Origin of the sequence: Dermacoccus nishinomiyaensis, assembly GCF_900447535.1 — a bacterium.
GTDB lineage: Bacteria > Actinomycetota > Actinomycetes > Actinomycetales > Dermatophilaceae > Dermacoccus > Dermacoccus nishinomiyaensis.
Genome location: NZ_UFXX01000001.1, coordinates 1,246,941 through 1,303,932 on the forward strand (window position 1 = coordinate 1,246,941; position 56,992 = coordinate 1,303,932).

General features: G+C 69.0%; 53 protein-coding genes (2 of these 53 only partly in view). 21 read left to right on the plus strand and 32 right to left on the minus strand.

The window, feature by feature from the left end; genetic code table 11:
• A protein-coding gene (locus DYE07_RS05900; RefSeq protein WP_237723904.1) for a helicase-associated domain-containing protein crosses the window boundary here: on the plus strand, positions 1-1,374 show its 3' portion. 888 nt of this gene lie to the left of the window's left edge; only the last 1,374 of its 2,262 coding nucleotides appear in the window; the start codon falls outside the window, past its left edge; the stop codon is at positions 1,372-1,374.
• Positions 1,371-1,850, plus strand: a complete 480-nt coding sequence (locus DYE07_RS05905; protein WP_062258331.1) for an 8-oxo-dGTP diphosphatase — start codon at positions 1,371-1,373, stop codon at positions 1,848-1,850. The genes DYE07_RS05900 and DYE07_RS05905 overlap by 4 nt, the downstream gene beginning before the upstream one ends.
• On the opposite strand, the gene DYE07_RS15095 is transcribed toward DYE07_RS05905, so the two are convergent.
• The 4 genes from DYE07_RS15095 to DYE07_RS05920 all read right to left on the minus strand — a co-directional run bounded on the left by DYE07_RS15095 (position 1,808) and on the right by DYE07_RS05920 (position 6,380).
• The gene (locus tag DYE07_RS15095; RefSeq protein WP_237723903.1) at positions 1,808-2,371 is read right to left on the minus strand and encodes an EamA family transporter; all 564 of its coding nucleotides are present in this window, start codon (positions 2,369-2,371) and stop codon (positions 1,808-1,810) included. The two genes, DYE07_RS05905 and DYE07_RS15095, sit on opposite strands and share 43 nt — an antisense overlap.
• Complete coding sequence (locus DYE07_RS15100) at positions 2,259-2,726, minus strand: EamA family transporter (protein WP_006946205.1); 468 nt, start codon at positions 2,724-2,726, stop codon at positions 2,259-2,261. Before DYE07_RS15100 ends, DYE07_RS15095 begins: the two co-directional genes overlap by 113 nt.
• A gap of 78 nt (positions 2,727-2,804) precedes the next feature.
• On the minus strand, positions 2,805-4,790 hold the full coding sequence (locus DYE07_RS05915; RefSeq protein ID WP_062258333.1) for a M13 family metallopeptidase: 1,986 nt from the start codon (positions 4,788-4,790) through the stop codon (positions 2,805-2,807).
• A gap of 99 nt (positions 4,791-4,889) precedes the next feature.
• Positions 4,890-6,380 carry an MFS transporter gene (locus DYE07_RS05920; RefSeq protein ID WP_237723902.1) on the minus strand — a complete coding sequence of 497 codons (1,491 nt, stop codon included), beginning with the start codon at positions 6,378-6,380 and terminating at the stop codon, positions 4,890-4,892.
• Between the two features lie 170 nt (positions 6,381-6,550).
• Here DYE07_RS05920 and DYE07_RS05925 point away from each other — a divergent pair, with 170 nt between their 5' ends.
• Positions 6,551-8,182 (plus strand): DNA repair helicase XPB, encoded by a 1,632-nt coding sequence (locus tag DYE07_RS05925; protein WP_115296540.1) that lies wholly within the window; start codon positions 6,551-6,553, stop codon positions 8,180-8,182.
• 38 nt (positions 8,183-8,220) lie between these two features.
• Positions 8,221-8,457: a type II toxin-antitoxin system Phd/YefM family antitoxin gene (locus tag DYE07_RS05930; protein WP_006946231.1), complete on the plus strand. Its 237-nt coding sequence runs from the start codon at positions 8,221-8,223 to the stop codon at positions 8,455-8,457.
• A 90-nt stretch (positions 8,458-8,547) separates the two neighbouring features.
• On the opposite strand, the gene DYE07_RS05935 is transcribed toward DYE07_RS05930, so the two are convergent.
• A complete protein-coding gene (locus DYE07_RS05935) occupies positions 8,548-8,964 on the minus strand; it encodes a DUF2530 domain-containing protein (RefSeq protein ID WP_235182005.1) in 417 nt (138 codons plus the stop codon).
• Between the two features lie 222 nt (positions 8,965-9,186).
• Here DYE07_RS05935 and DYE07_RS05940 point away from each other — a divergent pair, with 222 nt between their 5' ends.
• Entirely contained in the window at positions 9,187-10,674 is a 1,488-nt protein-coding gene (locus tag DYE07_RS05940; RefSeq protein ID WP_115296541.1) for an NCS2 family permease, read from the plus strand.
• Positions 10,675-10,740: 66 nt separating this feature from the next.
• On the opposite strand, the gene DYE07_RS05945 is transcribed toward DYE07_RS05940, so the two are convergent.
• The 3 genes from DYE07_RS05945 to DYE07_RS05955 all read right to left on the minus strand — a co-directional run bounded on the left by DYE07_RS05945 (position 10,741) and on the right by DYE07_RS05955 (position 12,614).
• Positions 10,741-11,634, minus strand: a complete 894-nt coding sequence (locus tag DYE07_RS05945) for a DUF3027 domain-containing protein (protein WP_006946067.1) — start codon at positions 11,632-11,634, stop codon at positions 10,741-10,743.
• Between the two features lie 2 nt (positions 11,635-11,636).
• Complete coding sequence (locus tag DYE07_RS05950) at positions 11,637-12,020, minus strand: cold-shock protein (RefSeq protein ID WP_115296542.1); 384 nt, start codon at positions 12,018-12,020, stop codon at positions 11,637-11,639.
• A 90-nt stretch (positions 12,021-12,110) separates the two neighbouring features.
• Positions 12,111-12,614, minus strand: coding sequence for a hypothetical protein (locus tag DYE07_RS05955; protein WP_040014818.1), 504 nt, complete (start codon positions 12,612-12,614; stop codon positions 12,111-12,113).
• A 167-nt stretch (positions 12,615-12,781) separates the two neighbouring features.
• Here DYE07_RS05955 and DYE07_RS05960 point away from each other — a divergent pair, with 167 nt between their 5' ends.
• The gene (locus DYE07_RS05960) at positions 12,782-14,026 is read left to right on the plus strand and encodes a winged helix-turn-helix domain-containing protein (protein WP_115296543.1); all 1,245 of its coding nucleotides are present in this window, start codon (positions 12,782-12,784) and stop codon (positions 14,024-14,026) included.
• 67 nt (positions 14,027-14,093) lie between these two features.
• On the opposite strand, the gene DYE07_RS05965 is transcribed toward DYE07_RS05960, so the two are convergent.
• The 12 genes from DYE07_RS05965 to DYE07_RS06020 form a co-directional block, all read right to left on the minus strand.
• A complete protein-coding gene (locus tag DYE07_RS05965; protein WP_115296544.1) occupies positions 14,094-15,929 on the minus strand; it encodes a DUF3824 domain-containing protein in 1,836 nt (611 codons plus the stop codon).
• A gap of 117 nt (positions 15,930-16,046) precedes the next feature.
• Positions 16,047-16,703, minus strand: coding sequence for a response regulator (locus DYE07_RS05970; protein WP_115297093.1), 657 nt, complete (start codon positions 16,701-16,703; stop codon positions 16,047-16,049).
• A gap of 120 nt (positions 16,704-16,823) precedes the next feature.
• The gene (gene macS / locus DYE07_RS05975) at positions 16,824-18,221 is read right to left on the minus strand and encodes a MacS family sensor histidine kinase (RefSeq protein ID WP_136788558.1); all 1,398 of its coding nucleotides are present in this window, start codon (positions 18,219-18,221) and stop codon (positions 16,824-16,826) included.
• A complete protein-coding gene (locus tag DYE07_RS05980) occupies positions 18,218-18,952 on the minus strand; it encodes a LemA family protein (protein WP_062258344.1) in 735 nt (244 codons plus the stop codon). Before DYE07_RS05980 ends, macS begins: the two co-directional genes overlap by 4 nt.
• Before the next feature lie 130 nt (positions 18,953-19,082).
• On the minus strand, positions 19,083-19,847 hold the full coding sequence (locus DYE07_RS05985; protein WP_171969883.1) for a sirohydrochlorin chelatase: 765 nt from the start codon (positions 19,845-19,847) through the stop codon (positions 19,083-19,085).
• The gene (locus DYE07_RS05990; protein WP_115296546.1) at positions 19,840-20,790 is read right to left on the minus strand and encodes a uroporphyrinogen-III synthase; all 951 of its coding nucleotides are present in this window, start codon (positions 20,788-20,790) and stop codon (positions 19,840-19,842) included. The genes DYE07_RS05985 and DYE07_RS05990 overlap by 8 nt, the downstream gene beginning before the upstream one ends.
• A complete protein-coding gene (gene cobA, locus DYE07_RS05995) occupies positions 20,783-21,568 on the minus strand; it encodes a uroporphyrinogen-III C-methyltransferase (RefSeq protein WP_231729567.1) in 786 nt (261 codons plus the stop codon). Before cobA ends, DYE07_RS05990 begins: the two co-directional genes overlap by 8 nt.
• A 130-nt stretch (positions 21,569-21,698) precedes the next feature.
• Positions 21,699-21,968, minus strand: coding sequence for a DUF4031 domain-containing protein (locus DYE07_RS06000; protein WP_006946225.1), 270 nt, complete (start codon positions 21,966-21,968; stop codon positions 21,699-21,701).
• A 79-nt stretch (positions 21,969-22,047) separates the two neighbouring features.
• Positions 22,048-22,452, minus strand: coding sequence for a nitrite reductase (NAD(P)H) small subunit (locus DYE07_RS06005; RefSeq protein WP_074041052.1), 405 nt, complete (start codon positions 22,450-22,452; stop codon positions 22,048-22,050).
• Positions 22,449-25,085 (minus strand): nitrite reductase large subunit NirB, encoded by a 2,637-nt coding sequence (gene nirB / locus DYE07_RS06010; RefSeq protein WP_115296547.1) that lies wholly within the window; start codon positions 25,083-25,085, stop codon positions 22,449-22,451. Before nirB ends, DYE07_RS06005 begins: the two co-directional genes overlap by 4 nt.
• 213 nt (positions 25,086-25,298) lie before the next feature.
• Entirely contained in the window at positions 25,299-25,853 is a 555-nt protein-coding gene (gene pyrE / locus DYE07_RS06015; RefSeq protein WP_062258358.1) for an orotate phosphoribosyltransferase, read from the minus strand.
• Between the two features lie 28 nt (positions 25,854-25,881).
• The gene (locus DYE07_RS06020; RefSeq protein WP_040014821.1) at positions 25,882-26,664 is read right to left on the minus strand and encodes an SDR family NAD(P)-dependent oxidoreductase; all 783 of its coding nucleotides are present in this window, start codon (positions 26,662-26,664) and stop codon (positions 25,882-25,884) included.
• 85 nt (positions 26,665-26,749) lie between these two features.
• On the opposite strand from DYE07_RS06020, the gene DYE07_RS06025 reads away from it, so the two are divergent.
• Positions 26,750-27,538, plus strand: coding sequence for an exodeoxyribonuclease III (locus DYE07_RS06025; RefSeq protein WP_006946080.1), 789 nt, complete (start codon positions 26,750-26,752; stop codon positions 27,536-27,538).
• A gap of 207 nt (positions 27,539-27,745) precedes the next feature.
• Positions 27,746-29,218, plus strand: a complete 1,473-nt coding sequence (locus tag DYE07_RS06030; protein WP_006946121.1) for a flavin-containing monooxygenase — start codon at positions 27,746-27,748, stop codon at positions 29,216-29,218.
• Between the two features lie 76 nt (positions 29,219-29,294).
• Here DYE07_RS06030 and DYE07_RS06035 read toward each other — a convergent pair whose 3' ends face one another.
• From DYE07_RS06035 to DYE07_RS06055, 5 genes are all read right to left on the minus strand, one after another.
• Positions 29,295-29,669, minus strand: a complete 375-nt coding sequence (locus tag DYE07_RS06035; RefSeq protein WP_131940591.1) for a hypothetical protein — start codon at positions 29,667-29,669, stop codon at positions 29,295-29,297.
• A gap of 163 nt (positions 29,670-29,832) precedes the next feature.
• Complete coding sequence (locus tag DYE07_RS06040; RefSeq protein WP_237723901.1) at positions 29,833-31,080, minus strand: glucose-1-phosphate adenylyltransferase family protein; 1,248 nt, start codon at positions 31,078-31,080, stop codon at positions 29,833-29,835.
• Positions 31,081-31,192: 112 nt separating this feature from the next.
• Positions 31,193-31,708, minus strand: coding sequence for a tRNA (cytidine(34)-2'-O)-methyltransferase (locus DYE07_RS06045; protein ID WP_006946097.1), 516 nt, complete (start codon positions 31,706-31,708; stop codon positions 31,193-31,195).
• Positions 31,709-31,727: 19 nt separating this feature from the next.
• The gene (locus tag DYE07_RS06050; protein ID WP_115296548.1) at positions 31,728-33,389 is read right to left on the minus strand and encodes an AMP-binding protein; all 1,662 of its coding nucleotides are present in this window, start codon (positions 33,387-33,389) and stop codon (positions 31,728-31,730) included.
• Between the two features lie 118 nt (positions 33,390-33,507).
• Positions 33,508-34,134 carry an SACE_7040 family transcriptional regulator gene (locus DYE07_RS06055; protein WP_006946248.1) on the minus strand — a complete coding sequence of 209 codons (627 nt, stop codon included), beginning with the start codon at positions 34,132-34,134 and terminating at the stop codon, positions 33,508-33,510.
• A gap of 167 nt (positions 34,135-34,301) precedes the next feature.
• On the opposite strand from DYE07_RS06055, the gene DYE07_RS06060 reads away from it, so the two are divergent.
• Positions 34,302-34,868, plus strand: a complete 567-nt coding sequence (locus tag DYE07_RS06060) for a DUF4352 domain-containing protein (RefSeq protein ID WP_115296549.1) — start codon at positions 34,302-34,304, stop codon at positions 34,866-34,868.
• A 261-nt stretch (positions 34,869-35,129) separates the two neighbouring features.
• Positions 35,130-35,564: a PASTA domain-containing protein gene (locus DYE07_RS06065; protein WP_006946077.1), complete on the plus strand. Its 435-nt coding sequence runs from the start codon at positions 35,130-35,132 to the stop codon at positions 35,562-35,564.
• Between the two features lie 93 nt (positions 35,565-35,657).
• On the opposite strand, the gene DYE07_RS06070 is transcribed toward DYE07_RS06065, so the two are convergent.
• Positions 35,658-36,335, minus strand: coding sequence for a GNAT family N-acetyltransferase (locus DYE07_RS06070; protein ID WP_243755061.1), 678 nt, complete (start codon positions 36,333-36,335; stop codon positions 35,658-35,660).
• A 340-nt stretch (positions 36,336-36,675) separates the two neighbouring features.
• Here DYE07_RS06070 and DYE07_RS06075 point away from each other — a divergent pair, with 340 nt between their 5' ends.
• From DYE07_RS06075 to DYE07_RS06095, 5 genes are all read left to right on the plus strand, one after another.
• Positions 36,676-38,253 carry a carboxyl transferase domain-containing protein gene (locus tag DYE07_RS06075; RefSeq protein ID WP_040014862.1) on the plus strand — a complete coding sequence of 526 codons (1,578 nt, stop codon included), beginning with the start codon at positions 36,676-36,678 and terminating at the stop codon, positions 38,251-38,253.
• 5 nt (positions 38,254-38,258) lie between these two features.
• Positions 38,259-40,388 (plus strand): ATP-binding protein, encoded by a 2,130-nt coding sequence (locus DYE07_RS06080; protein WP_115296550.1) that lies wholly within the window; start codon positions 38,259-38,261, stop codon positions 40,386-40,388.
• A 155-nt stretch (positions 40,389-40,543) separates the two neighbouring features.
• A complete protein-coding gene (locus tag DYE07_RS06085; protein ID WP_115296551.1) occupies positions 40,544-41,719 on the plus strand; it encodes an acyl-CoA dehydrogenase family protein in 1,176 nt (391 codons plus the stop codon).
• 106 nt (positions 41,720-41,825) lie between these two features.
• A complete protein-coding gene (locus tag DYE07_RS06090) occupies positions 41,826-42,371 on the plus strand; it encodes a MaoC family dehydratase (RefSeq protein WP_237723897.1) in 546 nt (181 codons plus the stop codon).
• 88 nt (positions 42,372-42,459) lie between these two features.
• Complete coding sequence (locus DYE07_RS06095) at positions 42,460-43,293, plus strand: HpcH/HpaI aldolase/citrate lyase family protein (protein ID WP_115296552.1); 834 nt, start codon at positions 42,460-42,462, stop codon at positions 43,291-43,293.
• 218 nt (positions 43,294-43,511) lie between these two features.
• Here DYE07_RS06095 and DYE07_RS06100 read toward each other — a convergent pair whose 3' ends face one another.
• Positions 43,512-45,326, minus strand: a complete 1,815-nt coding sequence (locus DYE07_RS06100) for an MFS transporter (protein ID WP_115296553.1) — start codon at positions 45,324-45,326, stop codon at positions 43,512-43,514.
• 81 nt (positions 45,327-45,407) lie between these two features.
• A complete protein-coding gene (locus DYE07_RS06105) occupies positions 45,408-46,121 on the minus strand; it encodes an LppX_LprAFG lipoprotein (RefSeq protein WP_115296554.1) in 714 nt (237 codons plus the stop codon).
• Between the two features lie 121 nt (positions 46,122-46,242).
• On the opposite strand from DYE07_RS06105, the gene DYE07_RS06110 reads away from it, so the two are divergent.
• Complete coding sequence (locus tag DYE07_RS06110; protein WP_006946120.1) at positions 46,243-47,151, plus strand: alpha/beta fold hydrolase; 909 nt, start codon at positions 46,243-46,245, stop codon at positions 47,149-47,151.
• A gap of 114 nt (positions 47,152-47,265) precedes the next feature.
• On the opposite strand, the gene DYE07_RS06115 is transcribed toward DYE07_RS06110, so the two are convergent.
• Positions 47,266-48,147, minus strand: coding sequence for a universal stress protein (locus DYE07_RS06115; RefSeq protein WP_082740471.1), 882 nt, complete (start codon positions 48,145-48,147; stop codon positions 47,266-47,268).
• A 194-nt stretch (positions 48,148-48,341) separates the two neighbouring features.
• Entirely contained in the window at positions 48,342-51,002 is a 2,661-nt protein-coding gene (gene clpB / locus DYE07_RS06120) for an ATP-dependent chaperone ClpB (protein ID WP_040014867.1), read from the minus strand.
• A gap of 207 nt (positions 51,003-51,209) precedes the next feature.
• Between clpB and DYE07_RS14490 the strand changes: the two genes are divergently transcribed.
• The 3 genes from DYE07_RS14490 to DYE07_RS06130 all read left to right on the plus strand — a co-directional run bounded on the left by DYE07_RS14490 (position 51,210) and on the right by DYE07_RS06130 (position 53,979).
• Positions 51,210-51,521 carry a hypothetical protein gene (locus tag DYE07_RS14490; protein ID WP_147286891.1) on the plus strand — a complete coding sequence of 104 codons (312 nt, stop codon included), beginning with the start codon at positions 51,210-51,212 and terminating at the stop codon, positions 51,519-51,521.
• Complete coding sequence (locus DYE07_RS06125) at positions 51,518-51,988, plus strand: hypothetical protein (protein ID WP_115296555.1); 471 nt, start codon at positions 51,518-51,520, stop codon at positions 51,986-51,988. The genes DYE07_RS14490 and DYE07_RS06125 overlap by 4 nt, the downstream gene beginning before the upstream one ends.
• A 152-nt stretch (positions 51,989-52,140) precedes the next feature.
• Complete coding sequence (locus DYE07_RS06130) at positions 52,141-53,979, plus strand: ABC transporter ATP-binding protein (protein WP_115296556.1); 1,839 nt, start codon at positions 52,141-52,143, stop codon at positions 53,977-53,979.
• A 9-nt stretch (positions 53,980-53,988) separates the two neighbouring features.
• Here the strand turns inward: DYE07_RS06130 and DYE07_RS06135 are convergent, their stop codons facing one another.
• On the minus strand, positions 53,989-55,488 hold the full coding sequence (locus DYE07_RS06135) for a neutral zinc metallopeptidase (RefSeq protein ID WP_006946253.1): 1,500 nt from the start codon (positions 55,486-55,488) through the stop codon (positions 53,989-53,991).
• A 197-nt stretch (positions 55,489-55,685) separates the two neighbouring features.
• On the opposite strand from DYE07_RS06135, the gene DYE07_RS06140 reads away from it, so the two are divergent.
• Positions 55,686-56,048, plus strand: a complete 363-nt coding sequence (locus tag DYE07_RS06140; protein ID WP_147286892.1) for a hypothetical protein — start codon at positions 55,686-55,688, stop codon at positions 56,046-56,048.
• A gap of 134 nt (positions 56,049-56,182) precedes the next feature.
• Complete coding sequence (locus DYE07_RS06145; protein WP_115296558.1) at positions 56,183-56,488, plus strand: hypothetical protein; 306 nt, start codon at positions 56,183-56,185, stop codon at positions 56,486-56,488.
• Between the two features lie 130 nt (positions 56,489-56,618).
• Here DYE07_RS06145 and DYE07_RS06150 read toward each other — a convergent pair whose 3' ends face one another.
• Positions 56,619-56,992, minus strand: partial view of a DUF2382 domain-containing protein gene (locus tag DYE07_RS06150; RefSeq protein ID WP_172462955.1) — the 3' portion only. Its footprint extends 253 nt past the window's final position; the window shows 374 of its 627 coding nt (coding positions 254-627); its start codon lies off the right edge, out of view; its stop codon occupies positions 56,619-56,621.

Here is a 56,992-nt window from a genome sequence, read left to right on the forward strand (position 1 = left end):
ATCGGCCACGCCGCAGGCCTGTTCGCCTCCGACGGAGAGATCGACGCGACGTGGCGACCGACCGATCTGTACGACGAATGGACGACCTGGAGCCCGGCGCGACGCTGGGCGGCCCTAGCTCTGGCGTGGCGTGACACCGTCCGCGCCCCCGGCCTCGCGGGTCAGAGCGTCGACGGGACGCTCGTCAACGTCCTCGGCAAGGACGCCGCGTGGCCGCTCATGCGGGCCCGCCGCCGGGACGTGCTCGACGTCCTCGCCGCCCTCCCGGCGGGCAGCGCCCCCACGATCGACGACGTCGAAGCGCTGCTGCGTTGGCGCCGACCGCTCCGCCTGCCTGCCGGGGCGCCCACCCACGCTGATGTCGTCCTGCGCGAAGCGGCATGGCTCGGCGTCCTCGGCCGGGGCGCGCTCACCAGCGCCGGGCGTGCGCTGCTCGCGGCCGACCCGTCGTCCGCCGCGGATGTCGAGGCCGTGACGACCGCCATGTCGACCGCGCTCCCGGAGCCGGTCGATCAGGTCATGCTCCAGGGCGACCTCACCGCCATCGCGCCCGGCCCGCTGGCGGAAGAGGCCGCCACGTTCATGCGTCGCGCCGCCGACGTCGAATCCCGCGGTGGTGCAACGGTTTTCCGCTTCAGCGACGCGAGTCTGCGTCGCCTGCTCGACCACGGGGTCTCCTCGGCGGAGGCGCTCGAGTTGCTGCGTCGCCACAGCATGACGCCGATCCCGCAGGCTCTCGAATACCTGCTCGGCGACGTCGCGCGCCGCCACGGCCACGTGCGCGTCGGGTCGGTCAGTTCGTACGTGCGCAGCGATGACGAGGCCGCCCTCGACGCGCTCGTCGCCGACACGGGCCTCGCGTCGCTGCAGCTGCGCCGCATCGCACCCACCGTCTGCGTCTCCCCGATGCCTGCGGCGACGCTGCTCGACGTCCTGCGCGAGCATCGTCACGCGCCTGTCGCCGAGACCTCCGACGGCGGGGTCGTCGTGCGCGCCGCCACCGTCGAGCGGGCCCCGACGCCGTCGCGCCGCGCCACCCCCGTCCAGGTGAACACGCTCGACGCCGGTGAGGCCGAGCAGCTGGCCGGCCGTCTACGGGCCGCCGAGAGGGACGCCGTCCGTCCGAGCGAGCACGACGCGCACACGCGCATCCCGTCCTGTGATCCGACGGTGACGTTGGCGCTGCTGCAGGACGCGGCCGCCGAGAGCGTTCCCGTGTGGATCGGCTACGTCGAGGCTGGCGGCGACATCAAGCGCGGCTTGTTCCGCCCCGCGAGCGTGACAGGCGGGCGCGTCACGGGCCAGCTGGGCGACGCCTCGCCAGTGACGCGGACGTTCTCGATCCACCGCATCACGGGCGTGGCGTCGGCGTGACGTCCGCGACGCCCCTCGAGACCTGCCTCGTCCTTGTCACCCGTACGAGCGACGGGGCGGACGAGGTGCTGCTCGGGCGAAAGCTGCGCGGCTTCGGTCGTAGCCGCGTCGTCGCCCCCGGCGGAAAGATCGACGCCGGTGAGAGCGCGCAGGAGGCGGCCGCCCGCGAGCTCGAGGAGGAGACGGGTCTGCGCGCGCAGACGCTCGCGCCAGCCGGCGTCCTCGACTTTCGCTTTTCCCACGACGACCTGACCCAAGACATGCGGGCGCATGTGTTCATTGCGTCCGATGCCCTCGGCGCGGTGCAGGATTCAGACGAGATCGCCGGCCGGTGGGTGCGTCAGGACGAGATTCCGTACGTCGAGATGTGGCCGGATGCGCGCCACTGGATGCCCCGCGCGCTCGCGGACACCCTGCAGCACGCCCTGTTCGTCTACGGCGCGGACGGCGTCACGCTCGAGCGCTTCGAGCTCTGACGGCGGGCGCCCAGCCGCGTCAGCGCGCGCGGGCCGAGCACGATGACGGCCACGTCAACGAGCAGGAGCGCGCCGCCGACGAACGCGGCAGCGTTGGGGCGTTCGCCGAGGAAGACCCAGCCGGCGAGGAAGCCGACGACGGGGACGAGCAGCGTGAACGGGGCGACGTTCGATGCCGGATAGATGCCCATGAGCCCGTTCCAGATCGTGTAGCCAACGAGGCTCGCAAGGATGACGGTGTACGCCGTCGACGCGATCGCCGCGCCGCCGAAGTGCGTGAGCGCGTCACCGACAGCGCCCGGGCCGTCGCTGAGCAGCGACAACACCAGCATAGGCAGCGGGACGAACAGGCTGCCCCACACCGTCAAACCGAGGCCTGACGCTCCCGCGCAGCGTCGCGAGGCGACGTTACCGGCACCCCAGCTCAGCGCTCCCGCGAGACACAGCAGGACGCCGACGAGCGGTGTCGCCCCCGAGCGTCCGAGGGCCACGACGACGAGCCCACCCACGGCGATGCCCATGCCCATGAGTGGGATGGGTCGCCGCCGCTCCCCCCAGGACGGCCGCGGCGATGACGACGGTGAACAGCGCCTGAGCCTGCAGGATCAGCGAGGCCAGCCCGGAGGCCAGACCCGCTGCCATCGCCGAGTACAGAAACCCGAACTGCCCGGCCGACATGAGCAGCCCGACGAGTGCGAGGTCGCGCCACGCGACCTGCGGGCGCGGCACGAACGCCATGATCGGCAGGATGCACGCGAACCGGATCGCCACGAACAGCAGCGGCGGCATGCCGGCCAGCCCCTCGTGGATGACGACGAAGTTGAGCCCCCAGATGAGAACGACGAGCAGCGCGAGCGCGATGTGGCGTGGGGTCATGAGCCCCATCCCACCGCACCGCGCCCGCGGCCGGAAGAACGATCCGTCTGGTGGCCGTTCAGGGCCTCGGAAGGTGCCTCAGAAGATGCGCACGCGCTCGTCCTCGTCGACCCACATGCCGTCGCCGGCCCTGACGTCGAACGCCTCGACGAACTCGGTGAGGTTGCGGGCTGCGTTGGCGCGCACGTCCATCGGCGAGTGCGGGTCGGTGGCGAGCAGACGCTTCGCCTCGGCCTCGCGAGCGGTGCCGCTCCACACCTGAGCCCAGCCGAGGAAGAAGCGCTGCGCGCCCGTGAAACCGTCGAGCTCCGGTGCCGGAGCGTCCTCGCAGGCGATTGTGTACGCCTTGTACCCGATCGTCAGTCCGCCGAGGTCGCCGATGTTCTCACCGACCGTCAGGCCACCGTTCACCTTGAGGCCGGGGGCGTCGCGCGTCTCGAGCTCGGAGAACTGCGCGATGAGCTTGGCCGACAGGGCGTCGAAGCGCTCGCGGTCGCCTTCGGTCCACCAGTCGACGAGTTCACCGTCTCCGTTGAAGCGCGAGCCCTGGTCGTCGAAGCCGTGGCCGAGTTCGTGTCCGATGACGGCGCCGATGCCGCCGTAGTTGACGGCGTCGTCCGCGTCGACGTCGAAGAACGGCGGCTGCAGGATGGCGGCCGGGAAGACGATCTCGTTCATCATCGGGTGGTAGTAGGCGTTGACCGTCTGCGGGCTCATGAGCCACTCGTTGCGGTCGATGGGCTGCCCGATCTTGGCCAGCTGGTAGTCGGTCTCGAATGACGCGGAACGCTTGATGTTGCCGACGAGGTCGTCGGCGACGATCTGCAGGTCGGAGTAGTCGCGCCACTCGTCGGGGTATCCGATCTTGGGCGTGAACGCGTCGAGCTTCTCGAGCGCCTTGACCTGCGTCTCGGGGCTCATCCACGTCGATTCGCGGAAACTGCGACGGAACGCCTCGACGAGGTTGCCGACGAGTTCCTGCATCCGCCCCTTCGCCTCCGGCGGGAAGTGACGCTCGACGTACAGCTTGCCGGCCTCCTCGCCGAGGACGCCCTCGACGAGGCCGACGCCGCGCTTCCAGCGCTCACGCAGCTGCGGCGTGCCCGACAGGGTGCGGCCGGCGAAGTCGAAGCGCTCCTCGACCACGGCGTCGCCGAGGTAGTTCGCGAAGGAGGTGACGAGGTGCCACGTCATCCATGCCTTCCAATCCTCGAGCGGACGGGTGGCGAACAGTTCCGCGAGCCCCTCGAGGTAGCTCGGCTCCCCGACGACGACGTTCGCGAACGCGCCGTCCGGCACGACCTGGCCCTCCATCCACGCGTCGAGATCGAACGCGCCGAGCACGTCGCGCAGCTCGTCGAGCGTGTAGCGGTTGTAGGTCTTGATGGCGTCGCGCGTCGAGACGTTGTCCCAGTGGTGCTTCGCGAGGTCGACCTCGAGGGCGTAAGCGCGGTCGGCGACGGCCTCCGGCGTGGAGACACCCGCGAGTTCGAGCAGCCGCACCATGTGCTCCTGGTAGGCGGCGCGGATCTCGGCGTACTGTGCCTCGCGGTAGTAGGCCTCGTCGGGCAGCCCGAGGCCGCTCTGGCCGATGTAGACGATGTACTCGTCGCTGTTCTTCGCGTCGGCGCTGACGTAGAAACCGAACAGACCGCCCATGCCGTAGCGCTCGAGGTGGCCGAGGAGCATGAGCAGATCGTGCTCGCTCGTCAGCCCGTCGATGGCGGCGAGATCCTCCGCGATCGGCGAGACGCCGAGACGGTTGATGCGCTCGGTGTCCATGAACGAGCGGTACAGGTCGCCGACCTTCTGCGTGGCCGGGCCGAAGCCCTCGGCCGGGTTGCCGTTCTCGGCGTCCTCCGCCTTCTGCGCTGCCTCCTCGATGATGACGCGCATCGCCGCCTCGCTCTTCTCACGAAGGCGGTCGAACGCGCCGTAGCGCGACTTGTCGTCGGGGATGGGGTGCTCGCGAACCCACGTGTTGTTGACGTAGGCGAACAGGTCGTCCTGGGGGCGGACGGACGCGTCGAACGTGTCGACGTCGAGGCCGGACTTGCGGGTCATGCGAACACCTCAGATTTCGTGGAGGTCGAGGACTTCTCAGCTGATGTCCATCCAAACACCTCGCACCGACAACCGTCATCCGCAGCTCACCGCGCGAGCTCAGACAGCATCGTTGAGACCCACCCCGGGCACCGCCGACGGGTCGTCGCGAACTGACTTGGGGTTCGTCTCCGGCAGCAGCCAGGCCCCGACGGCCGTCAGGACGCTGAGCACCACCATGTAGGCGGCGATCCCGTGCGTGCTGCCCGTTCTGTCGATGACGGAGGCCATGATCATCGGGGTCGGGCCGGCCAGTGCGATGGCGGCCAACTGATACGCCAGCGACATGCCCGAGTACCGCATCGACGGGTGAAAGATCTCTGCAAGATAAGCAGCGAGCGGGCCGTAGATCGTCGACTGGAAGAAGCTCGTGAGAAAAGCCCCGATGGCGAACATCGCGATGCTCTTCGTCCCGAGCAGAGCGAAGTAGGGAAAGATGACGACTGCGAGGCCAATGGCTGACCAGAACACGACGGGTTTCCGTCCGATCCGGTCCGAGAGTGCGCCCGACCACAAGATCATGGGGATGTTGAGCGCCGAGAGCACCAGAGTGACGAGCAGGAGACTCTCTCGTTTCATCCCGAGCTCGCTCGAAGCGTAGCTCAGGGAACCGACGATGCCGACGTAGAACATCGAATTCGTCGCCCCCATCGTGAGGCAACCGAGCAGAATGCGTTTCCACGCCTTGCGGACCACGTCGAGCGCGGGCGCCTGAGCAGGGGCGTCGTTCATCCGCTCGGCGGAACGCGCCTGCAGCTCCTTGAACTCCGGCGAGTCCTCGACCTTGTTGTGGATGTACAACCCGAGGGGGAACAGGACGACGCTCAGCAGGAACGGGATGCGCCAACCCCACGAGACGAAGTCAGCCTTGGAGACGCTCTGCGACACGACCAGAAAGATGAGGTTGCCGAGCAACACGCCGATCGGGACGCCCATCTGACCGAAGGTGCCGGCGAAGCCGCGACGTTTCGGCCCCTCGGATTCCGTCAGGAGCAGGATGATGCCGCCCCATTGACCACCGGCCGCAAGGCCCTGGACGAACCTGAGGGTCACGAGGACGACGGGCGCGAGGACGCCGATCGTCGCGGCAGAGGGCAGGAGGCCGATGAGGAACGTCGCCGCTCCCATGGCCAGGACGCAGATCACGACGACGCGCTTGCGCCCGTACTTGTCGCCGTAGTGGCCGGCGAGCACGCCACCTAGTGGGCGGGCAAGAAAGGCCGCCCAGAACGTCCCGAACGACAGGAGGGTTCCGGTCAAGGCGGAGCTGTCGGGAAAGAACACATGAGGGAACACCAGCGCTGCTGCGGTCCCGAAGATGAAGAAGTCATACCACTCGATCGAACTGCTCAGCAGGCTGGCGGCGAGCAGCCGCTTGCGGCGCTTCGGATCGATGGCGACGTCAGGTGCGGATACAGCAGTCACGGGGGCCTCCTGCTCGACGGGAGATGACATTTTCATGTGATCTGAAGCACACCCTAGAGCCCCACTCGTCACTTGTTGAGCAATGCTCAATAACGCATCGGTAACGGAGATCGCGTCACGGCCCACTCGATGACGGGCGGCGCCGATGTTGTGTCATGAACGCGCGCTATCTCACGCGTTCATGACACAACATCGGCCGTCTCGGTGCTCACCCCGGTCGGAATGCCCCGTCGCTGGCGCCCGTTACCCTGAACGCGGCACCTGTCGATGCCGCAGACCCCACCGAGAGGCAACGCGTGAACAACGGCGCACTCATCGTGCAGAGCGATCGGACGATCCTGCTCGAGGTCGATCACGAGAACGCCGAGGCGGCGCGTCGCGCCATTGCTCCGTTCGCCGAGCTCGAACGCGCCCCCGAGCACGTTCACACGTATCGCGTCACGCCGCTCGGCCTGTGGAACGCCCGCGCTGCAGGCCTCGATGCCGAGACGGTCGTCGACGCCCTCATCACGCACAGCCGTTTCCCCGTGCCGCAACCGCTGCTGCTCGACGTCGCCGAGACGATGGATCGTTACGGCCGTCTCGTCCTCGAGAAGGACGGCGACCAGCTCGTCCTGCACTCCACCGACAAGCCCGTGCTCGAAGAGGTGCTGCGGCACAAGAAGATCAAGCCACTCGTCGGCGATCGCCTCGACGACTTCACCGTCGCCGTCCACCCAAGTGAGCGTGGCGCGATCAAGCAGGAGCTCATCAAGGTCGGCTGGCCGGCCGAGGACCGTGCGGGTTTCGTCGACGGCGAGGCCCATCCCATCGACCTCGACACCGACGGCTGGCAGCTGCGCCCCTACCAGCGTCAGGCCGTCGACGGGTTCTGGGACGGCGGCAGCGGCGTCGTCGTCCTGCCCTGTGGCGCCGGCAAGACGCTCGTCGGCGCCGGTGCCATGGCGAAGGCCAAGGCGACGACCCTCATCCTCGTGACGAACACCGTCTCGGCCCGTCAGTGGCGCGATGAGCTGCTCAAGCGCACGACGCTGACGGAGGACGAGATCGGCGAGTACTCCGGTGCGCGCAAGGAAATCCGCCCCGTCACGATCGCGACGTACCAGGTGCTCACGCTCAAGCGAAAGGGCGTCTACCCGCACCTCGAACTGCTCGATGCGCGCGACTGGGGCCTCGTCGTCTACGACGAGGTGCATCTGCTGCCCGCGCCCATCTTCCGCATGACGGCCGACCTGCAGGCCCGTCGACGTCTCGGCCTGACGGCGACGCTCGTGCGTGAGGACAACCGCGAGGACGACGTGTTCTCCCTCATCGGCCCGAAGCGCTACGACGCACCCTGGAAGGACATCGAGAGCCAGGGTTACATCGCGCCCGCCGATTGCGTCGAGGTGCGCGTCGGGCTCTCCGACTCCGACCGCATGGCCTATGCGACGAGCGAACCCGACGAGCGCTACCGCTTCGCCTCGTGCGCGACGGTCAAGGATCCGGTCGTCGAACGCATCGTCGCCAAGCATGACGGCGAACCGACCCTCGTCATCGGCCAGTATCTCGACCAGCTCGAGACCGTCGCGGGACGCCTGAACGCCGACCTCATCACCGGTGAGACGTCGGTTGCGGTGCGGCAGAAGCTGTTCCAGCAGTTCCGTGACGGCGAGATCACCAAGCTCGTCGTGTCGAAGGTCGCGAACTTCTCGATCGACCTGCCGGAGGCGAGCGTCGCCGTCCAGATCTCCGGAACCTTCGGCTCGCGTCAGGAGGAGGCCCAGCGCCTCGGTCGCGTCCTGCGCCCGAAGGCCGACGGACGCACCGCGCACTTCTACTCGATCGTCACGCGCGACACCGTCGACGCCGACTTCGCCGCGCACCGTCAGCGCTTCCTCGCCGAGCAGGGCTACGCCTACCGCATCGTCGACGAGAGCGACATCTGAGCCCTTCCCCGCACAGCTTGGTTCAGCAGACCAACCACATGACGACGGTCAACATCCACGAGGCGAAGACTCACCTTTCCCGGCTGCTTGCCAGGGTCGGGGCCGGCGAGTCGATCACCATCGCCAAGGCGGGGCGGCCCATCGTCGACCTCGTCCCGCATGTCGCCGAGCCCGTCAGGTTCGGCACACTCGATGCGTCGTGGACGACGGCGGACGACGCCTTCGGCGATGAGATCGACACGCTCATCGGGGCGCTGTTCGGCGCCGAGCGATGAGCATCCTGCTCGATACCAACGTCGCGCTGCGGCTACTGCAGGACGACCGCGGTCTCGGCCGAAGTGCGGAAAGACGCCATCCGCGAGAGCTCACGCAGCTTCGGCGTTGCCACGTCCGCGACGCACGTAGGCCCAGCCCATGAGTCCGAGGACGGCGCCCGCGACGCACGTCCACGGCCACCAGTCACGCTCGCCCGTGTGCAGGGCGGGCACGAGAAGCGTCACGACGAGCATGACGACCCAGCACGCGACGCCGACGAGGATCACCTTGGGTGTGTCGACGTGCAGCGGCTGCGGCTTCGGAATGACGGTGTCGCCGCCGGTGAACAACTTCTCGTACGGCGATTCCTCGAGTCGCGCCTCGCCCTCGGCGGGGAGCACGACGCCAGCTTCGTAGGACATCGAGTGCTCGGCGCGCTCCCGCATCTCGCGGGCGCGCTCGATCGAGCGGGGCGTCGCACCGTCAGCACGCGGCGCGCGCTTCGGCTGACGCTGGTCTGGGCTCACCGCCACAGCCTAGTTGACGCGCCCCTGACGGGCGGCGAAGCACCGACAGCCGAGCTCGGTGCCGGCGCCCTCAGACCCGGCGGCGCGCCTCTGCTGAGCGGGGCGAAGGGACGGCAGACGTCACCCACGGGCCCGGTCATGGGCGCGCACCCGACGAGGCGGCGACGACCACCCGCTGAGCACGTTTCCCGGCGCACACGGGCGCCAAATACGATGTGCGCCATGTCGAGCACAGTCACTTCGGCCCCCGCCCCCGGGCCGCCCGCGAACGCCCTGGATCGCTACTTCAAGATCAGCGAACGCGGTTCCACCGTCGGACGGGAGATCCGCGGTGGCCTCGTCACCTTCTTCACGATGGCGTACATCGTCGTCCTCAACCCCATCATCATCGGCACGGTGCCGGACTCGACGGGCCATTACATCGGTGGCGGAACGTCGCCGAACCTCACCCTCGTGGCATCCGTGACGGCCCTCGTCGCTGGTGTGATGACGATCTTCATGGGCGCGATCGCCAAGTTCCCCCTGGCCATCGCGACCGGCCTCGGTCTCAACGCATTCGTCGCCTACTCCGTGGCGAAGTTGCCGGGCATGACCTGGCCTGACGCCATGGGGCTCGTCGTCATCGAGGGCTTCATCATCTTCCTGCTCGTCATCTCCGGTTTTCGCAAGGCACTGTTCGCGGCGATTCCGCACCCGTTGAAGACGGCCATCAGCGTCGGCATCGGGCTGTTCATCTGCCTCGTCGCCCTCCACGACGCGGGTTTCAACTCCGCCGGCGGCGGCTTCCTCCAACTTGGCCCGAGCGGCACGCTGCAGGGCTGGCCGGTGCTCATCTTCATCATCGGCGTGCTCGGCATCGCCGCGATGATGGCCCGCAAGGTGAAAGGCGCCATGCTCGTCGGCATCCTCGGTGCGACGACGCTCGCCGTCATCGCCGAGACGGTCGGCAACATCGGCAGCAAGACGAACGCCAAGGGGGACGTCGTGAACCCGGGAGGGTGGTCCCTCACCGTGCCGCAGGTGCCCGACTCGTTCGTCTCGCAGCCGAACTTCTCGATCATCGGCGACTTCTCGCTGTTCGGTGCCTTCGGCAAGATCGGCACCATCTCCACGATCCTCATCATCTTCACGCTCGTGCTCGGCGCCTTCTTCGACCTCATGGGCGCGATGTACGCCGTCGGCGCCGAGGGAGACCTGCTCGACGAGGATGGTGTGCCCGAGCACTCCGAACGCATCATGATCGTCGACTCCGTGGCCGCGATGGCCGGCGGCGCCGGCTCCATCAGCTCCAACACGGCCTTCATCGAATCGGCGTCCGGCGTCGGCGAGGGCGCGCGAACCGGCCTCGCCTCCATCGTCACCGGCGTGTGCTTCCTGCTCACGACCTTCCTGGCCCCGCTCGTCGAGATGGTGCCTTCGGAGGCCGCCGCGCCTGCCCTCGTCATCGTCGGCTACCTCATGATGACGCAGGCGAACGACATCGACTGGAAGGACATGGAGATCGGCCTGCCCGCCTTCCTGACGATGGCGCTCATGCCCTTCACCTACTCGATCGCCGTCGGCATCGGCGCCGGGTTCATCAGCTTCATCCTGATCAAGCTGGTCAAGGGCAAGGCGAAAGACGTGCACCCACTCATGTACGTCGTCGGGCTCTTCTTCCTCGTCTACTTCGGCATCGAACCCGTCAAGCAGATCCTCGGCGTCAGCTGAGGCAGCGATCATGCGGCGAGGGCTGCCCACCACGTGGTGGGCAGCCCTCGCCGTATGTTCGCTGCCTCAGGCCTCGTCGTGCTCGGTGTTCTCATGCTCGGTGTTCTCGCGCGCACCCTTGCTGCCGCCAGAGACCTCGAGGTCGACGTCAAGTTCGTCGAGCACCGGCGCGTCCTGATGGTCGTGCGCCTGCGGAGCTTCCATGTCGGCCTCGGAATGGGCGCCGCACCCGAAGTCGAGGGCGACGACCTTGCCGTCGGCGGGCGACCAATCATTGGCACAGACACCGAACTGCTGACGCAGCACACCCGCCATCGGCAGGAAGTAGCCACACGTCGCGCACGGCGCGGGAGCCTTGCGGGCGATGTCGGACGACGGCCCGTTCTCTCCGTCGTACCAGCGCTGAGCCGCCTCGTCGCGCCCCTCTGCCGAGAGCACGCGCGCGCGGCCGAGGCCGAGCTCGAAGATGGCGACCTGGTCGACGTCCTCGTTGCCGGTTGCCTCGAACCCGCCTTCGAGGCGCGGGTCGTCCTCCTTGTACGGCAGCACGTCGCCGGCGCTCAGGTCCCCCGGGGCGAGCCGGTCAGCCCAGGGCACCCACTCGGGCGCGAGGATCGACGACGCCGTCGGCACGAGATTCGTCTCGCACACGGTGGCGACCTTCGCGCGGGGCGCGCGGGCCACGGAGACGGCCCACTGCCAGTCGGGGTAGCCCTTGGCCAGGCTCGCGAAGTAGTGCGTGCCGAGTCGCTCCGAGTTCATCTCGAAGCGCACGTGCTCACCGACCGTGTCGCGGTAGGCGATCTCGACGACGGCGGCGCGCGCCATGTCGCGTGCGGCGTCAGCGGCGAGTACGGCGTCGTTCTTCACCACCTTGACGCGGCGAGCCTTCGGTGACGACGCGGGCGCCGGCTCGACGGGTTCGCTCGCCGCGGAGGGCGCGGAGGGGACGTCAGACATGATCAGACCTCGAGGTCGTCGGCCACGGCGCGCAGCACCGTCGCGATCTTGTTCGAATGGCTGCGGTCGGGGTAACGCCCCTTCTGCAACCCGGAGGACAGGTCGTCGAGCAGACGGATCACGTCTTCGACGATAACGCTCATCTGCTCAGCGGGCTTGCGCTTGCGCTCGGCGATCGACGACGGCGCGTCGAGCACCTGGACGTGCATCGCCTGCGCGCCCTTGCGCCCGTCGACGACGCTGTACTCGATGCGCATTCCGCCCCGCAGCTGGCTCACCCCGGCAGGCAGCGCGCTCGCGGGGACGAAGACGTCGACGCCGTCGTCCCCGGAGACGAAGCCGAAGCCCTTCTCGGCGCTGTAGAACTTGACCTTGCCGACCGGCACGTCGCACCTCTTTGCTCATGAGGCCGGCGGGCGACCTCGGGTGGGATGGCTCGCGCGTGCGGCACCCCGTCGAACACTAACTTTTCGAGTTTACCGGCGCGTGTGCGGCGCCTCCGAATCGTCGGCCTCGACGCGTTCCACGCTCGGCTCGGCGACCTCGATGCCGGCGTCATCCGAGCCGCCGCCGCGCTCGTGTGCACCGTCGCCGCGACGGGCCTCGTCCTCGCGTAGTTGCTGCTGCATCTGCCGCAGCATGTCGGCGCGGGCCGAGCGCGACGCCGCATCGCCCGCCGACGCACGGCGGGCGGTCGGCGGCTGCGTGACGGCGCGCGAGCGCCACCAGAAGAACACCCCGCCGAGCAGCATCGCGAACCCGGCCAGCAGGACGACGAGACAGACCAGCGCCCACACCACCATGGCGGCATGGAGCAGCGCGCCGACATGCCCCCGGTCAGCGAGCTTGACGGCCACCGTCACCCACGCGCCGATGAGCAGTGGCGAGGCCACCCACAGCAGCGCAGCGCCGACGATCGCGAGCCGTTTGCCGCGCGCCAGCAGCGCGGTCGAGAAACTCTCCTCGTGCACGTCGTCCATGGCGGGAACGCTACCGCGCGCCGGCGACAACCCCGTCATTCCAGGCCTTCGGCGCCGCCCGTCAGGTGCCGAGTGCTGCCCAGACGCTGGCGCGTCGCCACGCCGTCACGGGGCCGGAAAACCCCGAGCCGACGGGGTTGTCGGGGCCGCCCACTACTGTCGGCGACATGACGAACCGCAGTCCGCGACGCCTCAGCACCGCGCAGGCACGCCGCATCGCGTTGGCCGCCCAGGGGTTCGCGAAGGCACGCCCCGAGAGCGTCACGACACGCCACCTGACGGCGACCGCCGCGCGCCTGCAGGTCGTGCAGATCGACAGCGTCAACGTCCTCACGCGCAGCCACTACCTCCCCTTCTTCAGCCGCCTCGGCCCGTATGCGCAGCGCGACCTGGACGCGCTTCGGGACCGCGCGCCACGTCGTCTCGTCGAGTATTGGGCGCACGAGGCCAGTCTCGTGACGCCGCAGGTGTGGCCGCTGCTGCGTCACCGCATGGCGCGCGCCCATGAGGACGCCTGGGGTGGCATGCGTCGCGTCGCATCCGAGCACCCCGACCTCGTCGAACGCGTCCACGCCCACGTCACGACGCACCCGCCCGCCACAGCCCGCGAGATCGAGGTCGCGCTCGAACACGACGAGCAGCTGAACAACGACCACTGGGGCTGGAACTGGTCGCTCGTCAAGGCAGCTCTGGAGCACCTGTTCTGGGCCGGCCGCATCACCTCGGCCGGACGAACGCCGCAGTTCGAACGTCGCTACGCGAGCCTCGAGCGCGTCCTGCCGAACGAGATCGCCGACGCCGCGCTGGCCGAGGAGTTCTTCTCACCGACCTCCCTGATCGACGCCCCTGCGGGCAGCGACGTCGCCTACTTCGACGACGTCGTCGAACTCGTGCGGCGCAGCGCGATGGCGCACGGGGTCGGCACCGAGCTGTGTCTAAGGGATTACTTTCGGCTCAAGGGCGCCCAGGTGCGCCCGGCGATCGAGCACCTGGTATCGGCGGGCGAACTCGAACCCGTCGACGTCGAATGCTTCGGCAAACCCGCATGGCGCCACGTCGATGCAAAGATCCCTCGCCGCATCGAGACGGCCGCGCTGTTGTCGCCGTTCGACTCACTCATCTGGCAGCGCGAACGCACCGAGGCACTGTGGAACTTCCGCTACCGCCTCGAGATCTACACCCCCGCCGCGAAGCGTCAGTACGGCTACTACGTCCTGCCGTTCCTGTTCGGCGAGCGCCTCGTCGCGCGCGTCGACCTGAAGGCCGACCGCGCCGCCGGGGTGTTGCGCGCTCACGCGATCCACTGGGAGCCGGGCGCCCCCGCCGCACACCCAGGCGCCGCGGACGCCTTGAGCGACGAGCTCACGACGATGGCGACATGGCTGGGTCCCGAGGGGTGGCGCGCCGCATGAACGACGCACGCGCACCGGTGACGGGCGGGGTCCGCCCCACCCGTCACCGGTGCGCGTTTGGCTCATGTCAGACGTGACGCTCCTGATGCGGATCCGACGATGCCTTCGGCTGCTTCGCCTCCTTCGAGGCCAGCGCGTAGGTGCGGGCGTACGTGGTGCCGGCCGCGAGCAGGACGAGGCCTGCGCCGACGCACGTCATGGCCCGCGTCATCGCGCCCATGTAGGCGAGATCGAACATGAGCAACTTGAGAAGGGCACAGCCGAGCAGCGCGAGACCCCCCGCCATCGACGCCGACAGGTGGCGCGGCCGCGTCAGGCCGGCGACGAGCACGAGAGCGGCGAGCGCCATCGTGCCGACGGTGATGACGAGGTGCACGAGGAAGAAGCCCGACGGCGTGCGACCCAGGCAGGTGATCAGCGACATCGCGAAGCCCAGCAGACCGATGAAGCCGGCACCGACGAGCGTCATCTGGACGTGCGGCGCGGGCATCGCCCGGCCCCGGACCGACCAGGTCGCGACGGCGGCCACCGTGAGCATGAGCAGCCCGCTCACCGCGACGGATGCCGGCAGTTCAGCGGCACGCCCCCGGTAGAACAGGTCGATCGTGGGAGAGGCCACCTGCTGCGCGACGGCGGCGAGACCCAGCGCTCCGAGGGCCAACTGACCGTCGATGCGCTGACGCGTCATGCCCTGCGCGGCGAACAGCACGAGCGCAGCGGCGAGGAACGGCAGGGCGAGCCACGGCCCGGTCGTCATGGCGAAGGCCAACGTCAGCGCGTTGATGACGGTGACGACGAGCGCGCCCAGGCGCAGCTCGCGCCCCGCGTGCCGCAGGGCCCACCACGTCAGTGCCGCGACGAGCGTCGCCCCGAGGGCCAACAGCGTCCACGTCGAACGGTCGGCACGGATCATGAAGACCCACATCGGCAGCCAGGCGCTGACGTAGGCGGCCGCACCCCAGCGCGCGTCGGGACGAACCGTCGCGGTGAGCAGCGTCGTCGTCACCGCGGTGAGGGCGATGAGGCCGATCATGACGGGCACCTGGACGCTGTGGTCGAGGTCGATCCAGAACGTCGCGGCGAGCACGACGGGGACGGTCCGCGCGAGGCCGAGCTCGTCCCAGCGACGCGTCAGCTCGGGTGCGACGCCGAGGAGCTGGATGACGAACAGGAACGCGACGAGCGCGAGGCCGGGGCCCTGCGTCAAGAAGGGCGCGAACACGCAGACCGCGACCATGATCGCGATGGCGAGCCATTTCTCGTCCCAGCGCATCGCGAGCAGGAACGCGGCTGCCGCGACGACGAACGCCATCGCGAGGCCGACACTCAACGGCACCCACGCGTAGAGGCGGGTGACGGCGATGACGTCGAAGTACGCCGCGGACGCTGCCGTCGCGAGCAGCGCGATGGAGCCGATCTGGCCACCCGGTCGACGGCGCACCCACGACGCGGCCGCGGCGAGAGCCGCCGAACCCGCGGCGCCACCGACGACGCGGACCGGCGGCGTCAGGATGCCTTCACGCGCCGCCATGACGAGCAGGAGCACGACCCCGACGAGCGTGACGACGACGCCCGCGGCCGCCAGCAGCATCGCGACGATCTGCTGGTTGTCGAACCGTCGAGGCTTCAGTTCGGGAGGTGGCGGCGGGATGAACGCGAGCGAACCGGGAAATGCGGGTGCCGGTCCTGCACCAGGGCGCCCGTCATGGGGAGCCGGGCCGGGAGCGGCACCGCTGTACTGGCCTTGCCGATGACCACTGTTCGGCGTCGCCCCCATGAACGGTGGCGGCGGCGTCGAGTGGCCGTCAGGAGCGTCGAAGGCAGGGCGTCCGGGGTACGACGGACCGTAGGGCGGCACCGGGCGGGACGGGTCGAAGGAGTTCGAGGGCTGGTTCTCATTCATGCCTTCGAGCCTCGTCGGCCGTCGGCTTCGGCGCCTGAGCAGGACTACTCAGACGACGTGAGTAATGGACGCGAGTGAGTGCTCAGGGCGCCCCTGCCCACGCAGGTGCGGCGAACGTCAGTCGAGGCCGTTCTCGAGAGCGAACCGCGTCAGTTCGACGCGGTTGGCAAGGTGCAGCTTGCGCAGCGTCGCGGCGACGTGGTTGTCGACGGTGCGGCTGCTGAGGCCGAGCCGCGAGGCGATCTGCTTCGACGCGAGCCCCTTCGCAACCATGCGCAGCACCTCGCTCTCGCGGGGCGTCAGGGCGCTCGCCGGGTCGTTCGCGGTGTCGACGCGGCCACGCAGGTGCGCGAGCACCAGCCCGGCGAGTTCGGGGGTGAACACCGCGTCTCCGCGCAGCGTCGCCTCGACCGCGTCGACGAGTTCGGCGGCGCTGGCACTCTTGAGCAGGTAGCCCGACGCGCCAACCTTTACGGCGTCGAGCACGTCGCTGCGCGCCGACGACGCCGACAGCACGAGCACCTTGACCTCGGCGAGCGTCAGCATGATGGCGGACGTCGCGTCGGCACCGTTGCCGTCGGGCAGATTCATGTCCATGAGGACCAGGTCGGGGCGCGTCGCACGAGCGCGATCGACGGCCTCGCGCACGGACCCGGCGGTGGCGACGACGTCGTAGCCGCGCGCGACGAGGTCGCGTTCGACGGCGTCACGCCACATCGGATGATCGTCGACGATCATGACGCGGGCCTGGGGCTCACGGGACGAGTCATTCATGACGACATTGTCGCGGACGCCAAGATCGCGAGCCACCGTGGCGCTGCGGCGCTCCACTGCTGCGGCGGATGAGAACGCCCGTCGCGCGACACGATCATGATCGAGGCCGCTTGCCGCGCCTCAGCGCGGCACCGTGAACTCCCACTCGACGCCCTCGCCCGGCGCGGTGGTGAGATGCGCGCGTCCGCCGATCGCCTCGATGCGTCCGACGATCGATCCGCTGACGCCCAGTCGCCCTTCGGCGCGTGCCTGCGCCGGCCGTTCCGGCGACATGCCCACGCCGTCGTCACGGACGGTGACGACGACCTCATCGCCGAGATCCTCGAGCAGGACGTACGAGGTCGCGGGTGCGCCACCACGCCCGGCGTGCAAATCGGTGTTCGTCAGGGCTTGCCGCACCGCCGCGGTGATCTCGGCGACGACGTCGGGGCGCAGCGTCACCGCCTCGGCTCCGGCGCTGACGTGGCACCGACGGCTCTCGAGGGCGAGCAGCGCCTGGCGCAGATCCGTCGGGTCAGGCGCGTCAGACCGGCGGGCAGCACCCCGCGCCGGCGCGTCCACCGACGACGCCTCTATGCCGGCGTCGAGAGCTCCCCCACCCCGCGCCACCCCGTTCTGACCCGCATCACGCAGGCTGGAGGCGACTCCCCCGGCGAGACCATTAAGACGCACTGCCCCCGCGTTGCCCGCCCACGTGCCGTCGCGGCGCGCGCTGTCGTCGCCGTCCGCGATGAGGTGGCGTAGAGCCTGCTCCTGCTCGGCGGCGAGCTGCCCGACACGCGCGAACTCACCACCCGCGCGCTCCCCTTCGCGCGCGGTCAAGGCGAGCACCTGCAGCACTCCGTCGTGCACCTGCCGGGCGAGCCGTTCGCGCTCCGCGGCCCGGGCGCGCAGCTCGAGCGCCCTCGTCAACTGCTCGTGGGCGCGCTGCACACCGTGGCTCGCCACCCCCGCGGCGATGCCCGCACTGACGAGAATGGGCAGCGTCGGTGAACGTTCGAGCCACGACAGATCTCCGCCGACGTGCAGGCACGCGAGCCCCAGGACGACGGCGCTCGCGAAACCTGCGCCGACACCCCACATCATCCCGGCGGTGAGCACGGCGTTCGTCACCCACATCGTCGTCGGCAGGCTCTGGTTGTGATCCCACCAGCTCTCGGGTGCGACGATCCACGTCGAGTAGACGAGCGCGAGCGTGACGACCTGGTCGAGCCCGATGAGCACAGGCCGCCAGGTGCGGCGCGCGAACATCGTGTACGCCGCGATGCCGGACCAGATGCACTGCACCGCGATGAGGGCGCTTGCCAGGTGGGGGCGCGAATAGTGCGAGATCGCCATCGAATGGATGAAGAGGCTGTACGCGAGCGTCAGGACGCGAAACGCGCCCGAGGTTGCCCAGAGCGACCCCATCGCGTCGTCGGGCAGGCCCACGCCCCAGCCCGTCCATCGGGACGCGACGGACGACGCCCCGAACCGCACAGGCGATTCGGGGCGTCGACGCAGGTGGGCTCGGCTCACTTGCGCTGCTCGGGGTACGGCACCCCGTAACCCTCCTGGCCGGGCGCCTGGTACTGGCCACTCGCGGTGTTCTGCGTCGGGTACGGCATCTGCGACGGCGGCAGCTGCGGCTGCTCGTTGTACGGACGCTGCTGGCTCTGCGGCGCGTCGAACTGCACGTTCGGCGCCTGGTCGTTCGTCATGTTGACGCGCGGGGCACCCTTCGTCGCCTCGTCGGCCTCGTAGTACTCGGCCTTCGTCACGCCCGCGGGGCCGGCCATGAACTTCGTCGGGATCGAGTCGACCTTCGAGTTGAGCGAGCTGACGCACGCGTTGTAGTAGCGGCGCGCGTTGGAGATGCGGTCCTCGGTCGAGCTGAGCTCGCCCATGAGCTGCTGGTAGTTCTGGTTCGACTTGAGGTCGGGGTAGGCCTCGGAGACGGAGATGAGGCGACCCAGCGCCTGGCTCAGCTCACCCTCGGCCTCGGCGACCTGCGCCGGCGAACCGTTCGTGTTGACGGCCGCACCACGCGCGCGGATGACGGCGTCGAGCGTGCCCGCCTCGTGCTTCGCGTACGCCTTGACCGTCTCGACGAGGTTCGGGATGAGGTCGTGACGACGCGTCAGCTCGACGTCGATCTGGTGCCAGGCCTCTTGCACCGTGTTGCGCTGCTTGACGAGGCCGTTGTACATCATGACGGCTGCGACGACGAGCGCGACGATGATGACGAGAAGGATGATGACGAACGTCATGAGTGGCTCCTGCTTCGAGGGGTCATGTCTGCTTCGACCCTAGCCGACGGCAGCGACCACCGTCAGCGCTCGATGCGTGTCACGGCGCGATTCGCCCCCGGCGGGGCCGGCTGCGCCTGGGGACTGGAGGTCACTCCTCGTCGAAGCGGGTGAGGATCTGCTCGACGATCTGGGGGGATGCGCCCAGCGGCGCGGTGACGATTTCGGCGCCCGAACGCGTCAGCTTGTCATGGAAGTGCCCCTCGCCGAGCAGCAGCGCGGCGACGGCGACACGGACGTGAGGGTGGTCGCGGTTTGCGCTCACGGCGTCGGGCACGGACGGGGTGGCAGCCGAGCCGAAGGCCACGTCGATCGAGGTACCCCAGACGTCAGCGAGCAGACGTGCCTGGGCGCGGGCGTCGGCGGTGGCCTCGGCGCGGCTGGACCCGGCGGCGGCCATGACGATCGCGTCGCCGGGACGCGCGCCTGCCTCGCGGAGGCGCTGCGCGAGCAGTTCCGCGATGGGTCGCGACGGGCCGAGCGCGCCCGTCGAGCGCGCGTTGTCGTGCGGCGCAACGGCTTTCGCGACGTCGACCCGCACGTGGTAGCCGCCGCAGAACAACAGCGGCACGGCGACGACCTCGTCGAACTCGGGCACCAAGCGCGCCACGACGTCCGCGACCTTCGGCTCCTGCACGTCGACATACGCCTCGGTGACGGTGAGGTCGGGGCGCGCGGCGCGAACCGCGTCGGCGAGATCGTGGACGACCCGCCGGCCCTGTGGGCTCGCCGTCCCGTGGGCGACGAGGACGAGTGCGGCTCGCCGGCCGCCACGCGCGGGCGCCGTTGCAACAGCGGAGGATTCAGGGGGCGCGAGATCGGGCGCGGTCGGGGCGACCGTCATGTCGTCAGGCATGGCCGTCATTGTGCCCGCCGAGGGTGTCGGCGACCAGGCGCGTCAAGGCGCCGAGGCGAAAGCGCGTCGGCACGATCGGTTCGACGCCGCACTCGCGCAGCGGCGCCGCGGTGGTGTCACCGACGCAGGCCGCGATGACGCGCCCCTCGCGCAGCATGTCCAGCACGGCATCCTGTTGACCCGAGGCGCGCGCGGCGTCGAGAAAGGCGAAGACGCCGGGAGCTGCGGTGAACGCGACGACATCGACGTCGGATCGCGCGACGAGATCGACGGCGCGCGCGACCGCAGAGGGGTCGGGCGCCGGGCCCCAGCGGTAGACGACGAGCGAGACGACGTCAGCACCTGCGGCGCGCAGGGTCTCGTCGATGCCGTCGGAACCGGCGCCGTGGTGTTGCACAGCGACGCGGACGCCGTGGAGCGACTCCCCGCGCAGACGTTCCTTGATCTCCTCGGTCGTCTCCGAGGCGGCCGTCCACGTGACCTCGAGACCCGCTCCGACGACAGCGCCGCGCGCCTTCGGCCCGCGGGCGTAGATGCGAGTCGTCCGCAGTGCGTCGAGGAGTCGCTCGCGCAGCCCGGCTGCCTCCGCGGCCTCGAACCAGCCCCGGAACCCGATGCCCGTCGTCACGACGAGCAGGTCGGGCGGCTCCTCGGTCAGCGCGCGGGTATGGGCGAGCAGCTCAGGGTCGTCGACGTGCGGCACGTGCGACATCGTCGCTGCCCGGACCACCTCGGCGCCGCGACGTTCGAGAGGTGCGGCGAACTCATCGGCCTTGCGCTGCGCGGTGATGACGATGCGCCGCCCGGCGAGGTCGTGCGGCGCCCGTCGCTGCTGGGGAGCGGAATCCGAAGCGAACTCCACCGAAGCGACGGCAGAGGCGTGCGACGCACGCCGAGCGGCGTCTCGAGGGGCGCTCGCGCCGTCCGGCTGCTGGTCACGCATCGGTCTCACCCGTCCCCTCGGTGGTGGCTTGCTGCGTCGTCATGTCGATGATCGCCGCGTCGGGCAGGACGTCGACGACGTCGCCGATGACGATGACGCTCGGGTTGCCGATGCCCCGCGTGGCGCACTCGCCGGCGAGCTCGTCGAGGGTGGAACGCACGACCTGCTGCTGCGGCGTCCACGCACGGTGGACGACGCCCGCGGGCGTCGCGGCCGGTTTGCCGTGCGCGACGAGGCCGGCCGTCAGCTCGCCCAGGCGTCCCATCCCCATGAGGACGACGATGGTGTGCGGCCATGCCGCCAGCGCCGGCAGCGCCAGTTCGTCGTGCCCGGAGAGCACGAGCAGGCCCGCCGACCATCCGCGATGCGTCACCGGGATGCCGCCGGCGAGCGGCGCGGAGAGCGCGCTCGTCACGCCGGGCACGACATCGACGTCGATGCCGTGCGCGTGGCAGGACAGGTATTCCTCCCCCCCGCGGCCGAGCAGGTACGGATCGCCGCCCTTGAGGCGCACCACCCGCCGCCCGGCCCGCGCCTCACGCACGAGAATCGCGTTGATCTCGTCCTGCGGAACGGGGTGATGGTGCGGGCTCTTGCCGACGTCGATGATCTCGGCGCTCAGATCGAGACGCGCCAGTTCGTCCCGCGGGCCAAGGCGATCGGCGACGATGACGTCCGCCTGCTCGAGCTCGCGCAGGGCACGCAGCGTCAGCAGGTCGAGCGAACCCGGTCCGCCGCCGACGAGGACGACGCGCCCCGCCGCGACTGCGTCGCTCATCCGTTCCTCCTCGCTGCGGCCCTTTGTGTTCACTCCCCGACCTTAGGCAGCGACGCGCCGCGGCCGCCGTGATGTTCGTGACGCGAGAAGCGACGCGCACTCACGCCCGCGCAGCACCCGTCGAGCAGTTTCATGATCGGCGCTCCACGGCACGAACCCGCACACCGCCGGCGATCAATCGGCGAATGAGCTCAGTGGCGCGCACGGGCAGCGCGCCACCCGCGACCAACGCGTCGTACATGCGCTCCGGCACGTCGTAGTGGTCGACGTCGAACGCAGCATCCGGAACGCCATGATCGTGCGCGAACGCGTGCAGCTCGTCGAGCGAGCTGTCGGAGACGAGATGCGAGAACACCGTGCCCCACGCGGGCCACATCGGCGGGTCGATGAGGATGGCCACCGTCCCATCATCGCGGTTGGCCGGGCACATCGCCACCGTCCCCGCCGCAGGCGACCGACCTGGCGAGGCGGCCGGACGATCAGCGCGTCGTCTGCTCCGGTTCTGCGTAGTCGCTCGTGCGCTCGCCCAGCTCGATCATCCCGTCGCGCTCACGCACGGCCCAGGTGCCGAGACGGACGGCGCGGTCGGCGACGTCCTCGCCCGTCCGCACGTCGAAGGCCTGCTTGTACAGCGGCGACTGGATGACGTCGTACGTCTCACCGTCCAGAGTGCGCGTCCCGACGACGCCGCGGGCGATGACGTTCGCGAGGGCGTACGGGTCACGGTGGCCGACGGCGAACACCTCGTCGTTCGCGAGGCGCACGAGGGCGACCTGCGCGCCGTCCGGCGTGAGTGCCGCAACGGCCCGCTCCGGTGTCAGCCGGTCGACGGCGCACAGCGGGGTCCACGAGGTACCGGCCTCGCTAGGTGTGGGGGTTGTCATCCCTGGCCTCCTTGTGCAGCGCCTGCGCCGACGGGGATGCGCTCGCCTGCGATCCGGACGGGACGTCGGTTGGAGTCGATGAGTTCGAGGGTGGCGTCGGCCTTCTCGGCCGGGGTCGCCGGGCGGGGCTGGTCACGTTCCACGACGTAGAGCAGATCGGGGTCGACGTTCGTGTCGTCGTTGACGAAGGCCGTGAACCGGGCGAGCTTCTCAGGGTCCTCCAGGACGTCGCGCCACTCGTCGGAGTAGGCGTTGACGTGACGTGCCATCATCGCGTCGAGGTCGGCGCAGATGCCCAGCGCGTCGTCCATGATCACCTCGCGCAGGTGCTCGGCGCCGCCCTCGAGCTCGGCGAGCCACGGCGCGGTGCGCTGCAGCCGCTCGGCTGTCGAGATGTAGAACATGAAGAACCTGTCGATGGTGCGGATCAGTTCTTCTTCGTCGAGGTCCTCAGCGAGCAACTGCGCGTGCACCGGCTTGAAGCCACCGTTACCCCCGACGTAGAGGTTCCACCCGTTCTCCGTCGCGATGATGCCGGCGTCCTTGCCGCGCGCCTCGGCGCACTCGCGCGCGCACCCGGAGACACCCATCTTGAGTTTGTGCGGGCTGCGCAGCCCCTTGTACCGGGTCTCGAGGTCGATCGCGAGACGGACGGAGTCGCGCACGCCGAAGCGGCACCAGGTCTGCCCGACGCACGACTTCACCGCACGCAAGCTCTTGCCGTATGCCTGGCCGCATTCGAAGCCCGCGTCGAGCAACTCGCGCCAGATGGCGGGGAGCTGGTCGATGCGGGCACCGAACATGTCGATGCGCTGGGCGCCGGTGATCTTCGTGTAGAGGCCGTACTTCTCGGCGATCTGCCCGATCGCGACGAGACCCGACGGCGTCACCTCACCACCCGGGATGCGCGGCACGACCGAGTACGTACCGTCCTTCTGCATGTTGGCGAGGACGTGATCGTTCGTGTCCTGCATCGTCGCCTGCTGACCGTCGAGCACGTGGCCGTTCTCGAGACTGGCGAGGATGTTGGCGATCGTCGGCTTGCACACGTCACAGCCACGCCCGGCGCCGAAACGCTCGATGACGTCGTCGAAGGACGTGAGCTTCGCGACCTTGATCGCGTTGAACAGCTGGCTTCGTGACAATGGCATGTGCTCGCACAACGACCTGTCGACCTCGATACCGGCCTTCGCCTGCTCGACCTCGACGAGCTTGATGACGAGCGGCAGGCATGATCCGCACGAGGTCCCTGCCTTGGTGCAGGTCTTGATGTCCGAGACCGTCGTGGCACCGTCCGCGAACGCCGCACGGATCTGGCCCGCACTCACGTTGTTGCACGAGCAGACGCCCGCGTCGTCGGGCAGTTCGAGGTTGATCTCGGCCTTCGCGCCGCGTTCGTCCTCGGGGATGACGAAGGCGCTCGGCGCTGCGAGGTCGTGGCCGACCATCGCCCGCAGGCTCGGGAACGCGCTCGCATCACCGACGAGCACTCCGCCGAGGAGGGTGTGTCCGTCATCGGCGACGACGAGCTTGCGGTACCAGCCGGTCATGGCATCCGAGTAGACGACCTCGCGCGCGCCGGGCGTCGCGGCGAACGCGTCGCCGAAGCTCGCGACGTCGACGCCCATGAGCTTGAGCTTCGTCGAGGAATCGGCGCCGTCGAAGTCCGGCGCTTCGCCGAGCAGATGCGCAGCGGCGATCTCGGCCATCGTGTACCCGGGTGCGACGAGGCCCCACACCTCCCCCTGGATGCACGCGACCTCACCGATCGCGTGGATGGCCGGGTCCGTCGTGGCGCAGTGGGTGTCGACGAGGACGCCGCCGCGAGGCCCGAGCTCGAGGCCCGCGGCACGCGCGAGTTCGTCGCGAGGACGGATGCCCGTGGCGAAGACGACGACGTCCACGTCGTCCCGCTCGCCACTCGCGTAGTCCATCGAGGCGACGCGACCGTCGTCGCCCGCGTTGATGCGTGCCGTGGCGGTCGAGGTGCGCACGTGCACGCCGGTGCCTTCGATGATGCGCTTGAGATCCTCGCCGCCTCCCGCGTCGACCTGCATGGGCATGAGGCGGTCAGCGAACTCGACGACCGTCGTAACCGCTCCCATCGCCTGCAGCGCGCCACCGGCCTCGAGGCCGAGCAGACCACCTCCGATGACGGCGCCGCGCACCTGCCGCTCGGGGTGGCGTCCGGCCGTGTCCGAGACGTAGCGCCGAAGCGCCTCGACATCGTCGAGGGTGCGGTAGACGAAACAACCCGTGACGTCGCGCCCCTCGATGGGCGGCACTGCGGCGTGCGAGCCCGTTGCCAGGATGAGGGCGTCGTAGGAGATGTGCTCGCCGCCCTCCGTCTCGACGGCTCGCGCGTCTCGGTCGATGCCGGTGACGAGCGTGCCCGTGCGCAACGTCACCCGTTCGTCGTCCCAGACACTCTCGTCGAGCAGCAGATCTGACGCGGTGGAGCCCGAGAAGAAGCTCGTCAGATGCACCCGGTCGTACGGCGCGAACGGCTCGTCACCGATGACCGTTAGCGAGACGCGGCGCGCGTCGTCCTTCGCGAGGAGCGTCTCGGCGAACTTGTGGGCCACCATCCCCGCGCCGATGACGACGACGTGGGTGGGTCTGTCTTGGCGCATGCTTCCTCCGGAACGGGTCGTGTCATCCCACCGTACGAGCGCACCGGGACGTCGGCGAAGGGGCCATGGTCCCGATTCACCGGGTGTTCACCTGCAGCGGTGTCCAGCTCCGTGGCGACGGGCGCGCACCCCTGAGGCACAGACGAACGAGCCGCCACCGGTGACGGTGACGGCTCGTTCGCGCACAGCCAAGAGGCGCGGCGTGACAGACGCTCAGGCGAGGCCGAGATCTTCCATCGAGAAGGCGCTGACGTAGGTGAGGCCCTCGGCCTCGATCTTCTCCTGCGCACCGGTGGCACGGTCGGCGATGGTCGCGACGCCGACGACCTCGGCGCCCTCCTCACGGCACGCGGCGACGGCTTCCAACGGCGAGGCACCCGTCGTCGTCGTGTCCTCGACGACGAGCACGCGACGACCCTTGATCGAGGGGCCCTCGATGCGCTGCTGCAGGCCGTGCGCCTTGCCGGCCTTGCGGACGACGAACGCGTCGACCTGCTCCCCCGCAGCAGCCGCAGCGTGCAGCATCGACGTCGCGACGGGGTCAGCACCAAGCGTCAGACCGCCGACGGCGACGTAGTCGAAGTCCCTCGTCAGATCGCGCATGACGCGTCCGACGAGCGGCGCAGCCTCGCCGGAGAGAGAGATGCGACGCAGATCGACGTAGTAGTCGGCCTCCTTGCCGCTGCTCAACGTCACCTTGCCGTGCACGATGGCGTTGTCCTTGATGAGTTGCAGCAGGCGGGCGCGGTCTTCGGCGATGTTCGTCATGCCGTCCATTCTATTTGGCGGGGGTTCCTCAGTCGCGCGGCCGATGACGGTTGCTCAAAGCGCCCGCGCGCACGATGGAGCGCGGCACGTGGCGCAGCAACTGCGTCGCGACCTTGTACTGCTTCCCCGGCACCGAGATGACGCGGCCGGCGTCGACGTCGGCGAGGCAGTCGCGCACGAGGCGGTCGGCGTCGAGCCAGAGTCGCTTGCCGATGGCCGAGGTCTTGTCGACGTCGATGTCGGCGCTCGCGTGGAAGTCGGTGTGGGTGAAACCTGGGCACAGCGCGGTCACCGTGACGCCCGTGCCCGCGAGCTGGCCGGCGAGCGACTCGCTGAACACGGTGACATACGACTTCGCCGCCGAGTAGGTGCCGCTCGCCATGAACCCCGCGACCGACGAGACGTTGATGATCGCGCCCCGCCCCCGCTCACGCATCGCGCGGCCTGCGGCGTGGCTGAGCACGACGACGGCCTTGACCATGACGTCAACGGAGGCGATCTCCTTCTCGACGTCGGTGTCGAGGAACGCCGTCTTGAGCCCGAAGCCGGCGTTGTTGACGAGCACCTCGATGGGGTCGCTCGCCTGCGCGACACGCTCGGCGACGCGCTTGAGATCGTCAGCGTTGGCGAGGTCGGCCGCGAGGACCTCGGCGTGCACGCGGTAGCGCTTCTCGAGGTGTGCCTTGAGCTCCTCGAGCCGGTCGGCGCGCCGCGCGACCAGGACGACGTTGTCGCCGCGCGCCGCCAGCTGCTCGCAGAACTCCTTGCCGATGCCGGCGCTCGCGCCGGTGACCAGTGCCCATTTCGTCATGCTCACCACTGTGCCACTCGTCGCCGACAACCGCAGGATCCCGCTGGTTTCGAGGGTTGTCGCAGGGCCCGTCTAGGGTTGAGGCATGCGAATCGCCACGTGGAACGTCAACTCCATCCGCACCCGCGTCGACCGCGTCATCGCCTTCCTCGAACGTGGTGACGTCGACGTGCTCGCCATGCAGGAGACGAAGTGCAAGGACGAGCAGTTCCCCATGGCCCGCTTCGAGGAAGCCGGGTACGAGGTCGCCCATCACGGGCTGAACCAGTGGAACGGTGTCGCGATCGCCTCGCGCGTCGGCCTCGAGGACGTGCAGATCGGCTTCGAGGACATGCCCGGCTTCGGCGACCCCATCGCGGCGGAGGCCCGCGCCATCGCCGCCACGTGCGACGGGGTGCGCATGTGGTCGCTCTACGTGCCGAACGGTCGCGAGATCGGCCACCCGCACTACGAGTACAAGCTCGACTGGCTCGCCGCGCTGCGCGCCGACGGCGAGAAGTGGCTCACCGAGAACCCCGAGGCGCAGATCGCGCTGACGGGTGACTGGAACATCGCGCCGAGAGACGAAGACGTCTGGGATCCGGCGTTCTTCGAGGGCAAGACGCACGTGACGCAACCCGAGCGTGACGCGTTCCAGGCGATGATCGACACAGGCTACGCCGACGTGGTGCGCCCGCACACGAACGAGCCGCGCACCTACACGTACTGGGATTACACGCAGCTGCGTTTCCCCAAGAAGCAGGGCATGCGCATCGACTTCGCCCTGTGCTCCCCCGCCCTCGCCGGGCGCGTCCAGGGCGCCGTCATCGACCGCGACGAGCGCAAGGGCAAGGGTGCGAGCGACCACGCGCCCGTCATCGTGCAGCTCGACTGACAGCGTCTTGACTGACGAGTCGGCTGGCAGCGTGACGGCGCACGGTGCGATCAGCCGAGCCCAGCTGCGTCAGTCCGTGTCGTTCGAGTCAGTCCTGCGTGACGCAACCGGCACTGACTGACGCAGTGGCGGCGCGAGCAGCGCCATCACGCGCCGTCGGCTGTGTCGGTGCGCGATGGCGGCGGTCGGCCCCGTTAGGTTGGTGCGGTGAGCACTGTGGCAGAGGTGGACGTCGTCGTCGTCGGCACCGGTTTCTCCGGGATCGGCATGGCCGTGGCGCTGCAGGACGCCGGCCGCAGCTTCGTCATCCTCGAGAAGGCCGACGAGATCGGTGGCACGTGGCGTGACAACCGTTATCCCGGTGTTGCCTGCGATGTGCCGAGCCACCTGTACTCGTTCAGCTTCGAGCTCAACCCGTACTGGTCGCACACCTATTCGCGCGGTGACGTCATCCAGGACTATCTGCTCGCCGTCGTCGAGAAGTACGAGCTGCGCGAGCACATCCGCTTCGACACGGCGCTGCACGCCGCCGACTTCGACGAGTCGAGCGGCGTGTGGACGATCGCGACGCACTCCTCGGACGGTTCGACGCACACCGTCACCGCCCGCGCACTCGTGCTCGGCGTCGGTGCGCTGCACCTGCCGCACATCCCCCTCATCGACGGGCTGCACACGTTCGCCGGCGAACTCATCCACACCGCAGCCTGGCCTCGCGACAGTTCGATGTTCGGCCGCCGCGTCGGCATCATCGGCACGGGCGCCTCGGCTGTGCAGTGCATCCCGGCGCTCGCCGAGGACGCCGAGCACCTCACCGTCTTCCAGCGCAGCGCACCGTGGATCATGCCGCAGCGCAACAGCGAGTACTCCGACGCGACGATCGACCGCTTCCGGCGTCACCCCGCGCTCATGCGGGCCCATCGGGCTGCACTGCGCCGACGCAACGACCTGCCTGCCGTCGCGTTCGACAGCCAGCCGCGGCTGCTCGAACTCGCCTCCCGCGAGGCCCGACGGCACCTGGCCAACCAGATCAAGGATCCGCAGCTGCGCGAGAAGCTGACCCCCACCTACACGATGGGGTGCAAGCGCGTCCTGCTGTCCGACACGTACTACCCTGCCCTCGCGCGCGCCGACGTCGACGTCGTGACCGACGACGTCGTGGGCGTGACGCCCGACGGCGTCGTCACCGCCGACGGAACCCTGCACGAGGTTGACGCCCTCGTGCTGGCCACCGGCTTCGACCCCCGCGGCTCGTACGCCCACCTCGACATCACCGGGCGTGACGGCCGCTCGTTCGCCGAGGAATGGCAGAACGGTGTCGAGTCCTATCTCGGCGTGACGATGGCCGACTTCCCCAACCTCTTCATGCTGCTGGGGCCCAACACGGGCCTGGGGCACACGAGCGTCGTGCTCATGATCGAAGCGCAGATCGCCCACGTCATGACGCTGCTCGACGAACGCGATCGCCGAGGCGCCCACGCCGTCGAGGTGCGCCCCGAACTCGTGCCCGCCTTCACGCGTGAGATGCGCGAACGCAGCGGTCGCTCGGTGTGGACGCAGGGCGGCTGCACCTCCTGGTACCTCGATGACGACGGCGAGAACCGCACCCTGTGGCCCGGCGGGGTCGGCGAATACGAACGGCGCCTCACCGAGCCGTCGGCCGTCGACTTCCTCTTCACCTGAGCACACCGGCGAGCCGGCCGGAGTCGTTCGCCTTACCTGCGCTCCCGCGCCTTGTCATGCGCGAACGAGAGCCCGGCTACCGTCGCCCGATGCCGGCGAGTTGCGCCTGACGATGGCGCTCCCGATGAGTCATCCGCGCGAGGACGAGTTGCTCAGGCGTCCGACGGTTCTTGGCCTGCTGGAACGAGACGGCGTAGATGAGCGGGCCCACGACGGGCAGGACGCCGACGAGCAGGGCCCAGCGGTACATGGCGTCCTCGGTGTCGGCGACGAGACTCGGCCACTTCTTGAGGCTGCGGGTCGCCACGATGGCACCGGTGAGCCACAGCGCCGGGGCGACGACGAAGAGCAGGACGGCGACGACGACGAACCAGTGGATGAACGTCGCGAGCGCCTCCGCGTTGGGATCGTCCGCGACCGCGAGCACACCGTGAGTTGCGAAGATAGTCATGCGTCGACGGTAGGCATGTCACGGGGTGTGCCGTCGGCGCCGGCCGCAAACCCTGTGGACGAGGGTGCAGGACGGCCGCGGAAGGCCGCGCAGCCGTCATCGTCCACAGCCGTCGGCGCCCCTGCGTCACCCCACGGGGTTGCCGGGGCGCCCCCGGCGCGGCTCAGCTGACGACGTCGCCGGGGTCGATCTGCTCCCCCGGCTTCACGACATCGCGCACGGTGGCACCCGCGCCGATGACGGCGATGTCCGCGTCGCGCGCCGCGGTGGCGGCAGGGGCTGAGCCGACGCGCGCTCCTCGGCGCACCGCGACGTCGACGTCGACGATCGCGGTGCGCACCTCGGCACCCTTCTCGATGACCGTGCCGTCGAGCACCACGGCATCCTCGACGACGGCCCCCGCGCGCACGATCACGCCGGGCCCGAGCACCGAGCGGCGCACGGTGCCGGCGATGTCGCACCCTGGCGACAGGTAGGACGCGTCGACGACGGCCCCTTCGCGCACGCGCGCCGCGCACTTGTTCGTCGCGAGGGTGCGCATTGGCCACGCCTCGTCGTCGAAGATCGGCACGTCACCACGCACGAGGTCGCGGTGAGCGCGCAGGTAGGTCTCGGGCCGGCCCATGTCCATCCAGTACGCCTCGAGCGCGTGGGTGCGCACACGTCCACGCGCGACGAGCGTCGGGATGAGGTGCTCGGCGAAGTCGCCGAGGCCGGTGTCGTCCTCGTCGTCGGCTTCAGGGCGCGTCGCCTTCTCGGCTTCGTCGAGGGCGTCGAGCAGCGCTGCCGTGCGGTAGATGAAGACCTCCGCGGAGATCGTTCCGTGGGCCGGGTCCTCGGGCTTCTCGTCGATGCGGGTGACCTTGCCGGTGGCGTCGCTCGTCACGACAGCCTTGTTCGACGCCTCCGTCACGGGCACCTCGGTGGTGACGATGGTGAGGTCGGCGCCCTTGGCGAGGTGAGCGGCGACGACGTCCCGCAGGTCGAGCGTGAACACCTGATCGGCGCTCAGCACGACGGTCACGTCAGCGTTCTCGTCGGCGATCTGATGACGGATGCGGTACAGGTCGTCCGCGTTGCCGGTGGCGAACCCACCCGTGCGCGCGGCGTCGATCTCCTCGGGCACGATGCGGCGGAAACCGCCGTCGTTGCGGTCCAGATCCCAGGGGCGTCCGTGCTGCAGGTGCTTGTCGAGCGTGCCCGCGCGGTACTGCACGGAAACCCAGACGCTGGAGATGCCCGAGTTGACGAGGTTCGACATGGCGATGTCGACGAGCTGGTGCGTGCCGCCGAACGGCAGCGCCGGTTTCGCGCGGTGCGTGGTGAGCACACCCATCCGTGAGCCCTTACCTCCGGCCTGGACGATGGCGAGCACGCGCGGAGCGTCGGTCAGGGGCATGTGAGCGGCCATGCCGCCATCCTGCCAAGGCGACCTCCCCGCGTCGAGCCGGCGTCGCATCCTGTGTTCATGACCGCCCCGCCGCACACCCCGCACCGGGCACCTCGCGTCTCACGCGGGAAACTCATGCCTCCCGTCGTGGGGCGTCAGCGCTCAGCGCCTCGAGGGTGCCGGTGCCGTCATCAGCCGCGCCGGTGAAGCCGAGCTGACGCCATGCCTCATACGCGACGACGGCGACCGCGTTGCCGAGGTTGAGGCTGCGGTTGTCGGGGCGCATGGGGATGCGCAGTCGCTCGTCAGCGCTGAACGTCGCGAGGAGATAGTCAGGCAATCCTGTTGCCTCGCAACCGAAGACGAGGACGTCGTCGTCACGGTAGTCGACGGCGTCGTACCGTCGCCGGGCACGCGCCGTCAGCGCGAGCCACCGCCCGGGGCAAGCGGCGCGGGCCGCGTCGACGTCCGCGTGCACGTGGACGTCGGCCAACTCGTGGTAGTCGAGCCCGCCGCGGCGCAGCAGGCGGGCGTCCATCGAGAAACCGAGCGGTTCGACGAGGTGCAGGCTCGCGCCGACGTTCGCGGCGAGGCGGATGATGTTGCCGGTGTTGGGCGCGATCTGCGGCGCGACGAGGACGATCTGCACGCCCGCGAACCTACCAGCGTCACGTCATGTACTGCGGCGCCTCTTCGCGCAGGTCGATCTTGCGGATCTTGCCCGTCACCGTCATCGGAAATTCATCCATGACGCGCACGTAGCGCGGCACCTTGTAGTGGGCGAGCTTGCCGTCGCAGTAGGCGCGCAGCGATTCGACCGTCAGCGGCTCCGCGCCGTCGACCATCCGGACGCATGCCATGAGTTCCTCGCCGTACTTCTCGTCGGGCACGCCGATGACCTGTGCGTCGACGATGTCGGGGTGGTTGTAGAGGAACTCCTCGATTTCTCGCGGGTAGATGTTCTCGCCGCCGCGGATGACCATGTCCTTGATGCGCCCCGTGATCGCGACGTACCCGTCGTCGTCCATGGCGGCGATGTCGCCTGTGTGCATCCAGCCGTCGACGATGGCTTCGGCGCTCTTGTCGCCCTGGTTCCAATAGCCGAGCATGACCGAGTACCCCTTGGTGCACAGCTCACCCGGCTCGCCGCGCTTGACGGGCTCGTACGTGACGGGGTCGACGACCATGACCTCGAGGTGCGGGCCGACGCGCCCGACCGTCTGCGTGCGCTGCTCGACGGTGTCGTTCTTGCGTGTCTGCAACGACACGGGCGAGGTCTCCGTCATGCCGTAGCAGATGGAGACCTCCTCCATATGCATGCGCTCCATGACCTGACGCATGGTGTGCTCGGGGCATGGCGAGCCGGCCATGATGCCGGTGCGCAGGCTCGTCAGGTCGTAGCGGTCGAAGTCGGGCAGCGCGAGTTCGGCGATGAACATGGTCGGCACGCCGTAGAGGCTCGTACACCGTTCGTCTACCACGGTCTGCAGGGTGAGGGCGGCGTCGAAGCCGGGCGCGGGGATGACCATCGTCGCGCCGTGCGAGGTGCAGGCGAGGTTGCCCATGACCATGCCGAAGCAGTGGTAGAACGGCACGGGGATGCAGACGCGGTCCTCGGCTGTGTACGAACAGAGTTCGCCGACGAAGAAGCCGTTGTTGAGGATGTTTCGGTGACTCAGCGTCGCGCCCTTGGGGAAGCCGGTCGTGCCGCTCGTGTACTGGATGTTGATGGCGTCGGTGTTCTTCAACGTCTTCTGGACGGCGGCGAGGCGCTCGCGTCCGCCCTCCGCGGCGAGAGCCTTCGCGCCCGCGTCGGCGAGGTCGCTCCACGACGTCTCGCCGATGAGAACGACGCGCGCGAGGTCGGGGCACTCGCCGCGCACCTGCTCGATCATGCGCGCGTAGTTGCTCGTCTTGAACTTCGGGGCGGCGATCAGTGTCGTGATGCCGGCCTGGCCCAGCACGTACTTGATTTCGTGGCTGCGGTAGGCGGGGTTGATGTTGACGAGGATGGCGCCGATCTTGGCCGTCGCGTACTGGGTGAGCGTCCACTCGGGGCAGTTGGGTGCCCAGATGCCGACGCGGTCGCCCGTCGCGACGCCGGCGTCGAGCAGGGCCAGGGCAAGTGCGTCGACGTCGTGGAGGAACTGCGTGTACGTCCAGCGACGGCCGCTCGCCACGTCGACGAGCGCCTCACGATCGGGATGTGCAGCGACGGTCGCGTCGAGGTTGTCGCCGATCGTCTGCTCGATCAGAGGCGATTCGGGCGCCCCACGCGTGTGGCTGAGCGTCGGGTCGAGGTCGTTCTCGAGGGTGTCGGTGGCGGACATCGGCTCTCCTCCGGTCGCGTCATCCGTGACTCACATCACAGGATTTCAGTGAACCACATCACACCGTCTCGGTTAATGGTTCTTAACTGAATTTCTCGACGGGCGGAACGACCCGGCTTCACCCAGCAGGGCGCAGCGCCGCGAGCGCCATCGCGCGCAGGACGGCTCGGGTGCGTTCGCGGTGAGCTTCGACCGCGGTCTTCGTCCTGCCGGTCGAGTGCGGCGTCGAGTTGAGCGCGCCGAAGCCGGCGTGGGCCTTGATGCGGGCCTCGTCGTCGCTGAGAGAGGGGTCGACGTCGCGCAGCACACCGACCCAGATCTCGACATATTGGCGCTGCAGCTGCCGCACGTCGCGACGAGCGGCTGCGTCGAGGCTTGCGAGATCGCGGCCCTGCACGCGGATGAGCGCCGGCTTGGTCAGGGAGAAGTCGATGTGGAAGTCGACGAGGTTCTCGAGCGCCTCGTCAGCCGTGGCGGCGTCAGCGACGACGCGCGAACCGTTCTCGAGGAGATACCGGCTGATGCCGACGAGCAGTTCGGCGAGCACCGCTTCCTTGTTCGCGAAGTGGCGGTAGACGGCGGGGCCGCTGATGCCGACCGCGCTGCCCAGGTCTTCGAGACGCACCCCCGCGAGCCCACGCTCGGCGATGAGGCCCGCAGCGGCATCGAGGATCTGCTGACGCCGGGCAGCCTTGCTGCGCTCCCGGGCCGTCAGCTCCGCGCCTGCCGCGACGTCGAGCGCCATGCGAACCCCCGTGGGCGAGAGACAGATACCAACGATTGAGTTAATCACAATGAACTGAGTGTGGTTGACCTCGACGGACTCCTCATGGCGCACCAACGCAGGCAGTCACCCAAAGAAGTCACCTCGCGAACCCCCGCGAAAGATACGAAACCCTCCATCTTGGCCGCATGCGCAATCTGAAGATTTGCTCCGTGGCGGCTGCCCTCGCCCTGTGCGGCTGTTCGTCAGAGGTCAAGAACACGAACGACGCCCCTGGCAGCAACACCCCCGCCTCGTCGGCCTCGTCAGCCGCCGGGGAAGGCACGACACCTCAGACATCCAGCTCAGCGACCTCTACGTCATCTGACGAAGTCAACAGCAAGACCAAGCCCTTCGGATCCACGTTCACGTGGGACGACGGCGTCGCGATCACCATCTCGAAGCCTCAGCCCTTTCAACCGTCTCCCTACGCAGCCTCTGACACCAAGTTCAAGAAGTTCGTCATCGTCGATGTCACGTTGAAGAACGGATCTAAAGAGCCCTACAACGCCATGACGCTCACGACCACAGCCACGAGCGGAGATAAGCAATCCGACGGGGTCTTCGACACCGAGAAGGGCGTTGATCTGCCCACCGCTGACATTCTCCCCGGCAAGACGCTCACTTGGAAGCAGGCCTACGGTGTCGACGCCACGGGCGACCTCGTCATCGCGGTTGAAAACGGCTTTGGCAACGCAAAGGGCTATTACAAATAGGACAGCGCCCCGACGGGGTTGGACAAGATCACTGCGGCGGCGCTGATCATCACGGTACAGCCGCCTCTCATACGGAACTACTGCGGCGCCCCGTGAACTCGGAAGGGGACGGAGGGCCTCAGCGTCCGTTATCCCGGTTCATCCTTAAGCCACCACATCGGCGCAAGCCCCGGACATGAGAGGTCCCTGCCGTGCGTGACGAGTTGGACACAAGCATGACCAGCGAGACTTAAGCCAGGGAACTCAGCCTAAGGTCGATCTATGAACAAGACCAGCCTCCTCGCCCTGACCGCGGTCCTCGCCCTCGCCGGTTGCTCGAGCAACGACACCGACAAGGCCGAGGACGCCGCAACCAGTGCTGCGTCGCAGGCCACGAGCGCGGTGGCGAGCGCAGGCTCCGCAGCATCGAGCGCAGCCGGCGATGCGAGCTCCAAGGCCGTCGGGGCACAGGCCGAGCCGTTCACCATGCCCGACGAGACCGGCAAGACCTTGCAAGCCGCGCAGGACGACGTGCAGCGGGTCTCCGGCAACCCGCTCTACGTCTCGCACTCGGACGACGCGCTCGGCACGAGCCGCCCCCAACTGCTCGACAAGCACTGGAAGGTCTGCTCACAGACCCCTGCGGCCGGAACCGAGGTCAAGGACGGCGTCGACGTGCGGTTCAAGACCGTCAAGCTCGACGAAACCTGCCCCTGACGTAGCGTCGCCGACGCCACACGTTGTCGCGCCTCAGGGGCCTCGCGACGCTCCCTCACACGCGACGCTGGGCGCCGCATGGGCCGACCACCCTCATTGGCTCCGCTCAGACGCCACGACGGGGTGCGCCGGCCGCCACCCCAGGCGCGCGAACGGCTCAGGGTAGGTGATGACGCCGCGCGGTCCGGCGTGTGCCTGGCTTTCAGCGTCACCGTCGCGCCCCCAGCCGTCCGCGAGAGGACGCGCCTGGAAGAACTCACCCCATGACGGGTCTGCGCTGATGCCGAGATCCGCAGCCGGCACGAAACCCAAACGCGCGTGATAGCCCGGCCCACCCAGCAGGACGATGACGCTCGCGCCCGCCTGGCGAGCAGCGCCCAGAGTCGCCCCCATCAACCGTGACCCGATGCCCTGCCCCTGCCTCGACGGCTCGACCGACAACGGCCCCAGCCCGAGCGTCGGCGCCCCGTCGAGGTCACCCCCGGTCGCCATCACGTGCCCGACGATTCTGTCCCCATCGAGTGCGACGAACGCGAACCTCGGGTCGTACGAAGCCGATTCGCGAAGCCAGCCTACGAGCGTCGCCTCACCGGGAGCCCGACGCACCGGCGACGGCATCGACGCCGACGCCAGACTCGACGCCTGCGCCGCGCTCTGGTCGGACGACCCGCAGGCCGCACCCCCGAGCGTCACGACGAGCGTCGCTCCCGCTCCCACAGCCGCCCGTCGCCACGACTGAGCATGATTCGTGAATTCATCCCTGCGAGTCATCAGATCCCCCTGGTCCCCCGCGGCCGTCGCAGCCTCGACGGCCGCCGCCAACCGGCCGCGCACATGCGCACCTCACTCACCAGGACGCTCGCCTCGCCGACTCGTAAAGCCCTTGGCACGAATGCGACACGGACGGTTGACGACGCCAGCCGCCACAAGCGGCCCACCGCCCACCGCTCACTGCGACGACTCCCGCCACGTGCTCGGGCGAGGACACCCGGGCAGACCTCCCCGCTCACCACACTTGAGTTAATTGTGATTAACTGAATGCGCGAGTGACGCAGGTCACCTGATCGCTCGCACCGACCCGTCCCACCGACGTCACGGGGTGAGCGAACGCATGGCCTTCGACCAAGCCGCCAACCGAGCCGAGCATCTGCGCCTGCTCGACGATCTGAACGACAAGCTGGCCCGCGCTGCGAAGGGTGGCAGCGACAAGTCGCGCGAGCGCCACGTCGCCCGCGGCAAGCTGTTGCCGCGCGACCGCGTCGAGACGCTGCTCGATCCGGGCAGCCCGTTCATCGAGCTCGCACCCCTCGCCGCCGACGGCATGTACGACGACGAGTGCCCCGGCGCCGGCGTCATCGGCGGTATCGGCCGCGTCGAGGGTCGCGAGTGCGTCATCGTCGCGAACGACGCGACCGTCAAGGGCGGCACCTACTACCCGATGACGGTGAAGAAGCACCTGCGCGCGCAGGAGATCGCGCGCGAGAACAACCTGCCGTGCATCTACCTCGTCGACTCCGGCGGAGCGTTCCTGCCCAAGCAGGACGACGTGTTCCCCGACCGCGACCACTTCGGCCGCATCTTCTACAACCAGGCGACGCTGTCGGCGAAGGGCATCCCACAGATCGCCGCCGTCATGGGCTCGTGCACCGCCGGCGGCGCCTACGTGCCCGCGATGAGCGACGAGACCGTCATCGTGCGCGAGCAGGGCACGATCTTCCTCGGCGGCCCGCCGCTGGTGAAGGCTGCGACTGGCGAGGTCGTCACGGCCGAGGATCTCGGTGGCGGCGACCTGCACTCGAAGGTCTCCGGCGTCACCGACCACCTCGCCGATGACGACCACGACGCGCTCATGACGGTGCGCAGCATCGTCAGCACGCTCGGGCCGAAGCCCGAAACCCCTTGGCGCACCGTGGAACCCCGCGACGCGGTCCATGACCAGGAGCGCCTCTACGACGTCGTCCCCGTCGACCTGCGCACACCGTACGACGTGCACGACGTCATCGAGACGATCGTCGACGCCGGGGAGTTCCACGAGTTCAAGGCCGAGTACGGCAAGACGCTCGTCACCGGGTTCGCGCACATCCACGGCCACCCCGTCGCGATCATCGCGAACAACGGCGTGCTGTTCGGCGAATCCGCGCAGAAGGGCGCGCACTTCATCGAGCTTGCCGACAAGCGCAAGACGCCGCTGCTGTTCCTGCAGAACATCACCGGTTTCATGGTGGGCCGCGAGTACGAGGCCGGGGGCATCGCCAAGCACGGCGCGAAGATGGTGACGGCCGTCGCCTGCGCGCGCGTACCGAAGTTCACCGTCGTCATCGGCGGCAGCTACGGTGCCGGCAACTACTCGATGTGCGGGCGCGCCTACTCGCCGCGATTCCTGTGGATGTGGCCCAACGCGCGCATCAGCGTCATGGGCGGTGAACAGGCCGCGAGCGTGCTCGCGACGGTGCGCGGCGACCAGCTCGAAGCCGCCGGCACCCCATGGAGCGACGACGACGCCGAGACGTTCAAGGCCCCGATCCGCGAGCAGTACGAGACGCAGGGCAACCCCTACTACTCGACCGCCCGCCTCTGGGACGACGGCGTCATCGACCCCGCCTCCACCCGCGACCTCGTCGGACTCGCCCTCGAGGCCTGCTCCGGCACCGACCTGCCCGACGTCAGCTACGGCGTCTTCCGGATGTGAGTGAGATGACCTCGAACACGACCTCCGCCCCCGACACGAACGTCGAGAAGCGCGACATCGCAACGGTTCTCATCGCCAACCGCGGCGAGATCGCCGTCCGCGTCATGCGCACGCTGCGCCGCATGGGCATCCGCAGCGTCGCCGTCTACACCGACGCCGACGCGAGCGCGCTGCACGTGCGCGAAGCCGACGTCGCCATCAACCTGGACCGTCTCGACGTTGCGCGCGGTGACGCCAGCGCCCCGGTTCGCACGAACTACCTCAGCATCCCCGCCGTCATCGAGGCGTGCCGCATCAGTGGCGCCGACGGCGTGCACCCGGGCTACGGGTTCCTGTCGGAGAACACCGCGTTCGCGGCTGCGTGCGAGGAGGCGGGCATCGCCTTCCTCGGCCCCGGCAGCCGCGCCATCGAGACGATGGGCGACAAGATCACGGCGAAGACAGCCGTCAGCGCGTTCGACGTGCCCGTCGTGCCCGGCCTCGCCCGACCCGGCCTGAGCGACGACGAGCTCGTCGCGGCCGCGAGCGAGGTCGGTTTCCCCGTCCTCATCAAGCCGAGCGCCGGCGGCGGCGGCAAGGGCATGCACGTCGTCGAGCGCGCCGAGGACATGGCCGACGCCGTCGCGCGCGCCCGTCGGGAGGCCGCCTCGAGCTTCGGCGACGACACGCTGTTCCTCGAACGGTTCGTGCTGCGCCCGCGGCACATCGAGGTGCAGGTCATCGCGGACAAGCACGGCAACGTCGTGCATCTCGGCGAGCGCGAGTGCTCGCTGCAGCGCCGTCACCAGAAGGTCATCGAAGAGGCACCGTCACCGCTGCTCGACGAAGCCACGCGTGCACGAATCGGCGAAGCGGCCTGCAACACAGCACGATCCGTCGACTACGTCGGTGCGGGGACGGTCGAGTTCATCGTCAGCGCCGACGCGCCCGACGAGTTCTTCTTCATGGAGATGAACACGCGCCTACAGGTCGAGCACCCCGTCACCGAACTCGTCACAGGCCTCGACCTCGTCGAGTGGCAGGTGCGCGTGGCCGCCGGTGAGCCGCTCGGGTTCACGCAGGACGACGTGACGCTGACGGGCCACGCCATCGAGGCGCGCGTGTACGCCGAGGACCCGGCGCGCGGCTTCCTGCCCACGGGCGGCGAGGTCATCTCGCTGTCCGAGCCGACGGGCGCCGGGGTGCGCGTCGACTCGGGGTTGCGCGTCGGCACGATCGTCGGCAGCAACTTCGACCCGATGCTGAGCAAGGTCATCGCCTACGGCCCCGACCGCGCGTCCGCCCTGCGAGGCCTCGACGCGGCGCTGGCGAAGACGCACATCGGCGGCGTCGTGACCAACATCGATTTCTGCCGCTTCTTGCTCGCCGACCCCGACGTCATCGCCGGGCGCCTCGACACCGGCCTGCTCGACGCGCGCGTCGCCGACTACGTCGCCACCCCCGCGCCCGACGGCGTGCTCGTCGCCGCAGCGTCGGCCTCGTTGGGGCTCGCCGGCGGTGGCGACCTGTGGGCCGGGCGAGACGGATGGCGCACCGGCCACAACAGCCCGCGGCGCGCCCGCTTCGCCGTCACCGACCCGAGTGAGGATGCCAGCGGCATCGTCGAGGTCGCCCTCGTGCATCACCGCGACGGTGATGACGTCACGATAAGCCGCGACGTGCCCGCCTCCGTGACGGCGGCCCGCGGCGACGGGGAGACAACGCGGCTCGCCGTCGTCATCGAGGGCGAGGAGACCGACGGCACAACGCGATTCGTCATCGACGCCGATGGCGAACGCCGCACGTACCGAACGGCGATCTCGAGCGACAAGAGCAGTACCCGCACGGTCTGGGTCGACTCACCCGACGGGACGTTCTCGCTCAAGGAAGCACCACACGTCAGCCTGCGGTCGTCGGCTGCGGCCAGCGCCGGTGGTGACATCACGAGCCCGATGCCGGGCGCCGTCATCGCCGTGCAGGTCGCCGATGGTGCCAAGGTCGCGGCGGGTGACGTCGTCGTCATCGTCGAGGCGATGAAGATGGAGCACTCCCTCACCGCACCGATCGACGGCACCGTCGAAGTTCTCGCCCCCGCAGGCACTCAGGTGGCCGTCGACGAGGTGCTCGCTCGCATCACACCGCCCGGCGCCTCCTGACCACCTCCCTCTTCATCCCACCCCGCTCTTTCCGCCTCTTCAGCCCCCCGCCGAGCCCTGATCCCCCGCCGAGCCCTGACCCTCCGCGTGCAAGCGCACCCGGGTGCACTTGCACGCAGAAGGGGTAGACGCCCACACACCCGTAGGAGACCGCCATGACCGACTTCATCGCGCAGGGCAATCTGCCCGACGAGTACGCCGACCTCGCGAAGGGCGTGCGCGACTTCGCGCAGCGTGTCGTCGCGCCTGTGTCGGCGCAGCACGACAAGGACCACACGTTCCCGTACGAGGTCGTCTCCGGCATGGCCGAGATGGGCCTGTTCGGCATCCCGTTTCCCGAGGAGTTCGGTGGCATGGGCGGCGACTACTTCGCCCTGTGCCTCGCGCTCGAGGAACTCGCGAAGGTCGACCAGAGCGTCGCCATCACCCTCGAGGCGGGCGTCGGGCTCGGCGCGATGCCGATCTACCGCTTCGGTTCGCAGGAGCAGAAGGAGCAGTGGCTACCGATGCTCGCCTCCGGTGAGGCGCTCGGCGGCTTCGGTCTGACGGAGGCCGGCGCCGGTTCTGACGCGTCCGGCACGCGCACGACGGCCAAGGAAGACGGCGACGAGTGGGTCATCAACGGCTCGAAGCAGTTCATCACCAACTCGGGCACCGACATCACGAAGCTCGTGACGGTGACGGCGGTGACGGGCGAGTCGCAGACGGCTGATGGGCGCGTCAAGAAGGAGATCTCGACAATCATCGTGCCGGCGATCACGCCGGGTTTCACGGCTGAGCCCGCCTACGACAAGGTCGGTTGGAATGCCTCCGACACGCATCCGCTGTCGTTCTCGGACGTGCGCGTGCCGAAGGCGAACCTGCTCGGCGAACGCGGTCGCGGGTACGCGAACTTCCTGCGCATCCTCGACGAGGGCCGCATCGCCATCGCGGCGCTGGCGGTCGGGGCGGCGCAGGGATGCGTCGACGAATCGGTGAAGTACGCAAAGGAACGTCAGGCGTTCGGGCACGCGATCGGTGAGTACCAGGCCATTCAGTTCAAGATCGCCCGCATGGAGGCACGGGCTCACACGGCGCGTTCGGCGTACTACAACGCCGCGGCACTCATGCTCGCCGGCAGGCCGTTCAAGAAGGCCGCGTCGATCGCGAAGATGGTCGCGTCGGAGGCCGCGATGGACAACGCCCGCGACGCCACGCAGATCCACGGCGGCTACGGCTTCATGAACGAGTACGTCGTCTCGCGTCACTACCGCGACTCGAAGATCCTCGAGATCGGCGAGGGCACCACCGAGGTGCAGCTCATGCTCATCGCCCGCGAACTGTCCTTGTGACCCACGATGTTGCCCGGGTTTCGGGGCGCAGGCGCCCCGAAACCCGGGCAACATCGACTCGACGAAAGATCGACTCGACGAAAGATCGACTCGACGAAAGGCCGTCATGCCCCTTCATGAAACACCCCAAGACGCCTCGAGCGACGACGCCGCTACCGGCCCCGAATCGGGCGAGCGACAGCCCAAGCGCATCACGCAGCGCGGACTGTGGTTCGAGGAGTTCGAGGTCGGCGCGATCTATGAGCACCGCCCCGGACGCACCGTCACCGAGGCCGACAACGTGCTGTTCACGACGCTGACGATGAATACTCAGGCCCTGCACCTCGACGCCGAGTACGGAGCGGGGACAGAATTCGGCGAGCGCCTCGTCAACTCGATGTTCACGCTGTCGACGCTCGTCGGGCTGTCGGTCGCCCAGCTGACGATGGGAACGATCGTCGCGAACCTCGGGTTCAGCGAGATCAGCTTTCCCAAGCCGATGCGCCACGGTGACACGATGTACGCCGAGACGCTGATCGAGGACAAGCGCGAATCGAAGTCGCGCCCCGGCCAGGGCATCGTCACGCTGCGGCACGTCGCGAAGAACCAGCTCGGTGACGTCGTCGCCGTCGCGGTGCGTCAGACGCTCGTGAAGTGCGCGCCGTCGGCCTGATGCACACCTGGTGACGGTTGGGGTGGATGGGGACGTTCAGACGTCACCATCCACCCCAACCGTCACCGTCTACCGACCGGAGGAACTCATGGACACAAGCACCTCGTGGACGATGCCGGGGCCGGGCTGGCTCTTCTGCCCGGCGGACCGCCCGGAGCGCTACGCGAAGGCCGCTGCGGCGGCGGACGTCGTCATCCTCGATCTGGAGGACGCCGTGAACCCGGCGGACAAGCCCGCGGCACGTCAGGCCCTCATCGACGCATTCAATTGTGACGGCGCACCGGACGTCGAGGCGATCGTCGTGCGCGTCAACGCCGCGACGACGGACGAGTTCGCCGCCGACCTCGTCTGCCTGGAGCAGCTACCCGTCCGTCGAGTCATGCTCGCCAAGACCGAGACGCGCGCCGACGTCGACGCCCTGCCAGACCACGACGTCATCGCCCTCATCGAATCTCCTCAGGGTGCCGTCAACGCCGCCGAGATCGCTGCCGCCCCGAACGTCGCCGGGTTCATGTGGGGCTCCGAGGACCTGACGGCGGGCTTCGGTGGGCGCCGCAGTCGCCTGGCCGACGGGAGTTACCACCCGATCGTTCAGCAGGTGCGCGGCAACGTCCTGCTGGCCGCGAAGGCGCACGGCTGCTTCGCACTCGACTCCGTGTTCATGGACATCGGCAACCTCCTCGCCCTGCGCGCCGAGGCCGATGACGCCGTCGCCATCGGTTTCGACGCGAAGGTCGCCATTCACCCCAAGCAGGTCGCCACGATCCGCGACGCCTACGCCCCTACCGATGAGCAGATCGACTGGGCCACGCGCCTCATGGACGCGGCGAAGCACGAACGCGGCGTGTTCACGTTCGAGGGACAGATGGTCGACGGGCCGGTGTTCAAGCAGGCCGAGCAGATCCTGCGACGCGCGAACTGACGCAACGCGGCCGGTGGGGCAATGACGGGGGCTGCTCCGAGCTGGCGCTGCGGCGGCGTCCCGGGCCCGCTCATCCCGCATCGCGGCCACGTCCGGCCCTCGACGGCGAGGTCCCGGCAGGCCCTTGATGGCGGGCCGGGCATGCAGGCCGCCGAGGTCAACGTCGACGCCCAGCGGTAGAGGCCACCGTCATCGGCCCCTGTCGGCGCCGCGGCCGTTCAGCTCTCGACGCGGCGTGAACCGATGACCCGGCGCCCCAGGAAGAAGAACGCCAGCACCGCCGCGACGAGCACCGCGACGCCTGCGCCGACGAACACGGTGTGCACCTGCACGACGCCCGCGTCACGCACGGTCTGCTCGCTCGTATGAGCGGCCTTCTGCATCTCGACGCTGAACTGGTGCAGGCCGATCGCCGTCAGCAGCGCGAGGCCGACGACCATGCCCATCATGCGGCCGACGACGACGAGTGCCGACGTCACGCCGTGCGCGTCGTCGGGCGAGTCGGCGAGCGCCGCGTCGTTGACGGGCGCGATGGCGAGGCCGATGCCGAGGCCCGCGACGGCGAGCACGAGCGTCGAGATGACGACGCCGCCGAGCGCGTCGCGCCCCCACGTACTCATCGCGAGGATCGCGGCCCCGGCCATGATGAGACCGGGAGCGGCGACGAGGGCCGGCCCCACGCGTCGCAGCAGGAACCCGCCGAGGAACGCCCCGATGGGCACGGCGACGAGAAAGCGCAGCAGGACGAACGCGGCCGCCGTCTGCGAGTCCGTCAGCGTCAGTCGCGCGAGGACCGGGATCTCGACGACGATCGCGACGAGCGCCGTGCCGACGAGGAACGACACCAGTAGCGCGACGGGCACCCGACCCGCCAGGACGCCGCGTTCGATGAGTGGTCGCCGCGCCGTGCGATGACGGATGCCGTACCCGACGAGCAGCACCGCCGCCACCGGCAGCAGCACGTATCCGGCGGGGCTGAGCACCTCCTTCGAGGTGTCGGCCGCGGCGAACGCCCACACGATGCAGGCGAGCGCGCCCGTCAGCAGCACGGCGCCGGGCAGGTCGACGGCGCGTAGCCGCGGCCACCAGATCCGTGCGGTCAGCGCGATGCCCAGCACGAGGACGCCGAGGCCACGCAATGCAATGGGGGTCGCCATGCGCGAGGTGTAGCCGTCGTACGGGACGAACGGCAGGCCGTAGTCGACGTCGGAGGTCAGCCGCTCCGGCGCCCACAGCGCGAGCAGGACGATGAGGGTTCCGACGAGCAACGCCAGCCACCCCAACCATCCGACGATGCGGGCCACGCGCCCGGGGCCTGACGACGCAGCAGCGACGCGGTGCGCGCCGTCGCCAGCCGCGGATGTCGACGCGCCGCGCCCGCCCACAGGCTCAACGCCGCCGCCCACGTCCGGCACCTGCGTGCTCGTCCGTCGCCCCAACACACCGATCATGACGGCGAGGACGACGGCCGCTGCAGCGTTGACCCAGAAGATCGCGCGCCACGACCACACGGCGAGGATCGCGGCGCCGAGCAGTGGGCCGAGCACCGACCCCACTTCCTGCACCGCCGACACCATCCCGAGCGCCATGCCCCGTCGCCCGCGCGGCAGCAGATCCGCGACGAGGGCCAGCGTCGCGGGCACGAGCCCGCCACCACCGATGCCCTGGATGACGCGCCCGCCGACGATGACAGGCAGGTCGACGGCGAGCGCCGTCACGACGCTGCCGAGGCCGAACAGCACGAGGCACCACAGCAACACGCGTTGGCGCGAGACGAGGTCGGACAGCCGTCCGATGAGCGGCAGCACGGCGATGTAACCGAGCAGGAAGCCCGACACGATCGGCGTCGCCCGTTGCAGTTCGTCGATGCCGAGGCCGACGCCCGCCATCATGTCCTGCAGCGCGAGGACGACGACGTACGTGTCGGCCGCCGTCAGCAGGACGGCGAGTGCCGCCGTCGCGAGCAGCGCCTTCGAACGGGTGGCGATCGCCGGAACGTCGGCGTCGGGCGCGGTGGCAGCGGTGAACGTCATGGGTCGTCGAGGTCTCTCGCGTCGGTGGTCAGTCGGCGGCCGGGTGCGTCACGAGCAGGGGTGAATCACCGGCAGGCACGGTCACGGCTGCTTGATGTCGACCTTCTGGTCGTACTTGGAGATGTCGATCGTGTACGTCGCGTCGGCCGAGTCGAAGAACGGGCCCGTGATGATCATGGTGCGCAGCTCGTCGGAGTCGGTGAGGCCGACCTCGACGGTGTAGTCGCCGCGCGTCTTGCCGAAACCCATCGCCTTCGCGGCGCTCGGGCCGTCGAGCGTGCCCTTGTACGTCGTCACCTTCTCGCCGCCGACGAGCTTCTCGCCCGAACGCTTCATGTCCTTGCTCATGAGCGGCATCGCCGGGATGCCACTCGTCGCGTTGAAAAGCGACGTCGGGGACGGCACACCGAGCGACTTGAGGTTCACCGTCAGGTACTTGGGCGAGAAGCTCGGCTTCACCCAGTTCTTGTCGCCGATGCTGATGATGCCGGCCTTGATCTCGTTGCCCTGCGTGCTCGCCGTCACGTCACCCTTGAACGCGGCGGGCGAGTTGACGACGTCGCCCTCCCCCGCCTTGAGCGCCGGTTCGTCCTTCGGCGCGGCCGAGCACGTCACCTTCGTGTGGTACCCGGACGTCTTGCCGATCTTGTCCTGCGCGGCCTTGAGACGCTTCGTCACGTCCTCGCCGCTGGAGGCGTTCGAATCGGACTTCTTCGCCGACGAGCACGCCGTCAGGGCGACGCTCGCGAGCGCTGCCGTCATGACGCTGCGGCGCGTGGGCATGTGGGAGGTCATGAGCTCACCTGTCCGTCGGGGGTCGTGAGCGGATGCTCACCTGTCGTTGTGACGCAGCCTATGCAATGCAGGTTCCGAAACGGGGCGGTTCACCGTCTCCGGGTGTGTTTGAGTGGGTCGCGTGAACCACGAATTCGCCCGCACCACCGTCACCGCCGCCGACGGCGCGCGCCTCGCCGTCTTCACCGCCGAGCCGGCCGATCTGGCGCCCGACGCGCCGACCGTCGTCATGTCCCACGGCTGGACACTGAGCCACCGCTCGTGGGAACCCGTTGCGCAGCGTCTGCTCGATCGCGGCGGCGTGCGAGTCGTGCTGTGGGATCAGCGCGGGCACGGCGACTCGACGTTCGCCGGTGGCCGCATGCGCCCCGGCGACGAGACCGTGCGCGCGCTCGGCGAGGACCTCGCGAGCGTCGTCGCCGAGACGGCACCGGAGGGATCACCGGTCATCGTCGCGGGTCACTCGATGGGCGGGATGACGGTGATGGCGTTCGCCGGGCTGCACCCGGGGCTCCTGGGTGAGAAGGTCATCGGCGCGGTGCTCGTCTCGACGTCGTCAGGGCAGTTGCGCGGCTTCACCGTCCCCGGCGAGAAGTGGATCGTCAAGGCGCTCAAGCACGTTCCGCTCCGCCCGGGCCGTCTCGTCACCCTCGCCTCACAGCGCCGCGGCGGCTTCGGCATCGACCCGCGCGACGAAGACGTCCGGGCCGCGCGCGACCAGATCGCCGCCACGCGCATCTCGACGAGCGGCGCGTTCTACACCGCGCTCATGGCGCACGACGAACTCGCCGCGCTGGCCGCGCTGAGCAAGGTGCCCGTGCGCATCCTCGTCGGCTCGCGTGATCTGCTGACGCCGAAGCGCCACTCCATCGCTCTCGCCGAGGCCATGCCCGACGCTCACCTCGACATCGTGGACGGCCGGGGCCACATGCTGACGTACGAGGAGCCCGACCTCGTCACCGACGCCATCGGCGACGTCATCACGCAGGCCGGCGCGAACGATCAGGGCTCTGCCGTCACGTCCGCGTGACGCCGGGGCCATCGTGCGCCTGCCGCGGCCACGTCGGCGTCCCGCTCAGGACGCCTGAGCGCGGCGCCCCCGCGAAGGGGACGCCGCGCTCAGTCATGTGCGCGAGGTGGCGGCTCAAGCGTCGCGTCGCGGGACGACGATCATCGGCACGGGCAGCGACGAGAGCATGCGCGTCGCAGCGGAGCCGAGGAAGGTGCGTCGGTTCTGCGCGAGCCGGGACGAGCCGACGCACAGCGCCGTGCGCTCGTCCCAGTCGATCTTCTTGACGGCCTGCTTGAGCGAGCGGCCCTGACCGACGACGGTCGTGACCTCCGCGCGGTCACCGACGCGCTTGGCTGCGTCGGCGAGCACGCGCTCGGCCTCATCGAAGCCGTCGACGTGGAACTGCTTGTCCTGCTTGAGCGAGACGAGCGAGATGAGCTGCAGCGGCAGGCCGACGCGCTTGATCGCGTCTGCGGCCTCGATGGCGACCTGGTGCGCGCCGGGGCGCGGGCCGATGGCGGCGGACAGCGACGAGAGCGAGTCGAACTTCACCTTGCGGTAGTTGCGCGGCGCCATGGCGATCGGGACGGGGCTCGAGTGCAGCAGGCCGCCGACGATGGCGTTCGTCGCGACGGGCTGACCCGCGCCCGAACCGGCACCGATGACGATGGCCTGCGAGCCAAGCTGCTCGGCTGCGGCGAGGATGCCCTGCGTGATCGACTCGCCGTAGACGACGTGCGTCTCGACCTCGACGCCCTCGCCCACCGACTTCGCGGCCGTCTTCAGCCAGCCGGCCGCCTCGCGTCCGACCTCCTGCTCGAAGGTGCGGTCGCCCGCGGTGACGGTGAAACCGTTCGTCTGCTGGAAGACGACGTACACGATGTCGAGCTTCGCCTCGAAGGTGCGCGCGAGCACGGCGCCGAGCTTGAGGGCGTCCTCCGAACGCTTGTCCCCACCCCAGGCCACGAGGTAGCGCGTGCCAGGAGTCGTCACTGCAGGTGTGTTCTCTGTCATACGTCAAATCTACCTGCCCCGATGCCGTGCCATCAGCGCCGCGATACGAATGTGACCGAAACTCGCAAGGGTGGACGAAAATCGCAGAAGGGGACGGGAACCGCAGAGGGGACGCGCGAAACGGGCCGGACACCGTGATCGGTGTCCGGCCCGTTTCAGTGTGCGGTTCACTGCTCAGGCAGCTGTCGCGACGATCAGCTCTCGACGCCCGCGTCGGGCTCGACCCTCTCCGACACGATGCGCAGACCCGTCACCGGAGGCTCGACGCCCTCCGGTGCCGTGACGCCATCCGGCAGCTTCAGCGCCGCGCCACGTTCGACGTCAATCGTCACCTTCTCGCCGTCGAGCACCTCGCCGGCGAGGAGTGCACGAGCCAGACGGTCGCCGATCTCCTTCTGCACGAGGCGACGCAGCGGGCGCGCACCGTACGCCGGGTCGTACCCCGTCTCGGCGAGCCACTCGCGCGCGGCCGGCGTCACCTCGAGGGTGATGCGGCGATCGGCGAGCCGCTTGCTCAGCGACGCGACCTGCAGCTCGACGATGTGCGACAGCTCGTCCCGCGTCAGCGGGTCGAAGATGACGATCTCGTCGAGACGGTTGAGGAACTCGGGCTTGAACTGCGCGCGCACCGCACCCATGACAGCGCCATGCTTGGCCTCCGGCGCCATCGTCGGGTCGACGAGGAACTGGCTGCCCAGGTTCGACGTCATGACGAGGATGACGTTGCGGAAGTCGACCGTGCGGCCCTGCCCGTCCGTCAGGCGCCCGTCGTCGAGCACCTGCAGGAGGATGTCGAACGTCTCCGGGTGCGCCTTCTCGACCTCGTCGAGCAGCACGACCGAGTACGGGCGACGGCGCACAGCCTCGGTCAGCTGACCGCCCTCTTCGTACCCGACGTAGCCGGGAGGCGAACCGATGAGGCGCGCGACGGCGTGACGCTCGGAGTACTCCGACATGTCGATGCGCACCATGGCGCGCTCGTCGTCGAAGAGGAAGTCGGCGAGCGACTTCGCGAGCTCCGTCTTGCCCACACCCGTCGGGCCGAGGAACAGGAACGAACCGGTCGGACGATCGGGGTCGGCGATGCCGGAGCGCGAACGGCGCACGGCGTCACTGACAGCCTCGACCGCGGCCTTCTGACCGATGAGGCGCTCGCCGAGGAAGTCCTCCATGCGCAGCAGCTTCTCGGTCTCGCCCTCGAGCAGACGCCCGGCGGGGATGCCGGTCCAGCTGGCGATGACCTCGGCGATGTCGTCGGCGGTCACCTCGTCGGAGACCATCGGCGCCTCGCCGCCGGCCTTCGAGGACGTCGCCTCGGCTGCCTGCGCCTCGTCGAGCTGCTTCTCAAGAGCCGGGATGTCGCCGTAGAGCAACTTCGAGGCGTTGCCGTAGTCACCTTCGCGCTGCAGCTTCTCAGCCTGCGTGCGCAGGTCGTCGATCTGGGCCTTGAGATCACCGACCTTGTTGAGGCTGGCCTTCTCGGCCTCCCAACGCGCCGTCAGCGCGGCGAGCTGTTCCTCGGTGTCGGCGCGGTCGGCCCGCAGCTTCGCGAGTCGGTCGCGCGAGGCCGGGTCGGTCTCGCTCTCGAGGTGCAGTTCTTCCATGTTCATGCGGTCGACGCTGCGGCGTAGCTGGTCGATCTCGACGGGGCTCGAGTCGATCTCCATGCGCAGACGCGACGCGGCCTCGTCGATGAGGTCGATCGCCTTGTCGGGCAGCTGTCGGCTCGTGATGTAGCGGTCGCTCAACGTCGCAGCGGCGACGAGCGCCTGGTCGGCGATGGCGACCTTGTGGTGCGCCTCGTAGCGCTCCTTCAGGCCGCGCAGGATCGCGATCGTGTCCTCGACGCTCGGCTCACCGACGAACACCTGCTGGAAACGACGCTCCAGCGCCGGGTCCTTCTCGATGTTCTCGCGGTACTCGTCGAGCGTCGTCGCACCGACGAGACGCAGCTCGCCGCGCGCGAGCATCGGCTTGAGCATGTTGCCGGCGTCCATCGACGAGTCGCCGCCGGCACCCGCGCCGACGACGGTGTGGATCTCGTCGATGAACGTGACGATCTCGCCGTCGGAGTTCTTGATCTCCTCGAGGACGGCCTTGAGGCGCTCCTCGAACTCGCCGCGGTACTTCGCACCGGCGACCATCGCGCCGAGGTCGAGGGAGATGAGGCGCTTGTCGCGCAGGCTCTCCGGCACGTCCCCGGCGACGATGCGCTGCGCGAGACCCTCGACGACGGCCGTCTTGCCGACGCCGGGCTCACCGATGAGGACGGGGTTGTTCTTCGTGCGGCGGCTCAGCACCTGCACGACGCGACGGATCTCGCTGTCGCGGCCGATGACGGGGTCGAGCTTGCCCTCACGGGCGAGGGCCGTCAGGTCGGTGCCGAACTTCTCGAGCGCCTCGAACGTGCCCTCGGGCTCGGCGGAGGTGACCTTGCGGCCACCGCGCGTCGCGGGGATCGCCTGTTCGATCGCCTCCGCGTTCAGCGTGGAGAACTTGCCCGTGCGAGCGAGCGCGAGCAGCAGGTGGTCGGTCGAGGTGAACGCATCCCCCATGGCGCTCATGTCGCTGCGCGCCTTCTCGAGCACGTTGAGCAGCTCGCGGCTCATGCCGGGCTGGCCCACGCTTGCACCCGAGCTGCTCGGGAACGTGCGCAGGTCGGCCTCGGCCTGCGCGATGACTGCCTGCGGAGTGGTGCCCGTCGCCTCGAGCAGCGGGCCTGTGGTCGTGTCGGTCTGTTCCGCGAGCGCCTTGAGGAGGTGCGCGGGCTCGATCGAGGGGTTGCCGGCCGACTGCGCGGCCGTCACGGCGGCGGAGAGGGCCTCCTGCGCCTTCGTTGTCAGTTGAATATCCACTGCTGACTCCTTGTCGTTGAACGTCTTCTTGCTGCAATGCACGACGTTCGCTGACGGGCCCGGTGGCTCGACAGCGACCTCACCTTCAGTATGGCTGGTCGCGCATCTTCCTGTCAGGTACAACCGCAACAAAGTTGCGCGTATTCCACTCAACTCACGGGTACACACGAAGCTCATGAGTGTGTCCACACGGACGGCCCTCGTTTGATGACGGCGACCTCGAATGCACAACTGAGTGTGCTCAAAAAACGTTTCATCGCCTGGGGGATCCACATGACCAGACCCATCTCACGCCGCTCCCTCGCCCGAGGGGCCGCCGGGAGCATCCCCGCCGTCACCGTTGCGGGCGCTGCCCCCGTGATGGCGGCATCCACCTGTGGCGCCCCCACACCTCGTGTCAGCGGCGGCGTCATCTACGACTGGGGTGATGTCAGCGCATCGACGACGAATCAATCGCTCAACGTCGGCGCCCCGACATGCGTCGACAACCTGCCCGCCGGCGTGACCGTTGCCAGGTGACCTACGACTACTGGCTCGGGCTGCGCAACGGCCAGACATCTTCCGGCCCTGGCATCTTCTGGGTCGGTGACACCACCTCCAACCGCCGGAGTTCCTGTGGCTCGTCCACCTGTTCCTACATGACCTACTCCTACGGCAGCGCGGGGTGGCAGCCGGTGACCAGCACCTCACGAAGCACGAACATCGCCCACCTCAATGGCACCCCCGCGAGCTGGAATCTTCACTTCGAGTGGCGCGCAGGAAGCGGGGCAGGCTCGTACAGCCTTGTCACGGGTACGACGTGCCGCAACTTCACCACCGGCCCTTCGGGTCGCTTCATCACGAACTACTCGAACGCCGTCGCCCCGCTCGGGTGCGGTGTGGCGCAGGGCGGACTCAGCTACGTACAGGACGTCACGGTCACGCTGCCCGACGGCACGACGCTGCCGTGCCAGGTCAAGTCGCTCGACGCATCGAACACGTGTTGACGACACCGCTGCGACGCCGAACGCACCGGCCGCTCCGACACCGCGGGCTGCACCTTCTTTCTCCGGGGCGGCCCGCGTCGTCGTGTCGGCCACCGGACACCGCGTCGCCGCGAGATTTCGGGGTTGTCGTCGCCGGGTGGCACGCTTCATCCGTGCGAAGCATCGGCAAGATCCTGTCCTCCACCCGCGCGCTGTGGCCGTCGTATCTCGCGATCGTCGTCAGCTCGGTTCTCATCACGGCGACGTCGCTCGTCATGCCGTTCATCATCTCGGGTGCGACGGACGAGGTGGTCTCCGTCGTCAAGACGGGCGCGAACCCGTCGGGGCACGTCACGACCATCATGTGGTTCGCGGTGGCCCTGCTCGTGGCCGACCTCGCGAACACGGCGATCAGCAACATCGGCGGGTACATCGGCGACGTGACGGCGGTGCGGCTGCGCCGCATCCTGTCGACGCGCTACTTCGAGAAGCTGCTGACGCTGCCGCAGAGCTACTTCGACCGTGAGCTGACGGGCAGGATCATCAACCGCCTCTCGCGGAACATCTCGGAGACGACACAGTTCCTCAACTCGTTCGCGAACAACTTCCTGCCGATGCTGCTGACGACGTTCGCGGTGCTCGTCATCTCCGCCATCTACTCGTGGCCGCTCGCGCTGCTGCTGCTCATCGTCTTCCCCGTCTTCATGTACCTGACGACGCTGACGAGCAAGAAGTGGCAGGTGCTCGAGGGCGAGAAGAACAGCCAGTTCGACATCGCCGGCGGACGTTTTGCCGAGGTCGTCGGGCAGATCCGCGTCGTCAAGAGCTTCGGTCAGGAGCGCCGCGAGCTCACGTCGTTCGACGAGCGGTACGCGAGCACCGTCGCGACGACGCGCGAGCAGTCGCGCTACTGGCACCTCATGGATGGCGCGCGACGCGGCGCCCTCAACGTCATCTTCTTCGGCGTCTACTCGATCATCTTCGTGCAGACCGTCGAGGGGCACTTCTCCATCGGTGACATGGTGCTGCTCATCCAACTCGTCAACATGGCGCGTCAGCCCGTCATGATGATGAGCTACCTCATTGACTCGGGCCAGCGGGCCGTCGCTGGCAGCCGCGACTACTTCCGCGTCCTCGAAGAACGACCAGAGCGGGAGGGCCTCGACCTGCTCGGCGCCGCCGACACCGCGCCGGGTGCGACGATCGACGCCGCGCGTGCGCGCGCCGCCGCATGCACCGGGTCCGTCATCGAGTTCGATCACGCCTCGTTCGGCTATGACGCCGACCGGGACGTGCTGAAGGACATCACGCTGGCCGTCGAACGGGGTGAACGTGTCGCGTTCGTCGGCGAGTCCGGCGGCGGCAAGACGACGCTCATCAGCCTCCTGCTCGGGCTGTACACGGTGCATGACGGGCACCTACGCGTCTTCGGCCGTGACACCGCCGAGACGCCGCTCGACGAGCTGCGCAGCGACTTCGGCGTCGTGTTCCAGGACGCGTCGCTGTTCAGCGGCACGATTCGCGAGAACATCGCCTACGGCCACCCCGAGGCCACCGACGAGGAGATCCGGGCCGCGGCCGAACGCGCCAACGCCGACGTGTTCATCCGCCAGTTCCCCGACGGCTACGACACGACGATCGGCGAACGCGGCCTCAAGCTGTCCGGCGGCCAGAAGCAGCGCATCGCCGTGGCGCGGGCGATGCTCAAGGACGCGCCGATCCTCATCCTCGACGAGGCGACGAGCGCGCTCGACACCAAGTCGGAGCGGCTCGTGCAGGCCGGCCTCGACGAGCTCATGGAGGGCCGCACGTCCCTCATCATCGCCCACCGCCTGTCGACGATCAGCGCCGTCGACCGCATCGTCACCCTGCGCGACGGACGCATCGACGAGGTCGGCCCGCCCGCTGAGCTCGCCACCTCCGGCGGCATCTACGCCGAGTTGCTCGCCCTGCAGGCGTCGGGGTCGAAGCGCGACAAGAAGCGCCTCAAGGCCTACGACATCGCCGGGTGAGCACCGCCGTCAGGACACCTTGGCGCCGGCGCAGCCCTTCGGCCCGTCGAGCGCACCCTTGCGGTAGGCGCGGATGAGGTCGAAACCGTCGGAGCCACCGACCATGAGCAGTGCCTGGATGGCTTCGTCGAGGTCGCCAGGCGACATCGTGAACGAGCTGGTCTGCGGACGGTTGTGCAGGATGACGTCGGCGGAGTAGGCACCCGCGTAGCAGACGCCGCGATCGGCGGCGTCGTCGCCGAGCGGCTTGCCCGAGCGGCTCAGGGCCGCCTTGCCGTACTGCGCGGCCAGGAGCACGATTGGGCCGAAGTCGCCTGTCTCCCGGTAGATCTCACGCGTGACGTCGTCGTTCCACCCGATCGAGTCGTCGCTCGGGCAGTAGTACGCGACGGCGTCCGTCACCGTCTCGTCGCCGCACGTGGCCGGCTTCCTCGTCGCGAACGGCGTCAGCTTGCCCATCGGCTTCCACTGCTGACCGTTCGTCACCTGGGGGTAGGTGTGCTCCCAGTAGTCGTCGAGGTCGTAGGCGCCGCTCTGCATCGCCGACTCGTACGGCAGGTTCCCGCCGCTCGCAGCGTCCGTGTAGCTCGTGAACGGCAGCTCGGTGACGACGGGCTCCTCGCTCGTGTACGCCTTGCACGCCTTCAGGCCGTCGTCGTAGCCCGTCTGGAAGGAGTTGACGCGGTCGAAGCCGTTGCCGTGCGCCTGTTCGGAGCGCGGGTCCTCACCCACCGGGTCCTTCACCGCGAGGATCGCGGCGGCGGCCTGCGTCGGCGTCTCCGACGAGGCGGCGACGACCTTGTCGTCGATCGCGTGATGGAGCCAGGCGCCGGCGAAGCAGTCGGCCTGCAGCTCCTGCACGACGGGTTTGCCGCGGTAGCCGAAACGGTGCTGCACCGCGTGCCCGAACTCGTGCGCCATGATGACCTGCGGCGCGATGTCGCCGTAGGCGCTGCGCATGTCGGTGAGCAGGCCCGTCGAATCCCAGGCGATCGCCCCGTCCTCGTAGCAGTAGTAGGCATTTCCGGTGACGTCACCGCAGACCGACGGTGAACGGCGTCCCGCCTTGGTGTCGACGGAGTAGTAGGCCTTGATGGGTGTGAACGCCGAGCCGTAGACCGCTGGCAGCTGCCGACCCCAGTAGCGTTCGAGGTCCGCGACGGCGGCCGTCGCGAGCTTCGCGGCGTCGCTGCGCCGGTCGCCTCGCACGACGACCTTCGACACATCGATGGGCTGGCTCGAGGTGGACGCCTGCGATCCGGGGGTGCTCGCGGACGGCGACGACGCGGCGCCGGTGTGTCCCGAGGTGGTGGCCGAGGCGGGCGCCGAGGTGGGCGCCGAGGAGCCACCGGTCGTGGCGCTCGTGCACCCCGTCACGGCAAGCGCGGCCGCGACGGTGACGACCGTGCCCCGCATGATGCGGCCGCGCGCGGCTGCGCTTCGCCGTGACGCCGCGTCGGTGCCCGGCAGATCGGCGCGTTTGGTCGCGCGTCGTGATGTCATCCCCATGGAGCCACCCTCCTGTGTCCGGCGCGCCTCTCGCGCGCGTCGGCAGCCACCCGATGGCCGGCCGATGCGTCGAGGTTAGCGCGGGGCGGAGAGCCTCCGCGACAGGATCGGATGCGCGTGTGGAGGGTGCTCACCAGCGCCGCCTCGCCCCTGAGCGGCCTCAGAGAACACTCTGGACGGTCGGTCAATGTCCTCTGATGACCGTTTCCCGCCGCACCGTCGTCCCAGGCACCGCGTGGAGCATCCCCGCCGTCACGATCGCCGCGGCGAGCCCATCCGGCACAGCCTCGAACACCGCACGCAGCCCTGAGAGCAGGGCGACCATGGATCTCGCCTTCGCCGACCTGCGGACGAAGCAGGGCTCGCTGACGGTCAACTTCTACCAGTTGGTCCTGAGCGCCAATGGATTCGAGGGCGAATCCTGGCTCAACCTGCGCAACGACAGCGACGTCCCCCTGCGCTTCGCGGCCGACCACCCCCTGGCGCCGCGCGTCGACGTCGTCGGGCGCACCGGACCCAAGGACACCGAGCGGGCGGGGACCTGGCCGTCCACCTCGTAGCACACCATCACGCGCGGTGGCTTCGACAAGACGACGGGAACCCTCACCTACACCTGGACGTTCGTCGGCACTGTCCCGCTTGTGGCAAGGGCGACAACGAGGCGGACTTCTGATTCCACTGACAGGACGGCTTCATGTTCAGGGGCCGCATCACGAACGAGATCCGCATCACGCCGTTGATGCCCAACACGCCCCTGCCGCCCACCCTCGAGCCCATCGCCCTCACGTCCGGGCAGGGCGCTGCGTGCCAGAACTACTACGACGCCAAGGTCGCGGAGTACAACCGATTGGCCCGCACCATTGCCTCATACGCGGACGGTTCTAGGAACAGCGGCAGCTCCGATCGTCATGGCGACCAGAGCGTCGCGCTCGGGCAGACGGTCGCCTCCAGCGTCATCGGCGACTTCCGCCCGGCGGGTGCCGTCGACGGTATCTACTGACGGCTCGGCTCGGCCGGAACGTCAGGAGGGCGGTACCCGATCGGGTACCGCCCTCCTGACGCTGCACTGGGCGCCCACGGAGGCGCTGCTCAGCAGCTTGCCCGGCACGTCATCGCGTGGGGGAAGGTCGTCACGCGCGCGCCGAACCGCCCTCACCACGTGGGTCGCGCACGTCGTCGACCTCGTCGACCTCGACGACCTCGCGCTGCACCGGCTCGGTGACGGTGACGTTCTCCTTCGTCGCACTGATGCCGAGGTGCAGCCGTTCGACGGCGTAGACCCGCGTCGAGAGCACGGGGCGCTCCTCGTGCAGCACGATGACGCCGTCCTCGTCGCGCCGGTCGGCGTCACGTGTGTGCGTGCCCTCTGCGGCTTCGACGTCGTACACCTCGCCCTCGGCATGCGTGTGCTCGCCCAGCGCCGAACCGCCGTCGAGGTTCTCGATGCGCGGCTGCCACGTCGAGGCGGGGACGTCGACGGCTTCCTCGCTGCCGTCGTCGTACA

Excerpts from the sequence above, each read along its gene's own strand:
- nirB (WP_115296547.1), bottom strand. The coding sequence starts at position 25,085 with ATGCGCCAAGACAGACCCACCCACGTCGTCGTCATCGGCGCGGGGATG.
- DYE07_RS06080 (WP_115296550.1), top strand. The coding sequence starts at position 38,259 with ATGACCTCGAACACGACCTCCGCCCCCGACACGAACGTCGAGAAGCGC.
- DYE07_RS06115 (WP_082740471.1), bottom strand. The coding sequence starts at position 48,147 with ATGACAGAGAACACACCTGCAGTGACGACTCCTGGCACGCGCTACCTC.
- DYE07_RS06040 (WP_237723901.1), bottom strand. The coding sequence starts at position 31,080 with ATGGCCGCTCACATGCCCCTGACCGACGCTCCGCGCGTGCTCGCCATC.
- DYE07_RS05940 (WP_115296541.1), top strand. The coding sequence starts at position 9,187 with ATGTCGAGCACAGTCACTTCGGCCCCCGCCCCCGGGCCGCCCGCGAAC.
- DYE07_RS06135 (WP_006946253.1), bottom strand. The coding sequence starts at position 55,488 with ATGGGGATGACATCACGACGCGCGACCAAACGCGCCGATCTGCCGGGC.
- DYE07_RS05955 (WP_040014818.1), bottom strand. The coding sequence starts at position 12,614 with ATGGACGACGTGCACGAGGAGAGTTTCTCGACCGCGCTGCTGGCGCGC.
- DYE07_RS06075 (WP_040014862.1), top strand. The coding sequence starts at position 36,676 with ATGGCCTTCGACCAAGCCGCCAACCGAGCCGAGCATCTGCGCCTGCTC.
- DYE07_RS06095 (WP_115296552.1), top strand. The coding sequence starts at position 42,460 with ATGGACACAAGCACCTCGTGGACGATGCCGGGGCCGGGCTGGCTCTTC.
- DYE07_RS05965 (WP_115296544.1), bottom strand. The coding sequence starts at position 15,929 with ATGAATGAGAACCAGCCCTCGAACTCCTTCGACCCGTCCCGCCCGGTG.
- DYE07_RS15100 (WP_006946205.1), bottom strand. The coding sequence starts at position 2,726 with ATGACCCCACGCCACATCGCGCTCGCGCTGCTCGTCGTTCTCATCTGG.
- DYE07_RS05970 (WP_115297093.1), bottom strand. The coding sequence starts at position 16,703 with ATGAATGACTCGTCCCGTGAGCCCCAGGCCCGCGTCATGATCGTCGAC.
- DYE07_RS06105 (WP_115296554.1), bottom strand. The coding sequence starts at position 46,121 with ATGACCTCCCACATGCCCACGCGCCGCAGCGTCATGACGGCAGCGCTC.
- DYE07_RS06025 (WP_006946080.1), top strand. The coding sequence starts at position 26,750 with ATGCGAATCGCCACGTGGAACGTCAACTCCATCCGCACCCGCGTCGAC.
- DYE07_RS06005 (WP_074041052.1), bottom strand. The coding sequence starts at position 22,452 with ATGACAACCCCCACACCTAGCGAGGCCGGTACCTCGTGGACCCCGCTG.
- DYE07_RS05915 (WP_062258333.1), bottom strand. The coding sequence starts at position 4,790 with ATGACCCGCAAGTCCGGCCTCGACGTCGACACGTTCGACGCGTCCGTC.
- DYE07_RS06055 (WP_006946248.1), bottom strand. The coding sequence starts at position 34,134 with ATGGCGCTCGACGTCGCGGCAGGCGCGGAGCTGACGGCCCGGGAGCGC.
- DYE07_RS06050 (WP_115296548.1), bottom strand. The coding sequence starts at position 33,389 with ATGTCCGCCACCGACACCCTCGAGAACGACCTCGACCCGACGCTCAGC.
- DYE07_RS05960 (WP_115296543.1), top strand. The coding sequence starts at position 12,782 with ATGACGAACCGCAGTCCGCGACGCCTCAGCACCGCGCAGGCACGCCGC.
- DYE07_RS06020 (WP_040014821.1), bottom strand. The coding sequence starts at position 26,664 with ATGACGAAATGGGCACTGGTCACCGGCGCGAGCGCCGGCATCGGCAAG.
- DYE07_RS06140 (WP_147286892.1), top strand. The coding sequence starts at position 55,686 with ATGACCGTTTCCCGCCGCACCGTCGTCCCAGGCACCGCGTGGAGCATC.
- DYE07_RS06145 (WP_115296558.1), top strand. The coding sequence starts at position 56,183 with ATGTTCAGGGGCCGCATCACGAACGAGATCCGCATCACGCCGTTGATG.
- DYE07_RS05980 (WP_062258344.1), bottom strand. The coding sequence starts at position 18,952 with ATGACGTTCGTCATCATCCTTCTCGTCATCATCGTCGCGCTCGTCGTC.
- DYE07_RS15095 (WP_237723903.1), bottom strand. The coding sequence starts at position 2,371 with ATGGGCATCGCCGTGGGTGGGCTCGTCGTCGTGGCCCTCGGACGCTCG.
- pyrE (WP_062258358.1), bottom strand. The coding sequence starts at position 25,853 with ATGACGAACATCGCCGAAGACCGCGCCCGCCTGCTGCAACTCATCAAG.
- DYE07_RS06070 (WP_243755061.1), bottom strand. The coding sequence starts at position 36,335 with ATGACTCGCAGGGATGAATTCACGAATCATGCTCAGTCGTGGCGACGG.
- DYE07_RS06090 (WP_237723897.1), top strand. The coding sequence starts at position 41,826 with ATGCCCCTTCATGAAACACCCCAAGACGCCTCGAGCGACGACGCCGCT.
- DYE07_RS14490 (WP_147286891.1), top strand. The coding sequence starts at position 51,210 with ATGACGGCGACCTCGAATGCACAACTGAGTGTGCTCAAAAAACGTTTC.
- DYE07_RS06065 (WP_006946077.1), top strand. The coding sequence starts at position 35,130 with ATGAACAAGACCAGCCTCCTCGCCCTGACCGCGGTCCTCGCCCTCGCC.
- DYE07_RS05985 (WP_171969883.1), bottom strand. The coding sequence starts at position 19,847 with ATGCCTGACGACATGACGGTCGCCCCGACCGCGCCCGATCTCGCGCCC.
- DYE07_RS06060 (WP_115296549.1), top strand. The coding sequence starts at position 34,302 with ATGCGCAATCTGAAGATTTGCTCCGTGGCGGCTGCCCTCGCCCTGTGC.
- DYE07_RS06035 (WP_131940591.1), bottom strand. The coding sequence starts at position 29,669 with ATGACTATCTTCGCAACTCACGGTGTGCTCGCGGTCGCGGACGATCCC.
- DYE07_RS05945 (WP_006946067.1), bottom strand. The coding sequence starts at position 11,634 with ATGTCTGACGTCCCCTCCGCGCCCTCCGCGGCGAGCGAACCCGTCGAG.
- DYE07_RS06100 (WP_115296553.1), bottom strand. The coding sequence starts at position 45,326 with ATGACGTTCACCGCTGCCACCGCGCCCGACGCCGACGTTCCGGCGATC.
- DYE07_RS05930 (WP_006946231.1), top strand. The coding sequence starts at position 8,221 with ATGACGACGGTCAACATCCACGAGGCGAAGACTCACCTTTCCCGGCTG.
- DYE07_RS05990 (WP_115296546.1), bottom strand. The coding sequence starts at position 20,790 with ATGCGTGACCAGCAGCCGGACGGCGCGAGCGCCCCTCGAGACGCCGCT.
- cobA (WP_231729567.1), bottom strand. The coding sequence starts at position 21,568 with ATGAGCGACGCAGTCGCGGCGGGGCGCGTCGTCCTCGTCGGCGGCGGA.
- DYE07_RS06085 (WP_115296551.1), top strand. The coding sequence starts at position 40,544 with ATGACCGACTTCATCGCGCAGGGCAATCTGCCCGACGAGTACGCCGAC.